The sequence below is a fragment of the Streptococcus mitis SK564 genome, from assembly GCF_000148525.1.
In the GTDB taxonomy this organism is placed as follows: domain Bacteria; phylum Bacillota; class Bacilli; order Lactobacillales; family Streptococcaceae; genus Streptococcus; species Streptococcus mitis_H.
The window spans coordinates 1-57,192 of sequence record NZ_AEDU01000015.1 but is presented as its reverse complement, the minus strand read 5'-3'; the positions used below and the strand labels follow the sequence as shown (position 1 = coordinate 57,192).

At 41.2% G+C, this 57,192-nt stretch carries 60 protein-coding genes, 1 tRNA gene and 2 pseudogenes (1 of these 63 only partly in view); 12 read left to right on the top strand and 51 right to left on the bottom strand.

Annotated elements, in window-relative coordinates:
- Positions 1-799: the 5' portion of a phosphoglycerate kinase gene (locus SMSK564_RS08205; protein ID WP_001096761.1), read on the bottom strand. Its footprint begins 398 nt before the window's first position; 799 of the gene's 1,197 nt are visible here — the first part of the coding sequence; its start codon is at positions 797-799; its stop codon lies off the left edge, out of view.
- A gap of 239 nt (positions 800-1,038) precedes the next feature.
- On the opposite strand from SMSK564_RS08205, the gene SMSK564_RS08200 reads away from it, so the two are divergent.
- Positions 1,039-2,670, top strand: coding sequence for a Na/Pi cotransporter family protein (locus SMSK564_RS08200; RefSeq protein WP_000026676.1), 1,632 nt, complete (start codon positions 1,039-1,041; stop codon positions 2,668-2,670).
- Between the two features lie 203 nt (positions 2,671-2,873).
- Here the strand turns inward: SMSK564_RS08200 and SMSK564_RS08195 are convergent, their stop codons facing one another.
- Together SMSK564_RS08195 and pepA are read right to left on the bottom strand one after the other, a co-directional pair.
- Complete coding sequence (locus SMSK564_RS08195; protein WP_000230144.1) at positions 2,874-3,170, bottom strand: bacteriocin immunity family protein; 297 nt, start codon at positions 3,168-3,170, stop codon at positions 2,874-2,876.
- A gap of 19 nt (positions 3,171-3,189) precedes the next feature.
- Entirely contained in the window at positions 3,190-4,254 is a 1,065-nt protein-coding gene (pepA, locus tag SMSK564_RS08190; protein ID WP_000209175.1) for a glutamyl aminopeptidase, read from the bottom strand.
- Between the two features lie 292 nt (positions 4,255-4,546).
- Between pepA and galE the strand changes: the two genes are divergently transcribed.
- From galE to SMSK564_RS08170, 5 genes are all read left to right on the top strand, one after another.
- Positions 4,547-5,545, top strand: coding sequence for a UDP-glucose 4-epimerase GalE (galE, locus tag SMSK564_RS08185; protein WP_000167820.1), 999 nt, complete (start codon positions 4,547-4,549; stop codon positions 5,543-5,545).
- 143 nt (positions 5,546-5,688) lie between these two features.
- Positions 5,689-6,648 carry an ABC transporter permease gene (locus SMSK564_RS08180; protein WP_000777231.1) on the top strand — a complete coding sequence of 320 codons (960 nt, stop codon included), beginning with the start codon at positions 5,689-5,691 and terminating at the stop codon, positions 6,646-6,648.
- Entirely contained in the window at positions 6,638-7,594 is a 957-nt protein-coding gene (locus SMSK564_RS0102515; RefSeq protein ID WP_001159836.1) for an iron chelate uptake ABC transporter family permease subunit, read from the top strand. The genes SMSK564_RS08180 and SMSK564_RS0102515 overlap by 11 nt, the downstream gene beginning before the upstream one ends.
- The gene (locus SMSK564_RS08175; protein WP_000764290.1) at positions 7,591-8,343 is read left to right on the top strand and encodes an iron ABC transporter ATP-binding protein; all 753 of its coding nucleotides are present in this window, start codon (positions 7,591-7,593) and stop codon (positions 8,341-8,343) included. The genes SMSK564_RS0102515 and SMSK564_RS08175 overlap by 4 nt, the downstream gene beginning before the upstream one ends.
- A 95-nt stretch (positions 8,344-8,438) precedes the next feature.
- A complete protein-coding gene (locus SMSK564_RS08170) occupies positions 8,439-9,410 on the top strand; it encodes a siderophore ABC transporter substrate-binding protein (RefSeq protein ID WP_000858282.1) in 972 nt (323 codons plus the stop codon).
- 31 nt (positions 9,411-9,441) lie between these two features.
- On the opposite strand, the gene yidD is transcribed toward SMSK564_RS08170, so the two are convergent.
- The 16 genes and pseudogenes from yidD to SMSK564_RS08100 all read right to left on the bottom strand — a co-directional run bounded on the left by yidD (position 9,442) and on the right by SMSK564_RS08100 (position 21,654).
- Positions 9,442-9,684 carry a membrane protein insertion efficiency factor YidD gene (gene yidD / locus SMSK564_RS0102510; protein WP_025170905.1) on the bottom strand — a complete coding sequence of 81 codons (243 nt, stop codon included), beginning with the start codon at positions 9,682-9,684 and terminating at the stop codon, positions 9,442-9,444.
- On the bottom strand, positions 9,684-10,406 hold the full coding sequence (locus SMSK564_RS08165; protein ID WP_001222224.1) for a pseudouridine synthase: 723 nt from the start codon (positions 10,404-10,406) through the stop codon (positions 9,684-9,686). The genes yidD and SMSK564_RS08165 overlap by 1 nt, the downstream gene beginning before the upstream one ends.
- Positions 10,393-10,962, bottom strand: a complete 570-nt coding sequence (gene scpB / locus SMSK564_RS08160; protein ID WP_000105301.1) for an SMC-Scp complex subunit ScpB — start codon at positions 10,960-10,962, stop codon at positions 10,393-10,395. Before scpB ends, SMSK564_RS08165 begins: the two co-directional genes overlap by 14 nt.
- 18 nt (positions 10,963-10,980) lie before the next feature.
- The gene (locus SMSK564_RS08155) at positions 10,981-11,709 is read right to left on the bottom strand and encodes a segregation/condensation protein A (RefSeq protein ID WP_000351899.1); all 729 of its coding nucleotides are present in this window, start codon (positions 11,707-11,709) and stop codon (positions 10,981-10,983) included.
- On the bottom strand, positions 11,709-12,443 hold the full coding sequence (gene xerD, locus SMSK564_RS08150) for a site-specific tyrosine recombinase XerD (RefSeq protein ID WP_004236637.1): 735 nt from the start codon (positions 12,441-12,443) through the stop codon (positions 11,709-11,711). The genes SMSK564_RS08155 and xerD overlap by 1 nt, the downstream gene beginning before the upstream one ends.
- Positions 12,440-12,901, bottom strand: a complete 462-nt coding sequence (gene cbpB, locus SMSK564_RS08145) for a cyclic-di-AMP-binding protein CbpB (protein WP_000560716.1) — start codon at positions 12,899-12,901, stop codon at positions 12,440-12,442. Before cbpB ends, xerD begins: the two co-directional genes overlap by 4 nt.
- Positions 12,898-13,419, bottom strand: coding sequence for a metallophosphoesterase (locus SMSK564_RS08140; protein ID WP_001118598.1), 522 nt, complete (start codon positions 13,417-13,419; stop codon positions 12,898-12,900). Before SMSK564_RS08140 ends, cbpB begins: the two co-directional genes overlap by 4 nt.
- Positions 13,395-14,366 (bottom strand): nucleoside-triphosphate diphosphatase, encoded by a 972-nt coding sequence (locus SMSK564_RS08135; protein WP_000182404.1) that lies wholly within the window; start codon positions 14,364-14,366, stop codon positions 13,395-13,397. The genes SMSK564_RS08140 and SMSK564_RS08135 overlap by 25 nt, the downstream gene beginning before the upstream one ends.
- Entirely contained in the window at positions 14,363-15,157 is a 795-nt protein-coding gene (gene racE / locus SMSK564_RS08130) for a glutamate racemase (protein WP_000370377.1), read from the bottom strand. Before racE ends, SMSK564_RS08135 begins: the two co-directional genes overlap by 4 nt.
- Positions 15,158-15,355: 198 nt before the next feature.
- A complete protein-coding gene (locus SMSK564_RS08125; protein WP_000364990.1) occupies positions 15,356-15,604 on the bottom strand; it encodes a YneF family protein in 249 nt (82 codons plus the stop codon).
- Between the two features lie 255 nt (positions 15,605-15,859).
- Positions 15,860-16,447 (bottom strand): annotated as a pseudogene (locus SMSK564_RS08120) (alpha-amylase family glycosyl hydrolase); the annotation flags it as partial.
- A 69-nt stretch (positions 16,448-16,516) separates the two neighbouring features.
- Positions 16,517-17,320: an ABC transporter ATP-binding protein gene (locus SMSK564_RS08115; protein WP_000157661.1), complete on the bottom strand. Its 804-nt coding sequence runs from the start codon at positions 17,318-17,320 to the stop codon at positions 16,517-16,519.
- Positions 17,321-17,332: 12 nt separating this feature from the next.
- Complete coding sequence (locus SMSK564_RS08110) at positions 17,333-18,226, bottom strand: ABC transporter permease (RefSeq protein WP_001012084.1); 894 nt, start codon at positions 18,224-18,226, stop codon at positions 17,333-17,335.
- 11 nt (positions 18,227-18,237) lie between these two features.
- Entirely contained in the window at positions 18,238-19,215 is a 978-nt protein-coding gene (locus SMSK564_RS08105; protein WP_000869838.1) for an ABC transporter substrate-binding protein, read from the bottom strand.
- A gap of 497 nt (positions 19,216-19,712) precedes the next feature.
- A pseudogene (locus SMSK564_RS13275) lies at positions 19,713-19,832 on the bottom strand (IS630 family transposase); the annotation flags it as partial.
- Between the two features lie 196 nt (positions 19,833-20,028).
- A complete protein-coding gene (locus SMSK564_RS08100) occupies positions 20,029-21,654 on the bottom strand; it encodes a malolactic enzyme (protein WP_000123925.1) in 1,626 nt (541 codons plus the stop codon).
- A gap of 273 nt (positions 21,655-21,927) precedes the next feature.
- Here SMSK564_RS08100 and SMSK564_RS08095 point away from each other — a divergent pair, with 273 nt between their 5' ends.
- Both SMSK564_RS08095 and SMSK564_RS08090 read left to right on the top strand, forming a co-directional pair.
- Positions 21,928-22,278 (top strand): helix-turn-helix domain-containing protein, encoded by a 351-nt coding sequence (locus SMSK564_RS08095; protein ID WP_000208712.1) that lies wholly within the window; start codon positions 21,928-21,930, stop codon positions 22,276-22,278.
- A 127-nt stretch (positions 22,279-22,405) separates the two neighbouring features.
- Positions 22,406-23,284: a LysR family transcriptional regulator gene (locus tag SMSK564_RS08090; protein ID WP_001049300.1), complete on the top strand. Its 879-nt coding sequence runs from the start codon at positions 22,406-22,408 to the stop codon at positions 23,282-23,284.
- Between the two features lie 414 nt (positions 23,285-23,698).
- On the opposite strand, the gene SMSK564_RS08085 is transcribed toward SMSK564_RS08090, so the two are convergent.
- The 5 genes from SMSK564_RS08085 to SMSK564_RS08065 all read right to left on the bottom strand — a co-directional run bounded on the left by SMSK564_RS08085 (position 23,699) and on the right by SMSK564_RS08065 (position 30,189).
- Positions 23,699-24,625, bottom strand: a complete 927-nt coding sequence (locus tag SMSK564_RS08085; protein WP_001291288.1) for an ATP-binding cassette domain-containing protein — start codon at positions 24,623-24,625, stop codon at positions 23,699-23,701.
- Positions 24,626-24,635: 10 nt separating this feature from the next.
- Positions 24,636-25,703: an ABC transporter ATP-binding protein gene (locus tag SMSK564_RS08080; RefSeq protein WP_000159550.1), complete on the bottom strand. Its 1,068-nt coding sequence runs from the start codon at positions 25,701-25,703 to the stop codon at positions 24,636-24,638.
- Between the two features lie 8 nt (positions 25,704-25,711).
- A complete protein-coding gene (oppC, locus tag SMSK564_RS08075) occupies positions 25,712-26,638 on the bottom strand; it encodes an oligopeptide ABC transporter permease OppC (protein WP_000103691.1) in 927 nt (308 codons plus the stop codon).
- Positions 26,638-28,134 (bottom strand): ABC transporter permease, encoded by a 1,497-nt coding sequence (locus tag SMSK564_RS08070; RefSeq protein ID WP_000759914.1) that lies wholly within the window; start codon positions 28,132-28,134, stop codon positions 26,638-26,640. The genes oppC and SMSK564_RS08070 overlap by 1 nt, the downstream gene beginning before the upstream one ends.
- 66 nt (positions 28,135-28,200) lie before the next feature.
- Positions 28,201-30,189: a peptide ABC transporter substrate-binding protein gene (locus SMSK564_RS08065; RefSeq protein ID WP_000749579.1), complete on the bottom strand. Its 1,989-nt coding sequence runs from the start codon at positions 30,187-30,189 to the stop codon at positions 28,201-28,203.
- A 158-nt stretch (positions 30,190-30,347) separates the two neighbouring features.
- On the opposite strand from SMSK564_RS08065, the gene SMSK564_RS0102505 reads away from it, so the two are divergent.
- Positions 30,348-30,418: transfer RNA gene (locus SMSK564_RS0102505), tRNA-Cys, on the top strand.
- 188 nt (positions 30,419-30,606) lie between these two features.
- Here the strand turns inward: SMSK564_RS0102505 and SMSK564_RS08060 are convergent.
- The 11 genes from SMSK564_RS08060 to SMSK564_RS08010 form a co-directional block, all read right to left on the bottom strand.
- Positions 30,607-31,938 carry a hemolysin family protein gene (locus SMSK564_RS08060; RefSeq protein WP_000390034.1) on the bottom strand — a complete coding sequence of 444 codons (1,332 nt, stop codon included), beginning with the start codon at positions 31,936-31,938 and terminating at the stop codon, positions 30,607-30,609.
- A gap of 154 nt (positions 31,939-32,092) precedes the next feature.
- A complete protein-coding gene (endA, locus tag SMSK564_RS08055) occupies positions 32,093-32,917 on the bottom strand; it encodes a DNA-entry nuclease EndA (protein ID WP_001036772.1) in 825 nt (274 codons plus the stop codon).
- 38 nt (positions 32,918-32,955) lie between these two features.
- Entirely contained in the window at positions 32,956-33,144 is a 189-nt protein-coding gene (locus tag SMSK564_RS08050; protein ID WP_025170904.1) for a DNA-directed RNA polymerase subunit beta, read from the bottom strand.
- The gene (gene murA / locus SMSK564_RS08045) at positions 33,137-34,420 is read right to left on the bottom strand and encodes a UDP-N-acetylglucosamine 1-carboxyvinyltransferase (RefSeq protein ID WP_000358019.1); all 1,284 of its coding nucleotides are present in this window, start codon (positions 34,418-34,420) and stop codon (positions 33,137-33,139) included. The genes SMSK564_RS08050 and murA overlap by 8 nt, the downstream gene beginning before the upstream one ends.
- A 23-nt stretch (positions 34,421-34,443) precedes the next feature.
- Positions 34,444-34,674, bottom strand: a complete 231-nt coding sequence (locus SMSK564_RS08040) for a DUF1146 family protein (protein ID WP_080554170.1) — start codon at positions 34,672-34,674, stop codon at positions 34,444-34,446.
- A gap of 57 nt (positions 34,675-34,731) precedes the next feature.
- A complete protein-coding gene (locus SMSK564_RS08035; RefSeq protein ID WP_000727281.1) occupies positions 34,732-35,769 on the bottom strand; it encodes a SepM family pheromone-processing serine protease in 1,038 nt (345 codons plus the stop codon).
- Positions 35,753-36,241: a pantetheine-phosphate adenylyltransferase gene (gene coaD, locus SMSK564_RS08030; RefSeq protein ID WP_001280759.1), complete on the bottom strand. Its 489-nt coding sequence runs from the start codon at positions 36,239-36,241 to the stop codon at positions 35,753-35,755. Before coaD ends, SMSK564_RS08035 begins: the two co-directional genes overlap by 17 nt.
- Positions 36,231-36,770 carry a 16S rRNA (guanine(966)-N(2))-methyltransferase RsmD gene (gene rsmD / locus SMSK564_RS08025; RefSeq protein WP_000706955.1) on the bottom strand — a complete coding sequence of 180 codons (540 nt, stop codon included), beginning with the start codon at positions 36,768-36,770 and terminating at the stop codon, positions 36,231-36,233. The genes coaD and rsmD overlap by 11 nt, the downstream gene beginning before the upstream one ends.
- A gap of 64 nt (positions 36,771-36,834) precedes the next feature.
- On the bottom strand, positions 36,835-37,827 hold the full coding sequence (gene asnA, locus SMSK564_RS08020; RefSeq protein ID WP_000748005.1) for an aspartate--ammonia ligase: 993 nt from the start codon (positions 37,825-37,827) through the stop codon (positions 36,835-36,837).
- 112 nt (positions 37,828-37,939) lie between these two features.
- Complete coding sequence (locus SMSK564_RS08015) at positions 37,940-38,623, bottom strand: Bax inhibitor-1/YccA family protein (RefSeq protein ID WP_001016900.1); 684 nt, start codon at positions 38,621-38,623, stop codon at positions 37,940-37,942.
- Positions 38,624-38,677: 54 nt separating this feature from the next.
- The gene (locus SMSK564_RS08010; RefSeq protein ID WP_000152691.1) at positions 38,678-39,418 is read right to left on the bottom strand and encodes a TrmH family RNA methyltransferase; all 741 of its coding nucleotides are present in this window, start codon (positions 39,416-39,418) and stop codon (positions 38,678-38,680) included.
- Positions 39,419-39,451: 33 nt separating this feature from the next.
- Between SMSK564_RS08010 and SMSK564_RS08005 the strand changes: the two genes are divergently transcribed.
- Together SMSK564_RS08005 and yidC are read left to right on the top strand one after the other, a co-directional pair.
- The gene (locus SMSK564_RS08005) at positions 39,452-39,730 is read left to right on the top strand and encodes an acylphosphatase (RefSeq protein WP_001174616.1); all 279 of its coding nucleotides are present in this window, start codon (positions 39,452-39,454) and stop codon (positions 39,728-39,730) included.
- Positions 39,731-39,807: 77 nt separating this feature from the next.
- Positions 39,808-40,734: a membrane protein insertase YidC gene (yidC, locus tag SMSK564_RS08000; RefSeq protein WP_000835960.1), complete on the top strand. Its 927-nt coding sequence runs from the start codon at positions 39,808-39,810 to the stop codon at positions 40,732-40,734.
- 176 nt (positions 40,735-40,910) lie between these two features.
- On the opposite strand, the gene SMSK564_RS07995 is transcribed toward yidC, so the two are convergent.
- The 16 genes from SMSK564_RS07995 to SMSK564_RS07920 all read right to left on the bottom strand — a co-directional run bounded on the left by SMSK564_RS07995 (position 40,911) and on the right by SMSK564_RS07920 (position 55,074).
- Entirely contained in the window at positions 40,911-41,999 is a 1,089-nt protein-coding gene (locus SMSK564_RS07995) for a sensor histidine kinase (RefSeq protein WP_000532635.1), read from the bottom strand.
- On the bottom strand, positions 41,969-42,655 hold the full coding sequence (locus SMSK564_RS07990) for a response regulator transcription factor (RefSeq protein WP_000323581.1): 687 nt from the start codon (positions 42,653-42,655) through the stop codon (positions 41,969-41,971). Before SMSK564_RS07990 ends, SMSK564_RS07995 begins: the two co-directional genes overlap by 31 nt.
- Before the next feature lie 61 nt (positions 42,656-42,716).
- A complete protein-coding gene (locus SMSK564_RS07985; RefSeq protein ID WP_000663011.1) occupies positions 42,717-43,436 on the bottom strand; it encodes an ABC transporter permease in 720 nt (239 codons plus the stop codon).
- A gap of 1 nt (position 43,437) precedes the next feature.
- Positions 43,438-44,223, bottom strand: coding sequence for an ABC transporter permease (locus tag SMSK564_RS07980; RefSeq protein WP_001185221.1), 786 nt, complete (start codon positions 44,221-44,223; stop codon positions 43,438-43,440).
- Position 44,224: 1 nt separating this feature from the next.
- The gene (locus SMSK564_RS07975) at positions 44,225-44,935 is read right to left on the bottom strand and encodes an ABC transporter ATP-binding protein (RefSeq protein WP_000438097.1); all 711 of its coding nucleotides are present in this window, start codon (positions 44,933-44,935) and stop codon (positions 44,225-44,227) included.
- 169 nt (positions 44,936-45,104) lie between these two features.
- Entirely contained in the window at positions 45,105-45,899 is a 795-nt protein-coding gene (gene pflA, locus SMSK564_RS07970) for a pyruvate formate-lyase-activating protein (RefSeq protein ID WP_001288288.1), read from the bottom strand.
- A 125-nt stretch (positions 45,900-46,024) separates the two neighbouring features.
- A complete protein-coding gene (locus tag SMSK564_RS07965; protein WP_000856496.1) occupies positions 46,025-47,275 on the bottom strand; it encodes a diaminopimelate decarboxylase in 1,251 nt (416 codons plus the stop codon).
- A 66-nt stretch (positions 47,276-47,341) separates the two neighbouring features.
- Positions 47,342-48,169, bottom strand: coding sequence for a pur operon repressor (gene purR, locus SMSK564_RS07960; RefSeq protein ID WP_004236624.1), 828 nt, complete (start codon positions 48,167-48,169; stop codon positions 47,342-47,344).
- 266 nt (positions 48,170-48,435) lie between these two features.
- Entirely contained in the window at positions 48,436-49,377 is a 942-nt protein-coding gene (locus SMSK564_RS07955; RefSeq protein ID WP_000703197.1) for a 3'-5' exoribonuclease YhaM family protein, read from the bottom strand.
- Complete coding sequence (locus SMSK564_RS07950; RefSeq protein ID WP_000444771.1) at positions 49,367-50,623, bottom strand: DNA recombination protein RmuC; 1,257 nt, start codon at positions 50,621-50,623, stop codon at positions 49,367-49,369. The genes SMSK564_RS07955 and SMSK564_RS07950 overlap by 11 nt, the downstream gene beginning before the upstream one ends.
- Position 50,624: 1 nt before the next feature.
- Positions 50,625-51,287 carry a thiamine diphosphokinase gene (locus SMSK564_RS07945; protein ID WP_000006136.1) on the bottom strand — a complete coding sequence of 221 codons (663 nt, stop codon included), beginning with the start codon at positions 51,285-51,287 and terminating at the stop codon, positions 50,625-50,627.
- Positions 51,250-51,906 (bottom strand): ribulose-phosphate 3-epimerase, encoded by a 657-nt coding sequence (rpe, locus tag SMSK564_RS07940; RefSeq protein ID WP_000084981.1) that lies wholly within the window; start codon positions 51,904-51,906, stop codon positions 51,250-51,252. Before rpe ends, SMSK564_RS07945 begins: the two co-directional genes overlap by 38 nt.
- 10 nt (positions 51,907-51,916) lie before the next feature.
- The gene (gene rsgA / locus SMSK564_RS07935) at positions 51,917-52,795 is read right to left on the bottom strand and encodes a ribosome small subunit-dependent GTPase A (protein ID WP_004236615.1); all 879 of its coding nucleotides are present in this window, start codon (positions 52,793-52,795) and stop codon (positions 51,917-51,919) included.
- Position 52,796: 1 nt separating this feature from the next.
- The gene (rsmA, locus tag SMSK564_RS07930) at positions 52,797-53,669 is read right to left on the bottom strand and encodes a 16S rRNA (adenine(1518)-N(6)/adenine(1519)-N(6))-dimethyltransferase RsmA (protein ID WP_001216844.1); all 873 of its coding nucleotides are present in this window, start codon (positions 53,667-53,669) and stop codon (positions 52,797-52,799) included.
- Between the two features lie 65 nt (positions 53,670-53,734).
- Positions 53,735-54,301 (bottom strand): ribonuclease M5, encoded by a 567-nt coding sequence (gene rnmV, locus SMSK564_RS07925; protein WP_000659990.1) that lies wholly within the window; start codon positions 54,299-54,301, stop codon positions 53,735-53,737.
- Positions 54,301-55,074, bottom strand: coding sequence for a TatD family hydrolase (locus tag SMSK564_RS07920; protein ID WP_000575614.1), 774 nt, complete (start codon positions 55,072-55,074; stop codon positions 54,301-54,303). The genes rnmV and SMSK564_RS07920 overlap by 1 nt, the downstream gene beginning before the upstream one ends.
- Before the next feature lie 156 nt (positions 55,075-55,230).
- Between SMSK564_RS07920 and SMSK564_RS07915 the strand changes: the two genes are divergently transcribed.
- Positions 55,231-57,075, top strand: coding sequence for an APC family permease (locus SMSK564_RS07915; RefSeq protein ID WP_000494452.1), 1,845 nt, complete (start codon positions 55,231-55,233; stop codon positions 57,073-57,075).
- Positions 57,076-57,192 lie beyond the last annotated feature (117 nt).

The following is a 57,192-nucleotide window of genomic DNA, read 5'->3' as shown; positions in this document are numbered from 1 at the left end:
GCAAGATCAATTTACCGTTTGCTTTTTCAAGAAGAGCTTTCGCGACATCCAATTTGTCTTCTTCTACAAGTGAGTTACCGATTTCGATACCTTGTGCTTTGTAGAATGTGTAAGTCATCCCGCCACCGATAAGGACTTTATCAGCTTTTTCAAGCAAGTTTTCGATAACACCGATCTTGTCTGAAACTTTTGAACCACCAAGGATTGCTACGAATGGACGTTCTGGAGTTTCAACGGCTTCTTGGATGTAGGCAATTTCGTTTTCAAGAAGGAAACCAGCAACTGCTTTTTCAACATTTGCTGAGATACCAACGTTAGATGCGTGTGCACGGTGAGCTGTACCGAATGCATCGTTTACGAAGATACCATCTCCAAGTGATGCCCAGTATTTACCAAGTTCAGGATCGTTTTTAGATTCTTTTTTGCCGTCAACATCTTCGTAACGAGTGTTTTCAACCAAAAGAACTTGTCCATCTTCAAGAGCATTGATTGCTGCTTCCAATTCAGCACCACGAGTGACACCTGGGAAAACAACGTCTTGACCCAATTTAGCAGCCAAATCAGCAGCTACAGGAGCAAGTGATTTACCAGCTTTATCAGCTTCTTCTTTCACACGTCCAAGGTGAGAGAAGAGGATAGCACGTCCACCTTGTTCGACGATGTACTTAATAGTTGGAAGAGCTGCAGTGATACGGTTGTCGTTAGTGATTACGCCATCTTTCAATGGTACGTTGAAATCCACACGAACGAGGACTTTTTTACCTTTCAAGTCAACGTCTTTAACAGTAAGTTTTGCCATGTTACAAAAACCCCTTTATTTATTTTATTCGAAACTATTATATCACACTTTGGAAATATAAGGAAAGATTTCACAAGATTTTTCGATATTTAATCTTTGTGGCATGCTAGAGTATATTATTTTTGCTTTTTCTAACGAATTTTCTTTCTAAAATCTTAGCTTAACACTTGTTAGATTTACTTTTATCCTTTAAAATAGAATAGGAGAAATTCCGTTATTATTTTTCGGAGGAAAAAGAAATGTCCATTAATTGGCAGGAAATTTTATTTCACTTTTTAGGTGGTCTAGGATTATTCTTATATAGTATCAAGACCATGGGAGACGGTTTGCAACAAGCTGCTGGAGATCGCCTTCGTTTTTACATTGACAAGTACACTAGCAATCCCTTTCTAGGTGTTCTAGTCGGAATTGTCGTGACTGCCCTGATTCAGTCAAGTACAGGGGTTACAGTTATCACGGTTGGACTGGTCAGCGCTAGCCTTCTAACTCTTAGACAGGCTATCGGAATTATCATGGGAGCCAACATCGGAACTACCGTTACTTCCTTTATCATTGGTTTCAAGCTTGGTGAGTATGCTTTACCCCTGATTTTCCTTGGAACCATGTTCCTCTTCTTTACCAAAAATAGAACAGCAAACAATATCGGGCGCATCCTGTTTGGTGTAGGGGGCATCTTCTACGCCCTCAACCTCATCAGTGCCGGTATGAGCCCTCTTAAAGATTTACCACAATTCAAGGAATACATGGTAACCTTGGGACAAAATCCTGTGTTGGGAGTTTTTGCCGGTGCAGTGATTACCGTTCTCATCCAAGCTTCTTCTGCGACAATCGGGATTTTGCAAGGGCTCTATGCAGGTGGATTCCTTGATCTTAAAGGTTCGCTACCGGTTCTCTTCGGGGATAATATCGGGACAACCTTAACTGTTATCCTAGCAGCTGCTGGAGCAAACATCTCTGCGAAACGCGTTGCTGCAACCCACGTTACCTTTAACGTTTTAGGAACTATTCTTTGCTTAATCTTATTAGGTCCATTTACATCTATGATTGAGTACTTCCAAGCACTCCTTCACCTCTCACCTGAGATGACCATTGCCTTTTCTCACGGTGCCTTTAACGTAAGTAACACCATTATACAATTTCCATTCATCGGAGCCTTGGCCTACTTTGTAACCAAGCTCATCCCTGGTGAAGATGAAGTTGTCAAGTACGAGCCACTTTACCTTGATGAACACTTGATTAAGCAAGCTCCATCAATCGCTCTCGGAAATGCGAAAAAAGAACTCCTTCACTTAGGAAATTATGCTTCTAAAGCCTTTGACCTTTCTTATAACTATATCATTGACCTTAATGAAAAGGTTGCTGAAAAAGGCCACAAGACAGAAGAAGCCATCAATACCATTGATGAAAAATTGACTCGTTACCTTATTACCCTTTCAAGTGAAGCCCTTAGCCAGAAAGAAAGTGAAGTGCTGACCAACATCCTGGATTCATCCCGTGATTTGGAACGGATTGGGGACCACGCAGAAGCCCTAATCAATCTGACCGACTACCTTCAACGTAAAAATGTTGAGTTCTCTGAAGCTGCTTTGCAAGAACTAGCTGATATCTATCAAAAAACCACTGGCTTTATCAAGGATGCCCTTGATAGCGTGGAAAACAATGATATTGAAAAAGCTCAAAGTCTGATTGAACGCCATAAAGAAATCAACAATATGGAACGTGTTCTCAGAAAGACTCACATCAAACGCCTCAACAAGGGCGAGTGTTCAACGCAAGCTGGGGTCAACTTTATCGACATCATTTCCCACTATACTCGTGTATCTGACCATGCTATGAATCTGGCTGAAAAGGTCATCGCTGAACAAATCTAATGCTCTTCGAAAATCAAATTCAAACCACGTCAACGTCGCCTTGCCGTACTCAAGTACAGCCTGCGGCTAGTTTCCTAGTTTGCTCTTTGATTTTCATTGAGTATAAGTACCAAGAAGCTATCCTAAATAGGATGGCTTTTTTCTTTTCCTAACCAAGAATTGCTTTTTTAACATATAGAAAAATGCTTTGATTCCATTGCGGATCAAAGCATTTTAAAGAGTTCGCCAAACATAATAGCAGAAACCGCGGTTCCTCTGTACTTGGCCTCTTCTCTTTTAATAAAGCGAGCTAAGTTGAGCAACTCAGGTGCCGGATGTTTGGGATTTAGGAGCAATTCACGATTGACCAGGCCTGAGAGACGAACTGCCAGCAATTGCTCATTTGTAGTAGGCAGTTTTTTAGCAGTCTCTAGGAGAGCAGCAACTAAATCTTCACTCAAATCATGTCGAGCATGATTGTAAAGATCTTTTATAAGGCTTTCTAGGTTTGGTTCTACCATCCCTACCACCTCCTTAAGTTTAATAATTTTTAATCAAGTCAACTGTTGAACGATCCAATTTTTTCACCAAGGCTTGCAAGAAAGCTTGAGCTTCTAAGAAGTCATCCATAGCGTAGAGGGTTTGATGAGAGTGGATATAGCGAGCGCAGACACCGATAGTTGTAGAAGGAACACCTCCATTTTTCAGATGGGCTGCGCCAGCGTCCGTTCCGCCTTTGCCACAGTAGTATTGGTACTTGATTCCAGCTTCTTCAGCAGTTGTCAAAAGGAAATCCTTCATACCTGGGAGAAGCAAGTGACCTGGATCGTAGAAACGAATCAAGGTTCCATCTCCAATCTTGCCTTGACCGCCATAAACATCACCAGCAGGTGAGCAATCAACTGCTAGGAAAACTTCTGGGTCAAACTTAGTTGTGGAAGTATGCGCACCACGGAGACCAACCTCTTCTTGGACATTGGAACCAAGATAGAGCTCATTTCCGAGTTTTTGACCTGACAGAGCTTCTGCCAACTCGCTAACCATAAGAACACCATAGCGGTTGTCCCAAGCTTTTGAAATGATATTTTTTTCATTGGCTGTCAAGATTGCAGAACTATCTGGTACGATGGTGTCGCCAGGACGGATGCCAAAGCTTTCTGCCTCAGCCTTATCCGCAAAACCGCCATCAAAGACGATATCTGCAATAGCCGGCATGGTTGGTCCACCCTTTCCGCGAGTCAAATGTGGAGGGACAGAACCCGAAATCACAGGAATTTCACGACCATCACGAGTAAAGAGTTTAAAGCGCTGGCTACTAACCACCATAGGATTCCAACCGCCAATCTCAACGACACGGAAGGTACCATCTGGCTTAATCTCGCTGACCATAAAACCAACTTCATCCATGTGAGAAGCGACCAAGACGCGCGGCGCATCCGTAGCTTCTGAATGCTTGATACCAAAAATACCACCCAAGCCATCTGTCACCACTTCATCCACGTGCGGTGTTAACTTTTCACGAAGATAAGCACGGACAGGTGCTTCATGACCTGAGATCGCAGCAAGTTCTGTTACTTCTTTGATTTTTGAAAATAATGTTGTCATTTCAGTTCCTTCTTTCTTTCATCCATTTTACCACTTTTTATAGGAGAAGGATAGCGGGAAGGTGGATTTCTAAATTAGTATCTTAGTCCAGCTCTATCTTAGAAAAAGATTGTATTTTCTTGCATGTGATGTGAAATCTAAGAACTATTCCAAGATCAACCAAACTATTAATTCCCGAACAAAAACAATTCAATGCTATATTTGTTCAGTTTTTCATGAAATTTGCAGAAAATAGTTGACTTCGCCTTGTTCTTTCTTTAAAATAGTACAAAACTAGGAAAAGGAAAAAATCATGACCAAAACAATTCTTGTCACAGGTGGGGCTGGCTACATTGGCTCCCATACCGTTAAAGCTCTTTTAAATGCTGGCTATCAGGTACATGTTCTAGATAATCTCTCTACAGGAAATCGAGCGGCTGTAGATAGTCGTGCTAGCTTTAAAGAACTGAATGTTTATGATGCTAGCGCCTTCAAAACTTATTTGGAAGAAAACAAGATTGACGCTGTTCTCCATTGTGCGGGTGAGATTGTTGTGAGCGAAAGTATTGAAAATCCAAGTAAATACTTCACTGCCAATGTTGCTGGTATGAACCAAGTTCTCAAAGTCTTATCTGAAGTTGGCATTCAAAAAATCATGTTCTCTTCGACTGCTTCCCTCTATGGTAATAACTGTATTGACAAGCCAGCAACTGAAGATACCCTGCTCGACCCTGTCAATCCTTATGCAGAAACAAAACTGATGGGTGAACGAATGATTTACTGGATGGCCAATCGCTACGACTGGAAATATGTCATTTTCCGTTACTTTAATGTAGCTGGGGCTGAAATGGATGCTTCAAACGGTCTGCGAGTGAAAAATCCAACTCACATCATTCCAAATATCAACAAGACCGCATTGGAACAAAATGATAGCCTAAAAATATTTGGAGATGACTACGATACGCGTGACGGTTCATGTATTCGTGATTACATTCATGTCTTGGATCTTGCACAGGCTCATGTTAAAGGAATGAACTACCTCTTTCAAGAAAACAGTTCTTCTCAAATCTTTAACTTAGGAACTGAAAAAGGCTATACCGTTAAAGAAATCTTTAAAACTGCTGAAGAATTACTGAATCAAAAAATACCACACGAAATTGTGGCTCGCCGTGCTGGTGACCCAGCTAGCGTCCTAGCAGACGCATCAAAAGCTAAACAATATCTTGATTGGCAGGCTAGCTACTCCCTCGAAGATATTATTTTATCAGATTATCGTTGGCGTGTTAAAGAAGGTAAAAACATTTTAGAATAGGAAAACAGAGGAGAAGGTCCTGGTACTCTCTTCTTGTTTTATTCATTAAATTGTCAGAAAATTTATTGACAGATTAAAGAATTCGTGTTACAGTAATATCCGCAGGTATCTTTCGATACCAAATCTACATGAAAGGACGGGGTATGAAACTTTCTCATTATTTAATTGGCTTACTTCTACTCCTAGTCTTTCTCTCTATTAGCATTGGAACCAGTGATTTTTCATGGGGAAAGCTCTTTGCTTTCGACCAGCAGACCTGGCTTCTCTTTCAAGAGTCGCGTCTTCCAAGGACGATTAGTATTCTCCTGACAGCCTCTAGTATGAGTATGGCAGGACTTCTCATGCAGACTATCACTCAAAATCAGTTTGCTGCTCCGAGTACAGTTGGAACCACTGAAGCTGCCAAACTGGGAATGGTGCTGAGCCTCTTTGTCTTTCCGTCAGCTAGTCTTACTCAAAAGATGCTCTTTGCTTTTGTTTCATCCATCGTATTTACCCTCTTCTTCCTAGCCTTTATGACTATTTTTACTGTAAAGGAAAGGTGGATGTTGCCTCTGATTGGAATCATCTATAGCGGGATTATCGGTTCTGTGACAGAAGTTATCGCCTATCGTTTCAATCTGGTTCAGAGTATGACTGCCTGGACCCAGGGCTCCTTCTCCATGATTCAGACCCATCAGTATGAATGGCTCTTTTTAGGCCTCATTATCCTGATAGCCGTTTGGAAATTATCCCAAACCTTTACCATCATGAATCTAGGAAAAGAAACTAGCGAAAGTTTGGGGATTTCTTACTCCCTGCTTGAAAAACTGGCCCTCTTTCTGGTAGCCCTAACGACTAGTGTCACCATGATTACCGTGGGTGGCTTACCTTTCCTCGGAGTTATTGTTCCCAATCTTGTTCGCAAGCGCTATGGAGATAATCTAAGTCAGACCAAACTCATCGTCGCACTAGTCGGTGCCAATCTAGTTCTGGCCTGCGATATCCTATCCCGAGTTCTGATTCGGCCCTATGAGTTGTCTGTCAGTCTTCTACTAGGAATCATTGGTAGCATCATCTTTATCCTACTTCTATGGAGAGGGGGACGAAAAGATGCAGTTTAAAAGCAAACATACCAAGCTCTTCTGCCTTCTCATTATTCTGGCCATCGGAGCTTGTCTCCTCTACTTTTGGCCCATCACTCACTTGTCAGCCTTTGCTTGGAAGCTGCGTTCCCAAAAGATCATCGTTTATCTCTTGGTAGCTATCGCGACAGGGATTTCGACCATTAGTTTTCAAACACTGACGGAAAATCGTTTCCTGACGCCAAGTATTTTAGGAATCGAATCCTTCTACGTCCTACTACAAACCCTACTACTGGTTTTTGAAAGCAAGTTTCTTCAGCTTGGGAAGTCTCCTATCTTAGAATTCCTAATCTTACTTCTGCTTCAATCCCTCTTCTTTCTCGCCTTACAAGGCTACTTGAAGACACTGATGAAGCAAGATCTGGTCTTCATCCTGCTGATCTGTCTAGCCCTCGGGAGTCTCTTTCGAAATATCAGTACCTTCCTCCAAGTCCTGATGGATCCAAATGAATATGATAAACTGCAGAACAGTCTCTTTGCCTCCTTTCAACATCTCAACACTTCCATCCTAGCCATTGGTTCTCTGATTATCCTTGCTTTGACCATCTTTTTCTTTCGGAAAGCAGTCATTCTGGATGTCTTGCATCTGCAAAGAGAAACGGCTCAGATACTGGGAATCGATGTTGAAAAAGAACAGAGAGAGCTCCTCTGGGGTATCGTACTTTTGACCTCAACAGCAACTGCCCTGGTAGGACCTATGGCCTTCTTCGGCTTTATGCTGGCTAACCTCACTTACCTAATTGTCAAAGACTATCGGCACAAGTTACTCTTTATCGTAGCCATTCTGGTTGGATTTATTAGCTTGACCTTGGGGCAGGCCCTGATTGAACGAGTATTTGCACTGGAAATTCGCATCAGTATGATCATCGAGAGTGTGGGTGGCTTCTTATTCTTTATCTTACTTTATAGGAGGGCGCGTCAGTGAAACTGGAAAATATTGACAAATCCATTCAAAAACAGGATATTTTGCAAGGCATTTCGTTTGAAGTCAGTCCTCAGAAACTGACAGCCTTTATTGGTCCAAATGGTGCTGGAAAATCGACTCTCCTCTCCATCATGAGTAAACTGACCAAGAAGGATCAGGGAATTCTTAGTATCAAAGGACGTGAAATCGAGAGTTGGAATTCGCAAGAACTAGCCAAAGAACTCACCATCCTAAAGCAGAAAATCAATTACCAAGCCAAATTGACTGTTGGAGAACTGGTCAGTTTTGGACGTTTTCCCTACAGCCGAGGTCGACTGAGACAAGAAGATTGGGAAAAAATCCGAGAAACTCTGGACTATTTAGAACTGACTAATTTAAAAGACCGCTACATCGATAGCCTGTCTGGAGGCCAGCTCCAGCGGGTCTTTATCGCTATGGTACTAGCCCAGGATACAGACTTTATCTTGCTGGACGAACCACTCAACAATCTCGATATCAAGCAAAGCGTCAGCATGATGCAGATTCTTCGACGACTGGTGGAAGAACTCGGAAAGACCATTATCATCGTCCTCCACGATATCAACATGGCCAGTCAGTATGCAGATGAAATTGTCGCCTTCAAGGATGGCCAAGTCTTTAGCAAGGGAAGAACAGATCAAATCATGCAGGCTGCCCTGCTCAGTCAACTTTATGAGATTCCCATCACACTGGCTGACATCAATGGCAAAAAGATCTGTATCTATAGCTAATAACATAGAAGTTCAAGTTAGAGAACCTTCAGTCTCTTAGTCAATAAGACCAAGAGACTCCTTAAATCGTTATCACATTTTAAAAAGGAGAAATTATGAAAACATCCCTTAAACTTTATCTCACTGCCCTAGTGGCTAGTTTCTTGCTCCTACTTGGTGCATGTAGTACAAATACAAACTCAAGCAATAGCCAGTCGGAAACAATCAGCTCTGCTCCAACAGAGGTAACCATTAAAAGTTCACTAGGTGTAGTCACACTTTCAAAAGTCCCTGAAAAGATTGTGACCTTTGACCTCGGTGCTGCGGATACTATTCGCGCTTTAGGTTTTGAAAAGAATATCGTCGGAATGCCTACAAAAACTGTTCCGACTTATCTTAAAGACCTAGCTGGAAAAGTTAAAAATGTTGGTTCCATGGTTGAGCCAGACCTAGAAGCCCTTGCTGCTCTTGAACCAGACCTAATTATCGCTTCACCACGTACCCAAAAATTCGTAGATAAGTTCAACGAAATCGCTCCGACTGTTCTCTTCCAAGCAGGCAAGGACGACTACTGGACTTCAACTAAGGCTAATATCGAATCCTTAGCAAGTGCCTTCGGCGAAACTGGTACACAGAAAGCCAAGGAAGAATTGGCCAAGCTAGACAAGAACATCCAAGAAGTCGCAACTAAAAATGAAAGTTCTGACAAAAAAGCCCTTGCCATCCTCCTCAACGAGGGAAAAATGGCAGCCTTTGGTGCCCAATCTCGTTTCTCTTTCTTGTACCAAACCTTGAAATTCAAGCCAACTGACACTCAATTTGAAGACTCACGCCACGGACAAGAAGTCAGTTTTGAAAGTGTCAAAGAAATCAATCCTGACATCCTCTTTGTCATCAACCGTACCCTTGCTATCGGTGGTGACAACTCAAGCAACGATGGCGTCCTAGAAAATGCCCTCATTGCTGAAACACCTGCAGCTAAAAATGGTAAAATTATCCAACTAACACCAGACCTCTGGTATCTAAGTGGAGGCGGTCTTGAATCAACTAAACTCATGATTGAAGACGCACAAAAAGCCTTGAAATAAGCAAGAAAACCCAACATCAGGTGATGCTGGGTTATTTTTTTTCTTGATTCCGTTTGAATGAAAAGTGGTCTGGGACGGGGTCCTTACCTGTTTTCGACCAGGGATGGCAACGTAAAATCCGAGACAAGCCCATCAAGACACCCTTAAAGCCATGTTTTTCAATAGCCTCAATCATGTAATTGGAACAAGTAGGCTCAAAGCGACAAGAGGGGGGAAAGGCTGGCGAGATAAAACGTTGGTAAAAGCGCACAGGCGCTATTAAAATTCGTTTCATTATTTCTTGGTTACAGCCATGGTATGTAATTGGCTGATTTCTTTTTTATTAAGACGACGGGATTCTCCTGGACGGAGTCCTGTCAAGTCTAGGTGTCCGAAACGAGTCCGAGACAACTTATCTACTTGGAGACCAACAGCTTCAAACATCTTTTTAACCTGGTGGTTACGCCCTTCATGGATAGTCAACTGCACCACAGCGCGGTTTTTGACTGGATCCACTTTGAGAATCTCATAGACAGCTGGCTTGGTTTTCTTGCCATCAATCTCAAGTCCACGGGTCAAGGGGCGGAGATTATCCTTATTGGCCACACCTTTAACACGCGCGACATAAACCTTATCAATCTCATTACGAGGGTGAATCATCTCATCTGTAAAATCCCCGTCATTGGTCAAAATCAAAACACCGGATGTATCCCAGTCCAAACGACCTACAGGGTAGATGCGCTCTTTCACGTTGGGCAAGAGGTCGACAACCGTCTTGCGGCCCTTGTCATCTGTCACACTGGAAATGACACCGCGTGGTTTGTTAAGCAGATAGTAGACCTTTTCTTCGTTGTAGATAGGTTGACCTTCAACTTCGACCTTGTCGCCTGACTTGATGGTCGTTGCTAGTTCACGCACTACTTGACCATTGACCGTCACCAAGCCTTGCTTGATCAGCTCTTCTGCTTTTCTCCTACTGGCCACACCTGCGTGGGCAATATACTTATTGATTCTCATCTTCTTCTATCCTTTCACCAAATAATTGGCTTTCTTGGGCTTGAATCTCAAGCTCATCAATCACTGGTAATTCTTCCAAATGATTTATCCCCATGTAATCTAGGAAATAATCTGTTGTCACATAGAGGTTGGGGCGTCCCAACACTTCTTTTTTCCCGTCTTCCTTTATCAGGTCAAAAGCCTGCAACTTTGCCAAGGCTCCACTCGAGTTGACACCACGGATGGCATCAATTTCTATCCGTGTGATAGGCTGCTTGTAGGCAATGATGGACAAGGTCTCAAGGGCAGCCCGAGATAAACTCTGGTTGATAGGTGCCTTAGAGTATTCCTTCAAAACCGCTGCAAATTGAGGCTTGGTCACCAATCTATAAGCGCCCCCTGTCTCAATTAGAGCCAAACTGGAATCTGGGTCCTTTTCATACTTCTGGGCTAATTTTTCTAAACTCTGTTGGATGCCTGTCGGTGGCAGAGAGAGAAGTTCAGCTAACTGGCGGACTCTAATCCCATCTTCACCCGCTACAAACAAGAGCGCTTCTATTTTTGCTAAAGTACTCATCTTTCCTCTCTATCAAGTCTAGCTTTGGGCCACTTGACTTTCTTCCTTCTTTTCCATGAGATAAATATCTCCGAAACTTTCCTCTTGCACGAGGATCAGCTCCTGGGTTTTGATTAACTCTAGGGTTGCCAAAAAGAGGGTGATGACCTCTTGGAGATTCTGGGCTTCCTTAAACAAATCCTGCAAGCACAATTGATCTCGTCCAGTCAAGGACTCTTTCACGATAACCATCATGTCCTCAATCTTATACTCATCCCGCAAGATGGTCGTGTGATTCTGTGCAAACTCCTCTTTTTTCTTGGCTAGGATATTTGAAAAAGCCAAAAAGAGGTCAATGGTCGTCTTGTCATGCACAAGCTCCGCATCTTCGTAAATCAACTCTGTCGGTGCTTTAGAATAATACTGGGCCCGTTCTTGGTGCTTGGCTTCCAAGTGCTCACCCAAGAGCTTAAACTTACGGTATTCTTCGATTTGGGAGAGAAGATCCTGCTCTAGGTCATCCTCCAAATCTGTCACTTCCGCTACCTTTGGAAGAAGCTTGCGGCTCTTGATCAACATGAGCTGACTGGCCATGACCATGTACTCGCCCGTCACTTCCAGACGCATGGCCTGCAGGGTTGAGACATAGGCTAGATACTGCTCAATGACTTCCGTGATGGGCACATCATAGATATCCATCTGGTACTTAGAAACCAGGTGCAAAAGCAAGTCCAAGGGCCCTTCAAAATCTTTTAATTTAATATCCATTATCTATATTTTTCTAAGGTCAGGACTGTTTTTAATCCTAATTTTTTTGCAATTTCGTACAAATCGACCTTCTTTTCTATTTGTCTTAGAATGAACTGTTCCCGTAGGGCTTGGGCTGATAGTGCTGGAAAACCTTTCTCCTTGACAAAAGCTTCTAACTGACGAAAGGCCCACTGACGAGAATAGGCTTTCCCTGCCCTTTCAAAAAGATAGGTTTGCCCCATCAAGGGTTCCAATTCTGAAAGCAAGGTCGTGGGAATGGTGACAATCCTCTGTTGGGAAGCCTTCTTGATTCGCAACACTTGAAAATCTAGATTGATATCCACAACCTTGAGATCCAAAATCTCACTCGGCAAGAGCCCCATTTCTAAGATAAGAAGAGCCAGTAAACGCCCCTCTGGATAATTACTTTCCTGCCAAAAAGAGTCTAGGTTTAACAGTTCTGGTTTTGAGGTCTTCTTTTCAGCTTGTTTGGCTAATTCCAAACGATAAAAGCTGTCCACTTCTCCTTTTTGATAGAGAAAGTAGAGAAATTGGTTACAGGCCGAAATCTTTCGCTTCTGAGCGCTGATTTTTAGATTGGCTAGCTGGGCTTGGTAAATCTTGAGACTGGTCTCCGAAATCCGCTCGCCCACGACGTCTAAAAATTGCTCCAAATCATACTTATAGGACTGCTTGGAATTGGCAGATAAGCCCTGCTTTTCTTCTAAAAAGGCTGAAATCCTGTCTCTCATTTGCATCGAATCTCATATTCCTTACTAAAGTCGTGCAAGAGGGCATTGACTGCCTTGAGGATAGACTTGCGCGTGATGATTCCTTGGAAAATACCAGACGCATCCACAACCGGCAAGAATGACTCATCTACCAGCTTGTGCAAGACCTCCGTAATGGTAAAATCAGGCGAGACGACCGCTACGTCCGTTTTGGTCATATGAACGATATCCGTATCTGCCATGATTTCTTGACTCAAGTCATGCTCCATCTGATAAGCCATAATATCTCTGAGCCCAATCGTCCCAACAAACTGTTTTTCATCTGTCACAACGGGAACACGGGTATAGGTCATCTGACTGAGCAAGAGGGTCGCGTGATCTGCATTGTGGGTATCAATCAACACGGCTAGATTTTCAGCAGGAGTCAAAAAAGTTTCCTCCTGCCCCAACAAGAAAGTTTCAAACTCCTTGGCAATCATCGGCTAAACTCCTTGGACAAGCCTGGATACACCTCATGGTCTCGTGTCAAAAAGTCCACTTTAAAATAACTATCATCAATCTCCACACGAGCATAGAGACATTCTCTGATGGTCCCACGTGGTTGACTGATGGAACCTGGATTTAGAAAGAGGGTCTTGCCTTCCATCCAAGCACTTGGCACATGCAAGTGACCATAAAGACAGATATCGGCCTCTTCTTCCTGAGCCCAGTAGTCCAACTTTTGAAAGTTGAAATTGATGTCAAACAAGTGACCATGGGTTTGGATAATCTTGGTCGAACCAAGCTCAGTCACCAAACGTTCTGGGTAGCCGGCGTAGAAGTCCATGTTCCCTTTAACAACACGGATGCCTTCCCAAAGGGGAGAATCAGGACGCAGTTCAGAATCGCCGTTATGAAAAACGGCATCAACTTTGCCTACATAGCGATCACGGATTTCTTCCACAATCAAGCTATCGCCATGAGAATCGCTCATTACAATGATGATTTGCTTTGCCATGATGGAAATACCTCCAAAAGTTTCTTAACGGCTAAGGCACGGTGAGATTGACTATTTTTTTCTTCAAGGGTTAATTCAGCTGAGGATTTGCCTGTCTCTCCTACAAGGAAGAGAGGATCGTAACCAAATCCATTTTCACCCTTAGGTTCAAAGTTAATGTAGCCAGGCCAGTCTGCTTCAACAACCAAACTTTCCTTGTTTGGACTGGCTACGACTAGGGTTGTATGGAATTGAGCCGAGCGGTCCTTGAGTTCAAAGACCATGGCCAATTCGTGCAAGAGTTTGGCATTGTTTTCACGGTCAGTAGCTCCCACTCCTGCGAAACGAGCTGACCAGACACCTGGCAAGCCACCAAGGACATCGACTTTGAGACCTGAGTCATCTGCCAAAACCATCTTGCCCGTTAATTGAGAAATAGTTTCTGCCTTGAGACGGGCATTTTCTTCGAAGGTCATACCTGTTTCTGCTACTTCCGGTAGGTCAGGGTAGTCATTAAGATTTTCCACATCGTAGCCTAGCTTGTCAAAGATAGCTCGGAATTCCTTGGTCTTGCCCTCGTTACGAGTCGCAATCAATAAGGTTTCTCTGACCTTGTTTGTCTCAAAGAAATCATGAACATCGACCCCTTCTTTGGGCAATTCCACATACAAGAGTTGCCCATTTTCAACCAAGAGCAGAGCCCCTTGACGTTGGATAACTTCCACATTTCGTCCCATTTCTTGGTTGAGGATATCTACCACAAAAGACAATAAACGGTAGAGAGAACCATAGCGTAAAACAGTAACAGAAACAGGAAAACCTCGATCCTCATCTCGAAATCTTTGGGCAAACTCCAATAGAGGAAAATCCAAGTCATCATCCGTCAACGTCCGGACGCCACCAAAAATACCATAGGACCCAACATACCAGTCCTGGTCATCCTTATATTCATAAATTTTATTTGTCATAATTCTACATGCTCCACATAAATCTCTTTTTCCAGCCATTCTTCACCAATTTGTGCAAAACTTTGGCTGCTGGCTGTTGTGTAAAAACGGTGATGGAGTGGTCCGGCATCGCGACCACGATTGATTTCAAAATAATTAAGTAAGACTGAGATATCCCGTACGCACTCTGCTCCACTATCGATGAGCTGAACTTTTGGTCCCATGACATTTTGAATAATAGGTCTGAGCAGTGGATAATGGGTGCAACCCAAAATCAGGCTATCCACCTTTCCAACCAAGGGACGCAGGGTCTCATAGACTACTTTCTTGGTGACACTGGTTGACAGGGCACCAGACTCCACCAAGGGGGCAAACTTGGGACAGGCCAAACTCTCCACCTGTAAGTCTGGATCCAGATCATGAATTTTCTGACGATAAATGTCTGATTGTACCGTCATGGGCGTTCCAATGACCCCGATTTTCCCACCTTGGCTAGACTTGATGGCTGCCGAAGCTCCTGGTAAAATCACACCCAAGACAGGAATGTCTAGTTGAGCCTTGATTTCTTCCCAGACGACCGCAGTCGCAGTATTACAAGCAATGACAATCATTTTGACATCCTTGGTCAAGAGAAAGTTGACCAACTGCCAAGTATATTCACGAATTTGCTCAGCAGGACGGGGACCATAGGGCGCCCGTGCCGAATCTCCAATATAGACGATTTCTTCATGGGGAAGCTGGCGCATGAGCTCGCGCACAACGGTCAAGCCCCCGACACCTGAATCCAAAAAACCAATCGGTCGATTATCCATACAGTCTTCTTTCTAGTCTTTTTTCTGATTGATAGTTCATTATGATTATTGATCCTTATGAACCGAATGACAGCCTAATCAATAACTATCTCTCTTAATCATAATCAAATATCAATAGAATGCAAGGAAAAAGTCTCATCCCTAAACATAACCAACATAGTGAGAAGTCTGGAACTTTCATCCCAGACTTTTCCTTATTTATTTTTTCTTTTTATTGTTAGCAAGGGCTGCCTTTTGTTGGCGGATGATTTGGTGGTAAACTTGTTGTACCTTGGCTTCGCTTGGTTTTTGACCATTTGCACTCAAAAGAGTACGAACTGCTTCAGCATTCAAACGTGGGTTGTCAGCGAATTCTTTTTCAATTTGCTTACGAACCAAGTACATTCCTCCAAGAGCTCCTCCTAGAAAAGCTAACACAATCAATACAATTGCTAAAAGTAAATCCATCATTTTTCTCCTGTTTCTTTTTGAGTCTCTTTCATTATACCACAAACTAGCCACCCTGACTAGTTTGTTTTACGCTTTCAGGGAGGGAATAAACAGCAAAAAGAACCCTGCTTTTCTGCGAAAGAGGGCTCCTTACTGAGTTTACACTCAATGAAAATCAAAGAGCAAACTAGGAAGCTAGCCGCAGGCTACTCAAAACACTGTTTTGAGATTACAGATAGAGCTGACACGGTTTGAAGAGATTTTCGAAGAGTATTAATTTACATAGATAGCCAGTGTTTGATAAGGTTTGAGCAGAATTTTTTCAGACACTTCTGCATCTTCATAGTTTGAAAGCAAAATCTGTCCATTTTGGTAGGCTACTGATAAATCGATTTCCACTTCTGAGGCATAAAAATTATTGAGGACTAGTAACTGTTCAGCCTCATACTGACGTTCAAAAGCATAGACTTGTTTGCTATCTTCAAAGGCTGGTTTGTAACTCCCTTCTGATATGATAGGCATTTCTTTACGAAGTCGAATCAAGTCTTGGTAGAAGGTGAAAATCGTACCTTGGATTTCATTTTCTACATTGATGTGAGGGTAGGATTTTCCTGCCTTGAGCCAAGGTGGCCCTACTGTGAAGCCTGCATTTTCCGAAGAATCCCACTGCATGGGAATTCGTGAATTATCACGCGACTTAGCTTGAATAATCTGGAAGGCTTCTTCCTGACTTTTTCCTTCTTTTAAGAGCATTTGATAAGCATTGAGCGATTCGACATCCACATAATCAGTCATCGAATCATAGTCTGGGTCAATCATCCCGATTTCCTCACCCATATAGATATAAGGTGTCCCACGTGAATTTCACTTTGTAGATTTTGCAAAGCGTAAGAAATAAAAGACTGAGACACTAGATCTCAGCTTTTTTCTTTATCCCAAAACTAATTCATCACTAACTAGACTTTGGCCACTATTTTTCTGGAAGAGATGCATAAGGTCTTCAACTGTCAGATGCTTTTTCTCCTCTCCCTTGACATCCACCACTATCTTACCCTGATAGAGCATAATGAGACGATTGCCGTACTCAATCGCATGGTTCATATCATGGGTAATCATCAAAGTCGTCAACTGATGGTGTTCCACAATCTTTTGCGTCAAATCCATCACCATTTGACTCGTTTTCGGGTCAAGTGCCGCAGTATGTTCATCCAAAAGCAAAAGTTTAGGTTTCACCAAAGCTGCCATGACTAGGGTCAAGGCCTGTCTTTGGCCTCCTGAGAGATATTGGGTATCTACTTTTAAGCGGTTTTCAAGACCAATATTCAACTCCTTCAAGGCCTCTTGGAACTGGATTCTATCCTTCTCCTTCACACCCCAACCAAGCCCTCTCTTCTGACCGCGTCTCAAGGCAATAGCCATATTCTCCTCAATCGTCAAACGAGAAGCTGTTCCCATCTTAGGATCTTGAAAAACACGGGCAATATCCTTAGCTCTCTTTCGTACACTCAGATTTTTAATGGATTTGCCTGCCAGTAGAAGGTCCCCTTCATCCACCGATAAATTACCAGCCAAGATATTCATCAAAGTGGATTTCCCTGCTCCATTTCCACCAATTACAGAGATAAAATCTCCCTCTTCAACCTCTAAGTCTAATCCTTTGAGGACATGGTTCTCATTGACTGTCCCTGCTTCAAATGTTTTGTGAATATTTTCAAGTGTTAACAAACTTGCCATAACTTTCTCCTCCTATTCATTTCTCAATTTCAGACCACGAATCTTTAATCTCTTTTGCAATTCTGGTGCAAATAACACTAAGGCGAGCAAGATTGCATTAAAGAGACGTACCAAGTTTTGATCTAGATTTGGAATTTCATAGATATTTAAAATAATCAAACGGTATACAATAGCACCAATTCCGATGGATAACAAGCGGCCTCCAATGGTCAAGTCGTGAATCAAGACTTCCGCAATAATGACTGCACTCAAACCAACAACGATAGTTCCTGTCCCAGAAGTTACATCCGAAAATCCATCATTCTGGGCAAACAAGGAACCACATAGGGCAATCAAGCCGTTTGAAATCATGTAACCAACAATCTTCATGGTGTCTACATTGACCCCATTTGCCTCACTCATCGGAATATTGTCCCCAGTCGAACGCAAGACCAAGCCAATCTCTGTTTTCATCAAAAGAGTCAAGACCAAACAAACAAGTAAGAGACAGGCTGAACTAAATAAGAAAACAGCTTCTTCATTTGTCAGTCCCAAGCTAGCCAACTGTTTAAAGACAGTTGAAGAATCTCCCAAGGAAAGATTGGGCACACTTCCCATGATTTTAATATTGATTGAATAAAGCCCTGTCAAGGTCACAATACCTGTCAAGAGAGCTGGAATTTTCATCTTGGTATGGAGCATGCCTGATACTAGACCTGCTACCATACCTGCCAGCAAAGCAAGTAAGGTTGCAATCCAAGGATTTGTCCCTGCCTGTATCTGAGATACGACGACAGCCGCCCCCAGTGGAAAGGCGCCTTCAGCAGTCATATCCGCAATATCCAAAATACGGAAAGTCAAGTAGACCCCAATAGCCATAATCGACCATAGCAAACCTTCTGATAAACTAGATAATACAAAATTCATCTTAAACCTCCTTATTCCTTGCCTTCTAACTTACTAATATCAATTCCCAATGCATCTGCCATTTCTTGATTGGTATGCAATTCCAGCTTTTCAGGCAACTCAACTGCTATATTTTCTGGCTTCTCACCTTTTAAGACACGAATCAACATGCGTGCTGTCTGACGTCCCAATTCTTCATAATTGGTTCCGTAGTTATACAAGCCACCAACCGCAATCATTTCTGTTGAACCACCAAATACTGGAACCTTGTGTTTAATAGAAACCTGCTTAACTGTTTCCATGGTGGATGAAATAATATTATCCGTTGGAACAAAAACCATATCCACCTCTGCCATCAAGCTTTCTGCAGCAGCCTTGACGTTGTTACTGTCCAAGATTGTTTTTTCAACAACGGTAAAGCCTTTTTCTTCCAGAAGTCGCTTAGCTTCATCCTTTTGGACAACTGAGTTTGGCTCGCTCTGAGTATAGAGAATTCCAATCGTTTTAGCTTTTGGCAACACTTTCTTTATCAAATTGATTTGGGTTGAAATGGCATCTGATGACTGATCGCTTGTCCCAGTTACATTGCCCCCAGGATGTTCTCTTGACTCAACCAACTTGGCACTGACAGGATCTGTTACCGCTGAAAAGATAACAGGCGTCGTTTGTGTTGTATTGGCCAAGCTCTGAGCAGAAGGCGTTGCGATAGCTAGAACGACATCACTAGATTCTGCTAGTTGCTGGGAAATGGTTTTTAGATTTCTTTGCTCACCCTGTGCATTTTGCAAATCAATCTCGATATTTTTCCCCTCAACATAGCCTTGTTTGGCCAGCTCATCCACAAACCCTTCTCTAGTAGCGTCTAAGGACTGGTGGGTAATAAACTGCGAAATACCGATACGAAATACATCTTTTTTCTTATCTGCCTTCAACTGATGCAAACTAATCAGAGAGGTCAAGAGGATCCCCACTACTAAGAGGGGTGCTAGTAATTTTCGAACAACTTTCATAATGAAACTCCTTCTCAGAAAAGATAATACTCAATGAAAATCAAAGAGCAAACTAGGAAACTAGCCGCAGGCTGTACTTGAGTACGGCAAGGCGACGTTGACGTGGTTTGAATTTGATTTTCGAAGAGTATAAAACAAAAAACCGCCTAGATAATACCTAAACGGATGCTCGAAATAATCTAACAAGTTACAACTTAGCTAGTCCATTTAGATATTCATCTATATGGACCACAATCAAAAATCTTAGCCACATAGATACAAACAAATTGCTTGAACTGTTTGCATCCATGGTGACATGTCTACAAACACTATCTAAAGTAGCTAAAGTAAAAGTTTTGATTCATCGTTACAGCTTGTCTCTTATTCATTTCTTTTTCTGCTTTCTTTTTTGATGCTTCCTATCTTACCACCTTTTTCATTAGCTGTCAAGAATATTTCAGAATTTTTTAAATTTTTTTGAAAATTCTTTCAGGTCGCTTTCAATTCTTTTAGGATAATTTCAAAGATTTGCCCATTAGACAAAATAGAACGATTTGAAGACTTTTATGGTATTTAGTTGTACTAGAGTCTTTTAAAAGTGTTTTGATGGCTTGTATTTCTTCTTTGGTTGATTTCATATCACTATTATATAATGAGTTTTGATTTTAGTATAGTATTAAACTGACTCTTGGCAGTCGGACAAAAAATCGACAGTTATTTTATATTGTTTAAAACCAATAGTCAATACGACAATCTCTTTACTTTTCCAACTCTGTAGATTGCTAACATATCCAAAATAAGCCAAGTATCCCGAGGATAAGCAGCAGAAATGAATTATTTATACTCTGGATACCACTTCAAATCACGAACTGCTTTGGCCATATCTGTTTCCTTAGCGCGTGCAAGACCTTGCTCTTGTGCTTTTTTAGCAACTGCTTCTGCCACTTTAATAGAAACATCTGCTACATACTTGAATGGTGGCAAGACAGGAGCTCCTGGTTGGCCTGGATTGACAATACCACTTAATGAATGCGCCGCTGCTCCAATCATTTCATCAGTCAAAAGACTTGCTTCAGAAGCCAGCATACCTAGACCAAGACCTGGGTAAATCAGGGCATTATTTGCTTGACCAATCACATAGTCTACACCTTTATAAGAAACCGTATCAGCAGGAATTCCTGTTGCGACAAAAGCTTTTCCATCTGACCATTCAATCAAATCTTTGGCACTAGCTTCTGCCAATTTAGTTGGATTTGACAAAGGGAAGATCATTGGACGTTCTGTGTTTTCACACATAGCTTCTACTATTTCTTTAGTGAAGGTATTAGGCTGAGTTGAAGTTCCTACAAGAATGGTTGGCTTCACAGTCTTCACTACTTCAAGCAGGTCAGTCAACTTATCTGCGTTACTAAAGTCAGCACGTTTCTTAGCAAATGGTTTTTGCTCTGGTGTCAAGTCATCCATGTCATCAAAGAGAAGACCTTGTTTATCAACCATAAAGAAACGTTTATAGGCTTCTTCTTCAGAAAGACCTTCACTTACCATTTCACGAAGAACACGAGAGGCAATTCCTGCACCCGCAGTACCACCACCATAGCAGAGATAAACTTGATCTGTTAATTTTTCACCACTAATATCCAGCGAACCAAAGATACCACCCAAGGTAACGATTCCTGTACCTTGAATATCATCATTAAAGGTCGGAATTTGTTTCCGGTATTTTTCAAGAATATTGGCAGCATTCAAGCGGCCGAAGTCTTCCCAGTGAAGGTAGAGTTTAGGAAAGAGACGTTCTGCTGTTTGAACAAATTGGTCAATGAAGTCGTAGTAACGATCTCCGCGGACCCGTTCGTGACGATTTCCTAAGTAATTAGGATTGTTACGAAGTTCTTCACGGTTAGTCCCTGCATCAATGACTAAAGGAAGGACCATCGAAGGATCGATTCCAGCAGCAGCCGTATAGACCATCAATTTCCCAACAGAAATATCGACACCATTTGTTCCCCAGTCGCCAATTCCAAGTATTCCTTCTGCATCTGTTACAACAATGAGACGAATCTCGCGACCCCCGGCAGCGTTTTTCAAAGTAGCTTCAATATTTTCAGGATGATTAATATCAAGATATCCCGCATATTGGGGATCTACAAAAAGATCACTATAGCCTTCAATCGTATCTGCAATGGTTGGATCATATACAATTGGATTGAATTCTTCCAAATGTTGAGAAAAGAGGTAATAGAAAAGAGTCCGGTTGGTATTAAAAATTTCCATTAGGAAAAGACGTTTTTCCAAATCATTGGCTTTAGTTTGCATTTGTGCATAAGTTTGCGCCGCTTGTTCTTCAATCGTTTGAACATACGGTGGCAGTAAACCAATAAGGCCTAGTTCCTTTCGCTCCTCTAAGGTAAAAGCAGTACCTTTATTGAGGAAAGGATTGTTTAAAATATCATGTGCAGTCATAGTGCAATCTCCTTTTTACTTATATTATACCACATGAAACGAATTGTTCGTAAAACGTTGTTGTGTAAATAATACAATTGTATACTCATATGTTATAAATTTCTGAACTCATCAAACTCTCGATGATCTCTCTTTACTAAAAGTTTCGAGTAAAATAAACCAATCATACAAATTGACAATCCTAATTAAAATAAATATCATATAGGTATGTTATGTAATACTTTGTATTTTTTAAGGTGTTTTTTTGTCATATAAAACTTGTATTCTATTTATATGACAACTAAAAACTATTTACAACAATATATTTCCCAAAAAGTAAAATATTTTCGAACACAGAATAAAATGAGCCAGGAAGAACTTTCGGAACAAGCAGGACTCGGGCTTAAGTATATCAATCAACTTGAAAACCAAAATGTGAATCTGACCATTCACAGTCTTGAAAAAGTGATTGACGCCCTAGAAATGACCCCAGAGGAATTTTTCAATTTTGATAGCCTTGAATCAACCTCTGATAAGAGTGACAATCTTTCACTCAAAAGAATCAACATGAAGATTAAACAGCTCCCTATTGATAAACGAGAAAAGATGTTGGTCATTTTTGAGAGTATCTTAGATAATCTTTGATATCCCTGACTCACTTACATTTTAACTGGTGAATACTCGTATAGTCAAATTGTAGGATACGGATAAAAATTATTTATCTGCTGTTTTCCACTTATTTTCCTTCTCCAACTAATGAAAGTAAACCCATATGAATTTAAAAGATCTACAATATTTTTATGACCTCTGCCAGCTTCAATCCTATACGGAAGTAGCAAAACAACATAAAGTCAGCCAACCATCTATTTCTTATGCTATCAAGCGCTTAGAGGAATCCTTTAACTGCAAATTGATTCACCATGACCCCTCGCATCGTTCCTTCAAGCTAACTCCTCAAGGACAAATCCTTCTAAAGCATACAGAACTGATTTTACCTGAGGTCATTTCTACTCGCAAAGAAATTAATCGCTCCTTGGCACAATACTCTACTGTAGGATTCCCTCCTATTATCATTCAGTATCTCTTTGCTGCCTTAAACGAAAAGGATAAATTGGATTTTTTAAAAAAGATACGCCCTATCCGCGGTGGCTCCGTAGAGTTATTAAACCTTCTCCTTAAGGGAGAACTTAATGCAAGCCTACTCGGTTTGATTGAACCTCTCAATTATCCTTCAATAGAGACACACGAGCTATTTCATAAAGAACTGTATGTCGTTTTATCTAAGAACCATCCTTTTGCCACTGTTCCTTCCCTCGCTTTTGAAGAATTAGTAGATCAATCCTTTATACTCTTAGACGAACATTTTGTTCACCTGAAAGCTTTTGAAACGCTTAATCAGAAGCATCAAAACAAGGCAGAAATATTCTTTAAGACTGATGACATTGCCATCCTTAAAGAACTTTTAAAGAAAGGGATCGGCCTTAGTTTACTGGCTGATATCGCACTTTCTGATGAAGATGATGATTTAATAAAAATTCCTCTTATACCGAAGGATAAGATAACTTTTACAGTTTATTACGCTTACCTTAAATCAGCTACACCGTCATCAGAAGTAGAAGCCTTATTTAATCTCCTTAAATCATATGAATAGAAAAAACTCTAACTATCAATGAACTGATAGCTAGAGTTTTTTACATTGTAGATATTAGACTCAATGAAAATCAAAAAGCTAACTAGGAAGCTAACCTCAGGTTGCTCAAAACACTGTTTTGAGGTGGCAGATAGAGCTGACGTGGTTTGAAGAGATTTTCGAAGAGTATTAGACTATAGTAGATTGAAGCTAGAGTAATACGCCGCGACTTCTAAACCTTTTCTAGAAATTAATTTGACTTTCCTAATCAAGTTGTTCAGATTTTATTTCATCTCACTATAATTCAATGATTTTCTAAGAATTCTATTTCTTTCGAAAATTCTTTCAGGAAGCTTTTAAAGACTTTCAAATCAGTCCAACGAAAAAAGGTTTATAATTTCCATAAAAGTTGACATGGAAATTATAAAACCATTCTTAGTTTAACCCTTGTTGGTAACGTGCCAATTCGGCTTGGTTGGCCCAAACATAGTGACCTGGACGGATTTCAACCATGGATGGTTTATCAGTCTCATAGTCGTGTTGACTTGGGTCGTAAACCTTCAAGACCTTCTTACGTTCCAAGATTGGGTCTGGAATTGGTACCGCTGAAAGCAAGGCTTGAGTATATGGGTGAATTGGATTGTTAAACAATTCTTCTGTTTCTGCAACCTCTACAATAACACCCTTGTAAATAACTGCGATACGATCTGAAATAAAGCGAACGACCGACAAATCATGGGCGATGAAGAGATAGGTCAAACCGAGCTCTTTTTGGAATTTTTTAAGCAAGTTTAAGACTTGGGCACGCACAGAAACGTCCAAGGCGGAAATTGGCTCATCCGCAATAACAAAGTCTGGTTGCATGACCAAGGCACGGGCAATACCGATACGTTGACGTTGACCACCTGAAAACTCATGAGGATAACGAGTCAAATGCTCAGCAAGAAGACCTACTTCACGGATAATATTTTTAACTTTCTCTTTACGTTCTTCTTCATCCTTAAACAGACGGTGATTGTAAAGACCTTCAGAAATAATATAATCAACAGTGGCACGTTCATTCAAACTTGCTGCAGGGTCTTGGAAAATCATCTGGATTCGACGAATCAATTCCGCAGCTTGTTCACGCGATTTCTTACCATTAATCTTTTGACCATCAAAAATAATATCACCATTACTTGTATCATTTAGACCGATTATCGCACGACCAATAGTGGTTTTTCCACTACCTGACTCACCTACAAGCGAAAAAGTTTCTCCCTTGTTGATAAAGAAGTTGGCATTTTTAACTGCGACAAACTTCTTACTTCCTTCACCGAAGGAAATTTCTAAATCTTTGATTTCTACTAATTTTTCAGACATTTCCTTCCTCCTAGTCAGCCAGATGGGCAAATCCCATTTTTTCACGAATCTTATCATGGAGATTTGCAATCACAGCTGGTTTTTCTACTTTTGGAGCATCCTCATGAAGTAGCCAAGTTTTAGCCCAATGTGTCTCTGATACTGAGAATTGAGGAGCTTTTTGTTCGAAGTCAATCTGCATTGCATAGTCAGAACGCAAGGCAAAGGCATCCCCTTTCAGGTCAGTATAAAGTGACGGAGGTGTTCCTGGGATTGAGTAAAGATCCCCTTTATCATCAGCAAGCTGAGGCAAGCTAGACAATAGACTCCATGTATATGGATGGCGAGGGTCATAGAAGACTTCCTCAACAGTTCCATACTCAACGATTTCTCCTGCATACATAACCGCTACCTTATCCGCAATACTTGCCACCACACCAAGGTCGTGAGTGATAAAGATTGTTGTGAAATGGTACTCGTTTTGTAATGATTTGAGCAAATCAATAATCTGAGCTTGGATGGTCACATCCAAGGCAGTCGTTGGCTCATCACAGATCAAGACATCAGGTCGGCAGGCAAGGGCAATCGCAATAACGATACGTTGACGCATTCCTCCAGAATATTGGAATGGGTATTCATCAAAACGTCTATCTGCGTCTGGAATCCCAACCTTATTCATGTAGTCAATGGCCAATTCTTTCGCTTCTTTAGCTGTTTTTCCTTGGTGTTTTACAATAACTTCTGTAATCTGACTACCAATTGTTTTAATTGGGTCCAAACTAGTCATTGGATCTTGGAAGATAGTCGCAATCTTAGCGCCACGAATTTGTTCCCAATCCTTGTGAGAAGATAGAGCTGTCAAATCTTGACCACGGTAGTCAATACTACCTTGGGCAATGCGACCATTTTCTTCAAGCATACCTGTGAAGGTCTTTGTCAAAACAGATTTTCCTGATCCTGACTCACCTACCAAGGCTAATACTTCTCCTTCAACTAGTTCAAGAGAAACGCCGCGAATGGCTGTCAATACTTTGTCACGAACGTCAAATTCCACGACAATATCGCGAGCAGTCAAAATTACATTTTTTTCTTTTGTCATTTCTACTCCTATCTATGTGTACGTGGATCACTAGCATCCGCTAAGTTTTGACCAACTACGAAAAGGGACAAGGATACCAAGACAAGAGTTGTCAATGGAATCCAGAACAAGTAAGCATTAGTTGTTACGTTTTGTGAATAATCCGAAATCAAACGACCCAAACTTGGTACTGTAATCGGTAATCCAAGACCGAAGAATGACAAGAAGGCTTCGTATGAGATAAAGCTTGGAAGCATCTGAGTCATGGTTGTCACAATAACAGATACCAATTGTGGCATAATATTTTTGGCAACAATCTTCAAGGTTGGTGTTCCCAAAGTGCGTGATGCCAAGTTGTATTCCAAGTCACGATAACGCAAGATTTGCACACGGATCATGAAGGCAATCCCAATCCATGTTGTCACACTCATAGCAAAAATCAGATTCCAGAATCCAGCTCCGATTGAGTAAGTCAAGACAATGACAATCAAAAGAGATGGGATGTTTGAGATGACGTTATAAACTTCCATCATCACGCGGTCAACTGATTTTGAAATTCCCCAAATACCACCGACAAAGACACCGATAACCAAGTTAATCACTGTCGCAATCACAGAAATGAGGATAGAGTTACGAGCTCCGAACCAGACACCGTCAAAGAGCGATTTACCGTTACTGTCAGTACCGAACCAATGCTCAGCATTTGGCTTGATATAACGAGCACTAAAGTCGTTTACCTTGCTGACATCATTGAAATCAAACTTAGAAAACATTGGGTAGATGAAACTCATCAAAATGATAGCTACCAAGATTCCCAACATAACTACAGTTGATTTTTTCTTCATAAATTGTCTAAACACTGAACCCCAGTATGAATAAGCTGGCGCATCAATGGCTTCAGAGGCAAAATCGTCACGTTTTACAAACTGAAATTTTTCTTTATCGATTGTAGACATTATTTGCCTCCTTTCTCAGTCAATTTAATACGTGGGTCAATAATCGTCATCCAAATATCTCCCAAAAGAAGTGAGAAGATAGAAATACATGTAAAGATGAAGACAAGACCTACGACCATAGAGTTATTAGATGCTTTTACAGAGTCAATCAACATTTTACCCATACCTGGGAAGGCGAAGACTGTTTCAGTAAGGGTTGCACCACCGATAACCCCGATAACAGCACCAGGAATTCCTGAAACCAGTGGAACCATGGCATTTTTAAAGATGTGTTTGTTTGAAATTTCTTTTTCAGACAAACCTTTTGCACGAGCAAAACGAACAAAGTCCTGTGATTGCAAGTCAATCATATAACGACGAATCCAAATGGCTGTACCAGGAGCACCCAACAAACCAAGGATAACTGCTGGTAAAACATACGAACGCCAATCTCCAGCACCCAAGATAGGGAATGAATCTGGCAAACCGATTGAAGAACCAGCCAAACGAACGATATAAACCAAGGCAATTGTTGGAAGAGCCATCAAGAAGGTCAAAGCCCCTGTTGAAAAGCTATCAATCCAAGTATTCTTGAAGCGAGCCATAGCTGAACCAAGTGGCACGGCAATCGCATAAGAAATCACCAAACCAATCAATCCAACGACTGCAGAGCTAGCAATCATAGAAGGATATTGGTAGTTACTTTCAGTTGCAGTATATGGATCATCTTTCCCATAGTTAGCCACTTCACGAGAGTCAGCCTGACTAGGTGATTTGTAGGTTCTTGAGTAAATATTTACAGAAGAAGTTTTCTTACCTGTTGGGAACTGAACTTGAGATGTTTTTGTTTGCCCTTGTCCTTGAGTAATAACCTGTAAAACAGGGCTATTAGCATAGGTTGGATAAGAGTCACCTAAATTAATGTTCACAAAGTTTTGATGCACAAATGGGAACTGACTGTTGAAGTACAAGAGATATTTGTGTTTAGTTCCTGAACCAACCAAGGACCATCCGATAGCTGGATCATTTTCAAAACGAAGGTAACGTTTCAAGTCTGGATTCTCAGGGTCTTGAATTTTATTTGTATGGTCAATGTCAATCAAGTTAGCATAGAAGTGAAAAACACGTTCAAAAATCGGGATTTCACGAGTAGCGTAGAATTGGCCACTTTCAGTAAATTCCCCCAAGGTCCAACCATGACCGATTTGTTTGATGTATTTTTCATAGATAGCCTTGTTGGTGTCATTGGCTTCAACTGTTACAGAAGCATCCATCTGGCTAGCTTTTTCTTGCAACTCTTTGGTATCGTAGTACTCGATATAGCCCATACGCTCATAAACAGTATTCTCATAGTTATCTCGTTTATCAGCAGTTGTCGCAATCTTGTTATAGTTGGTATCCTGTTTGAAAATCAATTTTCGAGGAACCATTGTATAGATAATCGTGTAAGTCAAGGTTGTTACTAAGAAGATAGAAACCAATGACCGCAAAACACGCATAAAAATATATTTTTTCATATCATTTCCTTTAAAAATCCCAAAAGAACCTTCTCCTCATGGAGAGAAAGTTCTATTGAAAATTATTTACTTCACATGACTTGCCAATTCTTTTTGAGCTTTCTCGTTTGACTCAGTCTTTTCTTTCAACCATTTTTCACGAGCTTTTTCATACTCTTCTTTGGTGATTGCTTTTTCACCAACTTCAGTGTACTTCAAGTATCCTGAATTTTCACCTTTAAGGCCGGCTACTGAATATGAAGAGCTAAATGGTAGAACTTTTGAAACATATGAAACGGCTGTTTCTTTAGGAGAAGCCATTACTGGAATTGTCAAAGCATTATCAGTCAACCAAGCTTGTGCTACCGCGTATTTTTCATAACGTTTTTGAACATCTTGGTTTTCGCTGTTTGCATCATCAAGTAATTTTCCATAGTCAGCTAAAGCAAGTTTGCTTGCTACTGATGCATCAGTATTTTGGTCAATACCAAGGTAAAGGCGAGTGTTTCCTCCCTTGATGACAAACTGATCCAAGAAAGTAGAAGGATCTTGATAGTCAGGGTTCCATCCTAGCAAGGTGTGGATATCCCAATCTTGCTCTTTAGCTGTTGGAGCACTAAATGAAATTGGTAAAGCTTCTGCTTGAGTCATTTGTTGCAAGTCTACAACAACATTATCTGAACCCAATACTTTTTCAATTGATTGTTTCAATGATTGAACACGGTTTACAACCGCTGTTGATTCTTGGATAACCAAGGCATCCAAGTGGATTGGGAATTCAACACCTTCAGCTTGTAGGCTTGATTTAGCTTTAGCAAAGACTTCTTTCGCTTTTTCTTCATTGTAAAGTCCATTTTGAGAATCTGCTAGAGATACGTTTGACCAAGTAGAAGAATTTGTCTTAGCCAAGCTATCTTGTACCAATTCACCAAATGTTTTCTTACCAACTTGAAGATTATATGGTGCGAATGTATTACGGATGGCTACTGCAGCTCCATCAGTACCATTTGTTTGAGCTGAGTAAGAATTGCGATCGACCGCAAAGTTCAAGGCTTGACGGAACTCCTTATTTAGCAAAGCTTTTTGAGTAGATGTCTTTTGGGCATCACTTGTTTTGGCAGTGTGGTTATAAGTTGTACGGCCATAGTTCAAGCTGACAGTTGCAACACCCGCACCTGGTTCATTAAAGTAAATGTTATCTTTGAAGTCAGCTGCATACTTTTCATATGTAGAACTTGTAGGGAAGATACGAGCCTTGCTATATTGACCATCAGAAAAACCTTTGGCAATTACATCTTGATCCTTACCATCCCAGAAAGTGAACTTAACATTCTCAATTTTTACATTTTCTTTGTCCCAGTAAGCGTCATTTTTAGCCATCTCAATAGATGATTTAGGAGTTACAGCCTTCAAGACAAATGGACCGTTATAAAGAATAGAGTTAGCATCTGTTGGAGAACCAAAACCTTCCCCTTTTGAAGCTAAGAATTCTTCATTAACTGGCATCAAAACACCACTAGTTGTCTTGTCATTCCAGAAAGTTTCTGGCTGGTTCAAAGTATATTCTAGTGTTTGGTCATCAAGTGCTTTTACTCCGACGGTTGAAAAATCGCTTGTTTCACCCTTGATATAGGCTTCTAATCCCTTAATAGAAGAGCTAACGATTGAAAGTCCTTTTGATTTTCCATCTACCGCATGTTTCAAACCAGTAACGAAGTCTTTAGCAGTGACAGGAGCGTACTCTTCTCCCTCTGCTGTCACCCATTTAGCATCCTTACGGATTTTATAGGTATACGTCAAACCATCTTTTGAAACTGTCCATGATTCAGCAATAGAAGGAACCAGATTACCATATTTATCGTTAGCCAACAAACCATCTACAGCATTTGTTGTGATGAATGATGTTGAATCGATATTGCTGACGATATAATCCAAGGTTTCTGGATCTGTTTGATAAACATATTGGTAATCTTTTGCTAGTTTCGCATTATTTGAACTAGTGTTTGAACACGCAGCTAGAACTCCTGACGCTAATAAGGTAGCTCCTGCTACAGCAAGCACTTGACTTTTTTTCATTTCTTCACTCCTCGTAATAAAGTATAGGTCATTATCAATTATATCATAGATTTCAAGAAAAGTAAACGAATTTTCAGAATATTTAGGCTTATTCATACAAAAAATCTGAAAAAACTATTGACTGAGAATGATTTTCAAGGTATAATAATAAACGTTAAGGCGGTATAGCCAAGTGGTAAGGCACGGCTCTGCAAAAGCTTGATCGTCGGTTCAAATCCGTCTACCGCCTTCTATAACTTGATTTATCAGGTTTCAAATGAACAGAAAGCCCAATTTAAAGGGCTTTTTTTTATTTTTCTTCTGATAAATACGGATAATTTTGAAAAACTTTTGGGGCAAAGTTCTTTCCATGACATAATTCCCTCATGAAATCAACTGAAAAAAGCTTCGTCACGCCTGGTGACAAAAGCCTCTAGTTTATTCTGTTTCTTCTTCTATTTCGACTTCTGTGATCTGGACTTTTACCTTGGTAACACGTCCATTTTTCACTTTATCATTGGTTAGGATAAGCTGTTTGTTTTGGCTGACCACTTCATGGCTGAGTTTCTCAGTAGTTGGAATGGTCCCAACTCCTGTCAAATAATAACCAGCGATGGTATCAACGTCATCACTTTCCAGTTCAACATCAAAGTAATTATTGAAATCATTGAGGGTCATAGTTCCTTGAACAATGTAGGTATCCTCGCCAATCTGATGAACATCTATTGCTGCTTTGTCCGTTTCATCATCGATTTCCCCAACAATTTCCTCTAAGAGATCTTCCAAAGTCACCAAACCAGCCATCCCACCGTATTCATCCAGCAAGATTGCCATTTGTCTTTGGGTATTGCGCAATTCTTTTAGCAAGTCATCCACAAAAATAGTTTCAGGAACAAAAAGTGGATCTTGTAAGATTTTCTTCCAAACAATATTGTCAAAACCGTCCACAAAGCCTGCCTTAAGGAGACTCTTGGTGTGAATAATCCCAATCACGTTATCCTTGTCTCCATCATAGACAGGGATACGAGAATAATTTTGTTTTAAAATACTTTGGATGATGGTTTGACTATCATCCTGAATATCGACCATAAAGGCATCCGTTCGAGGAACCATGACTTCTCTGGCCATTAATTCGTCCAGTGAAAAAATCCCTTGTAACATCTCAATTTCGTCAGCATCTAGTGTTTCTTCACTATTTGTCAGCATGTACTCAATTTCATCACGGGTCATTTTTTCATCAGCATCGTCAAAGGTCATAGGAGTCAAGCGACTCAAGAGATTGGTAGATGCAGACAAGAGCCAAACAAATGGACTAACTAGTTTCCCAAGCCCAATGATAACTGGCGCTGTACGAATCGCCAAGGCATCCTTTAGATTAAGAGCGATTCTCTTAGGATACAATTCCCCAAAAACGATGGAAATATAAGTCAAAAATGCTAAAGATAGAAAACTTGCAACGGCATAAGCTGTTTCACCATTTCCAAGCCAAGATGCAATTTCTCGTCCCAGAGTTTCTGCCAAACTCGCCCCTGATAAGATCGTAATCAGGGTAATCCCTACTTGAATGGTTGATAAAAAGTGGTTAGGATTTTCTAGTACCTTCAGCAGACGGATATAGCGTCTATCTCCTTCTTCTGCCTTTTGTTCAACCCGCGCACGGTTAAGTGAAACCATGGCCATTTCTGTGGCTGAGAAAAAGGCATTTAATACCGTCAAGATAAACAATAAAACAAATTGTAGCAACAAATTCTGACTACTTGGGTCTTCCATAGTTCTTCTCCTAAAATAGTATCTTGTCACTTATTATATCACAAAAATTAGCTCAGTACATATTATTTTTTCTCAGTGTCTATTCTAGTTCTACTTAAATTGTCCAAAAAAGAACCCCTACATCTACAAGTGACATAGGAGTTTATGTTATCTTTTACTGAGTAACAGTGACTTCTCCAGTTCGGTAATCCAGTTGAAGCCCCTTTTGAACATTTGGAACTAGGACATTAAATTCCAACTCTCCGTCTGAGGACTTGGCTTCAATCTGTGAAGCTGAAGGAACTAAGTCCTCGTTTGAAGCGTAATAAAGGGTTACACGGTAACGGACACGCTTGTTTTGGTCTAGGGCTTTACGCACCAGACTTTCATAGTAGTTTTGTCCTGTCGAATCCTCGGCTTGTGCCTGATTTGCCCAGGCTGTCTGGACAGCAATGTTTTTAGGATTGCTTGTCGAGGCATCAAAACCATCCAAACCACCGATTAAGGCATAGCCTAACAAGTGCCCTCTATCAACCGCATGGGTATAAGTCCCCTTTAGATTCTTAACCTGATGCCATCCTGGAGGAGTCCATGAAGTCGAACCGTTCCCAGTTTCTTCACGATTCTTGTACTGGCGAGTTGCCTTAGATAAGAGAGCATTGGCTACAGTTGGCACGGTTTCCTTGCCCACTGTCTTTGTTTTATTATCAGCGTAGGGTTTACTTGAAATCTTGGCATCTAGATTAGTTTTATTGCCATTGACAATAAAAGCACCTGATCCGTTCCATTCAAGACTCCCTTTTATTTGGCTTTTGACTGCGTCTGTTAAGACACTTTCTGCCAATTCTTGACTAGGAGCTTCCGAAGCTTGTTTTTTCTGACTAAGCTTGGTTTTGGGACTATTAGCTGTCGACTGCATCTGCTTGATATAATAGCTCCCCGCAGATAAGAGCAATAACACTAGCAAACCAATCAGTGTCTGTCTTGTTTTTTTGTTCATATTTCTCCTTATCTTTAGAAAAAGACTGGTCTCCCAGCCTAATTTCCTGTAAATTTATGAATCAATTCCTGCCATTTTGCTGGAGACAGGATAGCCCATGGATCTTGACCCTTGCCCAAGATTCCATAGCCGACCATTAGACCGATTCCTAAGGCTAAAACACCTAAAATCAGTACTATGATGACTAAAAGTAAACGATTGATTACGTAACCTGATTTCTTATTCATCTTCATCATTTGCCTCAATCCGCTGAATCTTAGCACCTAGCTGCGCCAATTTCTCATGGAAACGGTAGTAACCTCTATCCAAGTGAACCAATTTACCAACTACAGTTTCTCCCTGTGCTACCAAACCTGTCAAAATCAAGGCTGCACTGGCACGAAGGTCAGTAGAAAGAACTTCCGCTCCCTGCAAAGGTTGCCCACCAACAATACGAGCTGTATCACGGATAATCTCAGAATGCAAGCCCATGCGGCGCATCTCTTCTAGGTGTTGGAAACGATTTTCGAAAACTGTCTCCACCATGGTTGATTCGCCTTTTGCAACTGTCATCAAGGCTGTAAATTGAGCCTGCATATCTGTTGGAAATCCTGGGTGGGGCAAGGTTTTCACATGAACAGCTTTTAGATTTTCTAGTTGAGAGCGAACTCGAATTCCCTCAGTCTCCTCTGTCACTTCCACTCCCATTTCAAGCAATTTGGCAATCAAGGGACGGTTGTGCTCCCAGACAGCGTCTTTAATCAAGACATCACCACCAGTCATAGCAGCAGCTACCATAAAGGTTCCTGCTTCGATACGGTCTTGGACTACATTGTGAGTCGTACCATGAAGTTTCTCAACACCAGTAATGGTAATAGTCTCTGTACCAGCACCTTTGACCTTGGCTCCCATCTCATTAAGGAGAATGGCTAAGTCAACAATCTCAGGCTCACGCGCAGCATTTTCAATCACTGTGACCCCATCAGCCAGAGTCGCTGCCATCATCAAGTTCTGCGTAGCACCAACACTTGGAAAATCCATATAGATATGGGCACCATGTAAGCGATCAGCCTTGGCTTCGATATAACCAGCTGTCTGACTAATCTTAGCCCCCATAGCTTCTAGACCTTTCAAATGAAGATCAATAGGGCGACTACCAATCGTACAACCACCTGGCATGGATACCTTGGCATGAGCCACACGGGCAAGGATTGGCCCTAATACAACAATGGAGGCGCGCTTCTTGCTGACATACTTATAAGGGGCTTCCTCAGTGATGTCGCCAGTAGCATCCACCTCAACAAGATGGGCTTCCTCATCAAAGTCAACCTTGGCATTCAAACCACGAACCACCTGATTCATAATAAAGACATCCGACAAGATCGGTACATTCTGTAAGACTGTCTTTCCTTCACTTGCTAGAATAGTCGCTGCCAACAAGGGCAAGACTGCATTCTTTGCTCCTTCGATGCTTACACTTCCTACCAGACGATTATCGCCACCTTGAACCACAATTTTGTCCATACTCGTTTCCTTTACTCTTGATTTTATAATAATCTTCTAAGCGCTTCTTGCCACAACTGATACAGGCTGATAAAGAAAGAACTCAGGATGTAGCCCATGACAATGCTGAAAAAGGCTACTAGTAAACGAACTTTTCCTGTATTCTCAGTTGTCACTTTTAAAACCTTTTCCCATCTAACAAGATCCTTTAAAAGGTAAAAACTCACATAAATAAAGAGCATGTGACTGCTTAGAGTGAATAATAATTGAACCATTTGACTATTATACCATCTTCTCTGTTTGTGCGCTAGTTTGGAAACTTCCCTTAGAAATTAGGGATTGTTTTTCAAGTAATCAATTGCATCCTGTAGGGTTTTAACTGGCACAATTTTCATATCTGTCTTGATTGTTTTAGCTGCTTCTAGGGCTGTTTGGTAGTTGTTTTTCGCGTCCGGGTGTGCTTTTTGTTCTTCTTCGCTAACAGGATTATCAGGGGCAAAGAAAATAGCGGCACCTTCTCTAGCCGAAGCTACAACTTTCTTATCAATACCTCCAATGTCCCCCACATTCCCATCGCGGTCAATGGTTCCTGTACCGGCAACGATACGACCATTACGAAGGCCAGGGTCAGCTATTTGAGTATAGATGGCCAGACTAAACATGAGACCTGCACTTGGACCACCGATACCAGCTGTTGAAAAGCGAATTGGGACATCACTGGTCACTTCTGTACGGTCAATCAAACCGATTCCAATCCCATTTTTGCCATTTTCTAGAGTAATGATTTTTCCTTCTGCAGACTTGGTTTGCCCATCCTCTTCATAGGTGACCTTGACGGAGTCCCCTAGTTTTTGAGAATTGACGTAATCAATCAAATCTTTGGAACTATCAAAGGTCTGATCATTGACTGCTGTAACTGTATCAGAGATGTTGAGAATCCCTTTAAAGGTCGAATTATCCGTTACAGTCAAGACATAAACCCCAAGGTATTTGAGTTCGATATCTTTACCAGCTGTTTTTAACCCTTGATATTTGGCCATATTTTGCGATGTTTGCATGTAAAATTGATTGATTCGCATAAATTCCACATCGGAAGAGCCACCTGTAGTCTCTTGGGCACTACGAATATCTGTAAAAGGCGTCAACCAAGCATAAATCATATGGGCTAAAGTGGCATGTTGGACACCAACCGTAACGAATTGATAGGCCCCAGCCTCCTTATCTTCTGTGTCATTGACTTTAAGGACTTGGCGAATATCTTCCGAACCACCTGGAACTTCTATATAGTAGGGCAAGGGCACTACAAATGCCAAGAAGGTCACAATCAAGGCCGCAATGACATATAAGGGCCATCTAATCTTTTTTTTCATTTCTTATTTCCTCCAAAATACTCTCGGGAACATAACAGGTAATATCCTGACCAAACTTCAAAAGCTCTCTAACACCGGATGAACTGAGATAGAGATGTTCAGGTCGACTATGTAAATAAATGGTCTCTATATCAGGAGACAGCTGATGGTTGTAGTAATCAAAACTGGCTTCATATTGCAAATCCGCTGCATTCCTCAAACCACGCACTAGACAAGTAGCCCCCAGTCTTTTTGCGACATCAACCACCAATTCATCATGAGAAGACACGACTTCAACATTTTCCAAATGTTCCAAAGCCTTTTCTAACCCCCGTTTACGACTTTCGATAGAGAGAAATCCTTGTTTGTGAGGATTAAAAAAAATACCGACATAGAGCTTATCAAAGAGTTTGCTAGCCCGTTCAATCATATCCAGATGCCCATTTGTCATCGGATCAAATGAGCCTGTGAATAAGCCAATCTTATCTGACATAGACTGTCACCTTACTAATTCCATAAATTTTTTCCTTCCAGATGCCAAGGCAGGCAATTTCTTCTGGAAGTTCAACGGCCTTATCCGTCTCACACACGACCATGACATCTTCAGAAAAAAGCGCTCTCTCAGCCATTTTTTCAATATCTGCTACGATTTGTTCCTTGGCATAAGGAGGGTCTAAGAAAACGAGGTCAAATTCCCCAGATACCTGTTCCAATGCCCTTTCCGCATCCATCTTGAGAAGTTGAAATTTTCCAACTTCCTTGGTCATCTGAATATTTTCAGCCACAATAGCCTGAGCCTTACGGTCTCGCTCCACCAAAACAGCACTGGACATGCCACGCGATACTGCCTCGATAGATAAACCACCACTACCTGCATAAAGGTCCAAGACTCGCCCCCCCTCAAAGTAGGGACCAATCATGTTAAAAATGGCTCCCCTAACCTTATCCGAAGTAGGTCTTGTCGTCTTGCCTTCTAGTGTCTTGAGGGGACGTCCCCCATAGATTCCTGATACGATTTTCATACCGTTTATTATACCAAATTATAGGCAAAAAGAGAAAGAAAACCGAACCTTGCGGTTCGATTCTCTACAAAATATTTTCGTAAGTATCGCGGACTTCTTGAGGCCAAACACTTGTTTGCACCTCTCCGATATGTTTCTTGCGAAGTAGGAACATGGCCATCCGAGATTGTCCAATCCCTCCACCGATTGTCAATGGGAATAGGCCATTCAACAAAGCCTTGTGCCATTCCAATTCTAAACGGTCCTCATCACCAGTGATTTCTACCTGACGGCGAAGGGTTTCTTCATCTACACGAATCCCCATAGAAGACAACTCAAAGGCTCCACCTAGAGATTCATTCCAGACAAGAATATCGCCATTCAGACCCTTGTAGCCATTCTCAGACTCACTTGTCCAGTCATCGTAGTCTGGTGCACGTCCATCGTGCGGTTTACCGTCTGGCAACTCCCCACCGATACCAATCAAAAAGACTGCTCCAAATTCTTTACAGATAGCATTTTCACGTTCTTTCGGTGTCAAGTCTGGGTAGCGTTCTACCAACTCTTCTGTATGGATGAAAGTAATCTGTTTTGGCAAGATTGATTCGATGTCATAGCGGGCTTCAACAGCTAGCTCAGTAAGGCGAATAGCCTTGTAAATCTTCTCGACTGTTTCTTTTAGATAAGCGATGTTACGCTTACCATTTGGGATAACCTTCTCCCAGTCCCACTGGTCAACATAAACAGAGTGGGTCGCATCCAACGAGTCTTCGTCTGGACGAAGGGCCTTCATGTGGACGAAAAGACCTTCCCCCTCACCGAAACCAAAACGAGCCAAGGTATGGCGTTTCCATTTAGCAAGTGAGTGCACCACTTCATAAGTAGCATCAGGGATTTGGAGAACCTTGACCGATACGGCGTTCTCCACACCTGATAAGTTGTCCTGCATCCCGTCGCCGACCCTGCTCAAGATAGGACCTTGAACTTCGACAACTTCTAACTTATCTTTCAAATACTGGGTAAAAGTGTTTTTGACAAAGGAAATCTCTTCTTGTTGATGGATAAAACTTTTCTTCATAAACTACTCCTCAAAAAATTAATTAAAAGCATTATACACCTATTTTCAAGAAAAGGAAAGAGCAAATACGAAAAAAATCAGTGTCACTCAAAACACTGATTTCATAGCCCCTTTAGTCATTACGACCGAAGATACGTAAAATACTTAGGAAGAGATTGATAAAATCAAGATAGATACTGAGAGCCATTGACACAACCCAACCTGTCGCTACACGGCCTTGTGATTGTTCATAAGCGAGACGAATTCTTTGGTTGTCCCAAGCAATCAACCCTGAGAAAACCAAAACCATGGCTACGCTAATCATATAATCAAAGAAACCGCTAGCCAAAAAAATATTGACTACCATAGCAATCAGCAAACCGATAAGAGCCGCCATCATCGCTCGACCAAGGCCACTCAAGTCTTTCTTGGTGAAGATACCAACTGCCGCCATGACAAAGAAGAGAAGGGCGCTCGATACAAAGGCAGATAAAACTGTACCCGGAGTATAGAAGGCCACCACAAAACTGAGGGTAAAGCCGTTTAATACTGAGTAAAGTAAAAATACTGGAAGAGCCGCTGGACTATTCTTTGAAGCCATACTACTGGCAACGAAAACCAAGGCCAACTCCGCAAAGGTAGCAATGGTCAACCAGAGACGTCCCTGCATCAAAAAGTAAACCAACTGAGATTGAAAGACCGTCAACATAAGGCCTGATACCAAAGCGGATAGTGCAATCCCCAGACCAACAAAGGCATAAACCTTAGCGTAAAATTGATTGAGACCTGCGCGGTCATGAATAATAGTGTGATTCATATTTTCTCCTTTTCTATGAACATCTTTCCTTGATTATAACAAAGAAAGTTAAAATTAGCTTAAATGGAAAATTAAAATACCGGCTGCAACGGCAACATTCAAACTCTCCGCCTGTCCCTTCATACTAATGTGGACCAACTGGTCTGCACTTTCAGCCATGAGGGGACTAATTCCTTGGCCCTCATTTCCCATGACTAGTACAAAATTTTCTATAGAAGGCAGTTCTCTGTAATCAACAGAATCTTTAGATAGGGTTGTTGCCAGCACTGGGATAGAAGCCTTTTTAGCTTCCTCAAGAAGCCTTTGACTAGACATTCGGTAAATAGGCAGGTGGAAATGACTGCCTTGCATGGAACGTAGGGTCTTGAGACTGTAGATATCTGCCGATTTATCTGAAACAATTACTCCAGTAAAACCTGCTGCATCCGCAGTCCGAATGATCGTTCCCACATTACCAGGATCTTGCACATCTTCCAAAAACAAGAACTTGCCCTGACTAAAATCAACTTGCCCTACTTCTTCTTTTTGAACCACGGCAACAATTCCCTGTGGAGTCTGAGAATCCGCCAAATCTAGCAAAATATCCTCTGACACCCAGATAGTTTGCGGAAAAGCAGCTAACTGATTTCGGTAACTTTCTAGGGCAAAGATTTTCTCAATCGTCACTCCAGCTTGAACAGCTTCTTCAAACAAGTGCCAGCCTTCAATCAAATAAGCAGACTTGCGGTATTTTTTTTGGTGTAATTTCTTGGCATTTTTTACCACAGAATTGGCTTTTGAGGTTATAATAGTCATAGAAATATTATAACACAATCAAAGGGGTTTGGTATGCAAAAGGTTAGAATGATTGCCCAAGGTAGGGTACAGGGAGTCGGCTTTCGTTGGGGTGTTTACAGCTTAGCACTTGAAATTGGTGGCATCACAGGTCGGGTATGGAATAACGACGATGGCACAGTGGAAATATTAGCCCAAGCAGACTCATCTGCTACCATGGCAAAATTTATCCAAGAAATCCGCAAAGGACCCACACCTTTTTCAAAAGTCAGCTACTTAGATGTCAAACTAAGCAACTTTCCTCCCTACCCTGACTTTAAAATCGCAAATTAGGTCTCTAGAACTATTGTATATTTTGTAAAAAAACAGTAGAATAGAAAGGTATAATTTTTAAAGAAGGAATAAAAACAGTGAAATCTATTAAACGTTTTGCACTCTCGGCTATGGGAGTGGCTATGTTGCTAGTCTTGACTGGCTGTGTTAGCGTCGATAAAGCCACAGGAAAGCCAATAGGATTTATTTGGAATACTATCGGAGCGCCTATGGCTGAAGCTATCAAGTACTTCGCTACTGATAAAGGTCTAGGCTTCGGTATCGCTATCATCATCGTAACCATTATCGTGCGCTTGATTATCTTGCCACTTGGTATCTACCAATCATGGAAGGCAACGCTTCACTCTGAAAAGATGAACGCCCTCAAGCACGTCCTTGAGCCACACCAAACACGTCTCAAGGAAGCAACAACTCAAGAAGAAAAACTCGAAGCCCAACAAGCTCTCTTTGCTGCTCAAAAAGAGCACGGCATCAGCATGTTTGGTGGTGTAGGATGTTTCCCTATCCTCCTTCAAATGCCTTTCTTCTCTGCAATTTACTTTGCTGCCCAATATACTGAAGGTGTTGCTCAAGCAAGTTACCTAGGAATTCCTCTAGGCTCTCCAAGTATGATTTTAGCTGCCTGCGCTGGTGTCCTTTACTATCTTCAATCACTCCTTTCACTTCACGGAGTAGAAGATGAAACGCAAAGAGATCAAATCAAGAAAATGGCTTACGTGAGCCCAGTCATGATTGCCGGCTTCTCCCTCATCTCACCAGCTAGTGTCACACTTTATTGGGTTGTCGGTGGTTTCATGATGATTCTCCAACAGTTTATCGTCAACTATATCGTTCGTCCAAAACTTCGCAAAAAAGTCCGTGAAGAACTAGCCAAGAACCCACCAAAAGCAAGTGCTTTCTCTAAACCAAGTGGACGAAAAGACGTTACCCCTGAACAACCAACTGTTATCACAAGCAAGAAAAAACACAAAAATCGCAACGCTGGAAAACAACGTTCGAGATAAAGCTACGTAAATTATCCAATAATTAAAAAACGAATGAATGATAAATAGTTTTCATCAACTAGATATCATCATTCGTTTTTATTATCTACCGTTACATCTTATACTAGTCGAAAAAGTTAAATAGTTTAAAAGCTCACATATAAAAACTATTCAATCATAAATTAACAAGTAAATCACTATGATTTAATACAATTCACAGTTATTAAAACTTCTGCTCCCTCATCTCTATTTCTAAGCTCAACTCGGCCTTTGTGTAGTTTTGCAACTCTACATACAAAACTTAGTCCAATACCATAATGTTGCTCTTTAACCGATCTAGCTTTATCCATACGATAAAAGAGCTTTCCAAAATTAGTTAAAACTTCCTCTGGAAATTCCGAACCATTATTCCATATACCTATTTTCAATTCCTTCCCCTCTTGCTCTACTCTAATTTTAATTTTATGATTCTGTTTATCAGCGTATTCCAAAGCATTTGTTAAAATATTTTGTACTGCACGAATCAGAAGAGATGGATTTATATAATAGTTTTCAGTTCCTTTCACATTCTGTTCAAAAGAAAACTTCATCTTACCTTTTATCAAAAAAGAGACTTCCTTCTCTAATTCATTGATAAAATCTGAAGAGGAATACTCCGTCCAACCTGTCTCATCATCATAATAGGTTTTAGAATAGTGAATCAATTGATTGAAATAATCTAGTAACTGTTGACTAGCTCTTTCTATATCTGCTAAGCATTCTTGAGATTGGTCGTTTTCAGTTATTGCCTGCAAAAATTCCACATTCCCCCTAATAATGGTTAAGGGAGTCTTTAAATCATGAGAAGCTGCTGAAACCTGAAACATCAAATCTTCTTTCTGCTGTTTCTCATTAACTATTAATTGTCGAATTCTATCTTGCATCACAATAATCCGATTTCCCGTCTCACGAAATTCTTTAACCGTTAATCTTTCTGTACATTCCCGCTCTAACCATATACTATTTTCATAAATCAAAGTCATTTCATAACTCAGTTTTTTCAACAATTTTCCAATGTGATAACTTATTAGAACAATCAATAAAACACAAATATATATCCCTGATGACACATTGAAAAAAATTGATAGAATACCACTATTTTTTAGAGGTTTCCCGTCTTCATTTATTTGTATAGATACTGAAGCTAAGGGAATAAGATAGGCCATTAGTAAGCCAAGACTAAACTGCCAAATAATCCTCCAACAGGTTTCTCGAATTAATTGTCTAAAACTTTTGATTCTACCCATTGATATCCTCCACCGTACAAGGTTTTAATTGGATTTAATTGATAAGGTTTCAGCTTTTGACGAATTTGATAAATATACTCTGAAACCGAACGTAAAAGCGCTTCTGAACTTTGTGGATATAGATAATTATAAATTTCCTCAATAGAATATATTTTACTTGGGTTGCTTGCTAAAAGATTCACTATGTCAAATTCCCTCCTTGTCAGAGCAATCTTATCATCGTTTACAAATAGTTCCTTACTATCCGTATATAGTATAAGCTTCCCAATCTTTATTTGATGAACATTTCCTTTAATCCGTTCTTCACGACGTAAGTGCATTTTAACACGTGCTAACAATTCTTGCATACTAAAGGGCTTCATAATATAATCATCAGCACCTGCATTAATTCCAGCTACTAAATCTTCATCCATATCCTTAGCAGTTATAAAACAGATAGGAACAGTTATCTGCTCGCGAATCATCTGACAGATTTCTAAACCACTAACAGGCATCATAATATCTAATAAAATCAAGTCAAAGCCTGTAAAATCACAAAGATCAATCTCTTCTATCTTATTTCGTATGACTACTTCATATTTTTCATATTCTAGTACTTTTTTTATTAGGCGAAGAATAGCAAGATCATCATCTACAACCAAAATTTTATAAGCCATAACTCACCCTCCTGAATATATTATAGCACTAACTGAGAAAAAGACAGGATATCCCCTGTCTTTAGCGTACATTTTTTCCTATAAGTATCAATGTAGCAAATAGAAAAACAATTAATAACCAAACTATTTGTATCCCTAGGCCTTGCCACACTGGATAATAAAGAGACAATGGATAGGTATAAAAACAATTCATACTAGCCAGTAATGGTAAATTTCTAAAAAAAGAACTGAATTGTAATAACATTTGTCCCAACCCCAATAAAAGGGATAAACTTATTCCCAAAATTAAGATAAAAGACTGGGAAATAAATACAAAAATACCACTTAAAAGAGCGAAGGTTAAAATAGAAATACAAGCTGGAAATAGGATTGTTAGAACATGTTTAATATCGCTCAAAAGATTGATATTGTAGTATCCTTGCGCGATTAGTATGCATAATGATATTACAGCAACCAATAATACAATTTCCATACATAATACAATAGCTAGTTTACAGATTATAAATTTCAAACGATTTGGACATGTAAGAAAACTGGTACGAAGGCTAGAACCTGTAAATTCTTGACCTATAAATAGAACCGCTAGACTAACGAAACCTGCCTGTCCTAAATAGAGACTTTGCAGTAGCTGTTCCAAAACAAACTGTAGAGTCAACTGGTCTGGCTTACTATTTAAAAAAACAACCATCGCCGGAACACACAGTAATAGAGCACCTACAATCAACCAGTGCCAAGGATTCATAATAAACTTGAGATACTCACTTTTAAGTTGTTCTTTCAACTTATTCACCTCCTCCGATATCTGACTTGAGTAAGCGGTAAATTGCTAAAGCCAAGAATGAGAAGTTCCAACAAAGTAAAAATAAAATATTTTGTAAACTATTATGTTCTAAAATTTGAGGAGATGTAGCAATCAATCCTTGCCCCAATGCAACTGGAAGAAATTTTGCAACCGATATATAGTTTGCTAAGAATGTTCCTAAATTGTAGACTTGGGGAAGCAAAAATAATAGAGGAACAATGGATGTTTTAAATGTCAAAGCCATAATATAGGCTAGCAGTCCCAACAAAGTCCAAGCTATACTGGCTAAAAATATATAGAACCAAACTGTTCCATTTAGTGAAAAAAGCAATAAGCCATCTTGTCCTAAAACATAATGTGTCATGTTAATCGTAAGGAATATTGACAGAAAGGAAATGAAAAAAGAAAATACAAGCCAAACTAATGTTTTTGAAACTAGGAAAGTACTTCGATTTGTAATAGAGAGGAGGCTTGTACGAATAGCAGAGCATTTATACTCCTCGGCTCCATAAATTGAACCTAGGATAATCATAATAAAAACACCAAATAAAGTGACATCAAAACCTAAAAATTCAATAGGAGGTATGGCTTCTGCTAAATCTGGATTTGTCTCTGGTGTAGCATGAATACCTACTGAAACAATTTGAGAAGCACCAATATTTGCTAAAAACGTTTGAAATACCAGTATCAAGAATAGTACAACATGAGTAGCTCTCTTATAAAGTAATTTCAATATTTCAGAATGAAGAGAGTAAATAAGTGCCATATCACTTCCCTCCCTCTGTTAAACTAAAGAAGACTTCCTCTAGTGAAGAAAGATTTTTCATCACTTCTTGTAAAGTCCCTTTTATAAGAACTTTTCCTTTATTTATGATAACTACATCATCTGTTACTGCTTCCACTTCCGATAATATATGAGATGATAGCAAGACTGTCTTCCCTTCTTGAGCTTGTTTTTTTATAAACTCTCTAAACCACCGAATTCCTCTTGGATCCAACCCATTAGTCGGTTCATCCAATATCAGATATTGAGGATTTCCTAATAGAGCTGTTGCAATTCCCAAGCGTTGTCCTTCGCCTAATGATAATTTCCCAATTTTAGATTTTTTCTTATGGCTAATATCCACCATATCCAAGACTTGTTCAATTCGCTGACTGGATATCCCATTACTAGCAGCAACAATTTTCAAATGTTGATAAACAGTACGATCATCAGGAGCTCCTACACTGTCAAATGAAGCTCCTACAATCTTTAGGGGAAATTTTAATTCCTTATAAGTTTGATCTCCAATTTTGGTAAGACCAGATGTTGCTTTGTCTAATCCTAATAAAATACGTAAGGTTGAACTTTTTCCAGCTCCATTTGGACCCAGGAAAGCAGTCACTCTACCTGCTTTTGCTTCAAAAGAAATATCTTTTAAAATTTGAGTTTGCCCATACGACTTACATAAATTTTTAATGGTAATACTTTGTTCCATAGATGTTCTCCTATTCTATTTAATATTTCTAAAGGTAACTATATCTTACACATTCTTTTTCGGATTTTTTTCAGGATTTAGAGAGTAAAAAAGATTTAAAATTTTGTTTCATTTAATTATCTAGATTTGTGTAAACTTAAAAGCCCGATGTTTCCATCAGGCTTCTTTTTTATCCATGTACACGTTTCATATAGTCTTGGTAACTTTCGGTATCCATGAGTTTTTTAGCGTTCTTGACGCGGTCTGCTGTTGGAGGTTTGACCCCTTCGAGTGAATATGGAATTCCCAATTCACGCCATTTGAACTCACCCATGGTGTGATAAGGCAAAATTTCAAACTTATCAACATTTTTGAGGGTCTTGACGAACTTACCAAGTTCAATCAAATCATCATCTCTGTCTGTCAATCCTGGAACTAGCACGTGGCGAATCCAGACAGGTTTTCCAATATCTGATAGATACTGGGCACAAGCCAAGATATTTTTATTGGTTTGGCTAGTGACAATCTTGTGCTGTTCTTCGTTGATTTCCTTGATATCCAAGAGAACCAAGTCAGTGACGGCCATGAGCTTGTCAAACTTTTCAAGGTAACGTGGTTTATTACGGAATGGAAGGGCACAGGTATCCAAAGTACAGTGGATTCCTTGTTCTTTAGCCTTGGTAAAGAGGGCAATCAAGAAATCAATCTGCAAGAGGGCTTCTCCTCCACTGACTGTAATACCACCCTTATTCCCCCAGAAACCGCGGTAGCGCAAGGCCTCTGTCAAGACATCATCTACCGTCCGTTCACGTGACTTATTGGACTCCATCGCCCAAGTATCTGGGTTGTGGCAATACTGGCAACGCATGTGACAGCCCTGCAAAAAGACAATAAAGCGAATACCAGGTCCGTCTACCGAACCAAAGCTCTCCGTTGAATGCACCATTCCTGTCACTTGTCCATAATCAATTGTTTCTTCAGACATATCGTTACCTTCCTTGAAAACGTTTTATAGTTTTATTATATCACGACTTGAAGGAAAAACAAGATTTTTGCCTATTTTTTAGAAAGCAATCTGTTTTTCAATTTCATTTTCAATTACTTATCATTTTATTCTTCAAAATCAAAGCCATACAAGGTTGCAAAATAGTCCTCAGGGCGCTCTGCACGGCGGATTTGACGGGCTTTACCTTCTTCGGTATAGAGGATTTCCGCAGAACGAAGTTTGGCATTGTACTGGTAGCCCATTGAAAAACCGTGAGCACCTGTATCATGAATTATCAGCAAATCACCGATTTCTGTATGAGGCAGTTCGCGATTCACTGCAAATTTATCATTGTTTTCACAGAGTGAACCAACCACATCTACTACTTCAGCTGGTCCATCTGGATGGGTCACGTTAGTAATATGATGGTAGGCTCCGTACATAGCTGGACGCATGAGGTTGACTGCTGATGCATCCACACCTAGATAGGTACGGTAGGTTTCCTTCTTATGAGTGACTCTTGTGACCAAAGCACCGTGAGGGGCTAGCATAAAACGACCCAATTCGGTGAAAATCTTAACCTGACCAAGACCTGCTGGCGTAAGGACCTCTTCATACACCTTACGAACTCCCTCACCAATCAAGGCGATATCGTTCGGCTCCTGGTCTGGACGATAGTTGACACCAATACCGCCAGAAAGATTGATAAAGTCTAGCGAAATGCCCAACTTTTCCTTGATTTCAACAGCCAATTCAAAAAGCTGACGAGCCAACTCTGGATAATAGAGATGGGTCACGGTATTGGACGCTAGGAAGGAGTGAATCCCAAAAGTATTGGCTCCTTTTTCCTTCAAGATGGCAAAAGCTTCAAAGAGCTGGTCCTTGGTCATGCCAAACTTGGCTTCTCCAGGATTGTCCATAATGTCTGTCCCTAGTTCAAAAACGCCTCCAGGATTGTAACGACAAGAGATAATTTCTGGAATACCTGCTGCTCTCTCTAGATGTTCAATATCTTCAAAGGCATCCAAGTTAATGGTCGCACCCAATTCACGCGCATAGGCATATTCCTTATCTGGCGTGTTGTTTGAAGAGAACATAATCTCAGAACCAGGGAAATCCAGTTTATGACTCATCAAAAGCTCCACATAACTAGAGCAGTCCACACCGCAACCTTCCTCTTGGAGAATTTTCAAAATAGCTGGTGTTGGAGTAGCCTTAACTGCAAAATATTCCTTAAAACCCTTGTTCCACGAAAAGGCTTGGTTGACGGCTCTTGCCTTCTCACGAATTCCCTTCTCATCATACAAGTGAAAGGGAGTCAGGAACTCGGCAACAATCGCTTCTAAGTCTTCTTTATTGATAAATGGTGTTTTCATAAGCTTCCTTCTATTCTATTTGCAAAGAAAGGCTGGGACAATCGTTCCAACCTTTAGTTCTATCTCTTATTTATCTTCGTCAAAGATATTGCCAACCTCAACATCGATGGCTTGGTTCTTGACATCAATATTGGTTACCTTCAAGAGTGACTTGTAGTCAAACTGCTTTTCACGTTCTTCTTGGGCATTATCCGCAAAGACTGCTACACCTGCCAATTCTGAATCAAACTCACGCAAGAGACTGATCATCCCATTGACAGTTCCACCACCTTTCAAGAAGTCATCCACAATCAAGACACGGCTACCAGCCTTGAGACTACGTTTTGAAAGGAACATTTTTTCAATGCGGTCACCACTTGAACCGGATACATAGTTGACGCTGACAGTTGAACCTTCGGTAATTTTCAGGTCACGGCGCACAATAACAAAAGGAACATTGAGGACATTGGCAACTGCATTTGCGAGAGGAACACCCTTAGTCGCTACTGTCATAACCGCGTCAATTTTTTGGTCCATAAAGCTCTTGGCAATAATGCGACCAATATTTTTCAAGATAGCTGGTGTACTAAGCAAATCAGACAGGTAGATATAACCACCTGGCAAGATACGGTCACTTTCTGACAACTTGGCACACAAGTCTTCAACCATTTCCTTAGCATCCTGACTCGAAATAGACGGTGTAAAAATGACACCTCCGCCAGCACCAGTTACTGTTTGGATATGACCGATTTCGATCTCCTCAAAGGCTCGTTTGATAATCACGATATCTTCTGAGATGGATGATTTAGCAGATTCATACTTTTCAGCAAAAGTATTGAGACTAGTTAGTTTATAAGGATTATTAATCAAATAGTTGGAAATGACAACCATCCGATCACTTCTTCTTAATTTCATTTCTATTTCCTATTCCATTTTTATTCAAAAAATCAAAAAGCAAACTAGAAAGCTGGTCGCTGACGATTCAAAACACTGTTTTGAGGTTGTCGATAGAACTGACAAAGTCTGTAATATAACTACATATATACATACGACAAGGCGATGTTACCCTAGTTTGAAGAGATTTTAGAAGAGTATTAATTTTTATCTTTTACTTATTATACCATATTCACATAAAAAAACGAACATTCTTGTCCTAAAAAATGCTTATTTTTCTTAAATTATTAATCTAAATCTGGTTTATAGAAGGAACGATTGTCCATAGCGAAGATTTTATTGGTCATCTCTCCCTTATCCACCAAAGCCAGAGCTGTTGACATCATCATCATGCTTGCATCCAGATTATCAATCATATGGATAATCTCTGCTTCCATAATGCGTGGACGGACTGGGCTTCCATACTCAAGCAAGCCGTGGTGACTGAGGATGACGTGGCGGAGCAAAACGACTTCTTCCTTGGTATCATCGATACCGAGTTCCATCACTGTCTTGGTAATTTCACTATCAATCAGAGCGATATGTCCAAGAAGATTGCCTCGCACTGTATACTCAGTCTGATCTGGTCCCGTCAACTCAATGACCTTAGCCAAGTCATGTAGCATAATTCCTGCATAGAGCAGGCTCTTATTAAGTTGAGGATAAATCTCGCTAATGGCATCGGCCAAGCGCACCATGGTTGCCGTATGATAGGCCAAGCCCGTTTCAAAGGCATGGTGGTTGGTCTTAGCTGCTGGATAAGAGTAAAATTCCTTATCATACTTGGTGTAAAGTTTTCTGACAATCCGTTGCCAAACAGGATTTTCAATTTTGAAAATCATTTGCGACATATAGTCACGGATTTCCTTGACATCAACTGGCGACTTGACCTTGAAATCAGCTGGATCATTGGGTTCGCCAGGTTGAGGCAGGCGAAGGGTAATTTGATTGACTTGAGGGGTGTTGTTATAAACTTCTCGGCGCCCTTTCATGTGAACAACCTTACCTGCTGTAAAGGCCTCAACATTATGAGGTTGGGCATCCCAGAGTTTCCCTTCAATCTCGCCACTATCATCTTGGAAGGTAAAGGCTAGGTAATTTTTCCCAGCGCGAGTTTGTCTCAGGTCAGCTGACTTGATTAGGTAAAAGCCTTCAAATAGCTCATCTTTTTTCATGTGACTAATCTTCATATTCTTCCTCATCTTCTTGGAAATGGAGTAGATCAAGCGCAGGCTCACCTTCTGACAACTCAATGTGACGGAGCGTCCGCTCGATAGCTGTAGTGCGACGGTTTAATAGTTCATCAATATTGCCAGAGGCATGTTGGAGATGCTTTTGTGCCTTGACCAGAATGCCACCAAACTTGCCAAACTCGGTCTTAACACTGGCAAGAGTCTTGCTGATATGGTCGGCACTCTTTTGGATATTGAGAGTCTTGAAGCCAACTGATAGAGAGTTAAGCAGGGCTGATAGGGTACTTGGACCTGCGACAATAATCTGCTCCTCCCGTCTCAAGTCATCAAAGAAGACCGGATTGCGAACGACTTCTGAGTAGAGACCTTCTGTTGGCACAAACAAAATTCCAAAATTGGTCGTCCGAGGTGGTGCTATGTACTTGCTCTTGATATCCTTGGCAAAGCGTTTGACGCTGGCTAGGAGCGACTTACGACAGCGTTCGATCTCGTCCTTGTCACCTGTTTCATAGGCTTCTTCTAGACGGTAATAATCTGCCAGTGGAAACTTAGAGTCAATTGGTAGGTAGACGTATTCCTGGTCGCCTTGTCCGGGCAACTTGATGGCATACTCCACTCGTTCACTAGAGTTTTCAACCGTTGCATATTCTCGTTCGTACTGGGCAGGTGTCATAATATCTTCGATGATTTGCCCCAGTTGCAATTCTCCCAGAATACCTCGCGTTTTGGTTCCAGAGAGAACCTTGTTAAGAGCTCCGACATCGCGGGCAACTGTCTGCATTTCTCCAAGGCCACGATTGACAGACTCCAATTGTTTGGAAACTGTCTCAAAGGAAGCCTGCAAGCGCGTCTGCAAGGTCTTTTCTAGTTTTTCCTCGACTGTTTGGCGCATTTGCTCCAAACGTTGCTCATTGGATTCCTGCAAGGCTTGAAGACGTTGGTCAGTCTTATCCCTAGTTTGCAAGAGATTATCTGTCATTTCTTGACGAACCTGAGTCAGACCTTGGTGCAATTCCATTCGCACTTCTTGCAAACGGTCGCTGACAGCCACTTCCAAATCTTTTTGATCTAACTGGCTGGCTTGTCTTGCTTGTTCAAAGCGGTAATCCAACTGGTCTGACAAGTGATCTGCCTGATCCTCCAAGCTCTTGGTCAGATGTTTTTCCTGCTTAGTCTGCCTTTGCCAAATGAGAAAGATACCAGCTAGGTTGGCAATCAATAATAGAACAAGTAAACTTTCCATTCTACCTCCTGTCCTTGCTATGCAACACGACCACATAGCCATCTGGGCAAGTCACCGACACTTCCCTATCTATATATTCGTTAGAAGCGTACACTTTTTTAAAGAAAAAATTCTCCTCTGTCAACTCATACTTGGCTCCGAGAATGGTCAGCTGGCTATCCCGAACTGGCATAAAGGCTAGATAGTCGTAGTCTGAACGGGGTTCAAGCTGACTTGTCCCTTCTGGACAATAGGCAATCAAATTTTGCCCATCCTCAATTTCTATTTGATGCATATAGGGTGCCAACTTAGGATTGCTAGGCAGAAAGACATTGGCCAACATATGGTCAATACGGCCACCCAAAGCACCGAAAATAGTGACCTGAGCCTGAGGATTTTTCTCAAAGATAGTCAAGAGAGCCAATTCCAGATCTGTATCATCCTTTTCTGGTCGGGCTTGGACAAAATGCTGGGCACTTTTTTGAATCACCTGTCGCTCTTCTGCAGTGACAGAATCAAAATCTCCAACCGCTAGAGCAAGAGGTAGGTTTTCCTCCAAGACCCAGAGCGAGCCTCGATCCACACCGACAAAACTATCAAAGTCTGTCCGATAATGACCGCGGTCTCCTCCTGCAAAAACGGCAACCCTAGTCCAGTTGTTTTCTGAGAGTTTGTACTCGCTCATTGACATCTCCCTTAAAGACATAGGAACCTGCTACAAAAACGGTCGCACCAGCTTCTTTGGCTAGAGCAATAGTTTGGTCATCAATCCCGCCATCCACTTCGATTTCAAAGTTCAAACCTTTTTCATCACGAAGGGCAACCAACTCACGGACCTTATCCATTGTCTCTGGTAGAAAGGCTTGCCCACCAAAGCCTGGGTTAACTGTCATGACTAAAACTTGGTCAACTAGATGAAGGACGTGCTTGATGGCTTCAACTGGTGTGCCAGGATTGATAACGACTGAAGGCTTGACACCGAGTGAACGAATTTTTTGGAGGGCACCATGAATATGAGGCGTTGCTTCCACATGGATACTGATAATATCTGCACCTGCACGCGCAAAGTCTTCTAAATGATGCTCAGGATTAGAGACCATCAAGTGGCAGTCAAAGACCATCTTGCTATGAGGACGAAGAGCTTCGACCACACCTGCACCAAAACTGATTTGCGGTACAAAATGACCATCCATGATATCGATATGGGCATATTCTGCCCCAGTTGCTTCTAGGAGTTTGATTTCACGTTCAAAGTTGGCATAATCTGCTGCCAGAATTGACGGAGCAATCTTGTATTGAGACATAGGTTTCTCCTTATTTTGGAATTTTTTTGCTGACTTTTTTATAAGTTTCTCTGCGATTTTCAATCTCACTGAGGAATTGCAGGTAGTTGTCAAAACGGAAGGTGGCAATAATTCCTTCTTCTACTGCTGGCTTGACAGCACAGGACGGTTCATGGGTATGGGTACAAGTACGGAATTTACAATCTCGGCTAACACTAGCAATCTCTGGAAAGGCCTGATTGAGGTCTTCAGCCGTTGATACTTCATAATCCAGTGATGAAAAACCTGGTGTGTCCGCGATTTTACCCCCATTGAGGTTGTAAAAACTAACAGCTCGAGTGGTATGACGACCGCGACCCAGACTGTCTGAGATTTCTCCTGTTTCAAGATTGAGATCAGGTGCGATTTTATTGAGAAGGGTTGACTTCCCAACACCTGTCTGCCCCATAAAGACCGTAACCTTACCTGTTAACAAGGGCAAAAGTTCCTCCTTACTGGTCACAAAGTCATAGCCGATATCATCATAAGTCTGTTGGTAAAAATCCAGTTCTCCTCTATCTTCCAGCAAATCCATTTTAGAAATATAAATGATAGGATGGATGCCCTTATGCTCCAAAAGAACCAAGAAGCGATCCAGCAAATTGCTGTTAAAATCAGGTTCCTTGACGGACATGATCACCACAGCTTGGTCAATATTGACAATAGGTGGACGGACCAGACTGTTTTTCCGTTCATGAATCTTGAGGATATAGCCTTCTGAATTTTCCTCGGCAGAAAAGTCGACTAAATCCCCAACGTAAGGGGTATGACCTTTTTTACGGAAATTTCCACGCGCGCGTGTTTGATAGACCAGGCCATCACTCTCTACATAGTAGAACCCAGCCAAGGCTTTAATGATTTGTCCCTGCATCTTAGAGTCCTTGCCCTTTAAGCGCATCTGCTAGGCTGGCAAATTCTGCCAAGCTGAGAGCTTCCCCACGTACACTTGGTGACAAGCCTGCTTGGTCCAAAGCCTTGGTCAACTTGTCCTTGACCTCTTCAGTCTTGCCGAAGTAACCTGTCAAATTGTTCCACAAAGTCTTGCGGCGATGGGTGAAACTTGCCTTGGAAACCTTAAAGAAGAAGTTCTCATCTTCTACTACTACGGCTGGTTCTGGACGACGCACCATTTTCAAAATAGCAGAGTCCACGTTTGGTGCTGGCACAAAGACCGTACGAGGTACGATGAAGGCAACCTTGGCTGTCATGTAGTACTGAACCGCAATCGACAAGCTACCGTAAGCCTTGGTATTAGGCTGGGCTGAGATACGATCCGCCACTTCTTTTTGCATCATGACCACAAACTCACTAAAAGGAATGCCACTCTCAATTAAGTGCATGAGAATAGGCGTTGTGATGTAATAAGGCAAGTTAGCTACTACCTTGATTGGCAGGTCAGGATTTTTGAAATTCTGGATATGTTGCGCCAAATCGACCTTAAGAATGTCCTCGTTGACTACTGTCACATTATCAAAATCACGAAGAGTATCTGCCAGAATCGGTACTAAACGGTGGTCGATCTCAAAAGCCATGACCTCTGCTGCACGCTCAGCCAGAAACTCCGTCAAGGCACCAATACCTGGGCCAATTTCGATGACATTAACCTGGTCATCAATCTCAGCCGTATCCACGATTTTTTGAAGAATATTGGTATCCGTCAAGAAATTTTGCCCGAAGGACTTTTTAAAGGTAAAACCGTGACGCTCCAGCACTGCCTTGGTCACGCTATAATCTGCAATTCTCATCTATTCTCTTTTCTATTATCTGTTACTACTATTGTAACACATTCCCCTTGTATTTTGGGGTCTGCTTAGCTGTTCTCATAAGATTTCATAGCTTCTTCCACTTCTGCCAAGGTAACCCCAAACAACTCTAGGCGTTTGAGTAGTTGCTTGCCGTTAGAATAGCCGATTCGGAGAGCCTCTCCTAGATATTCTCTGCGCTTACGGCTGTCTGCCCCTGCTAGAAAACCAAGGCGAATCAAGTCGCTACGACTGATGTCAAACTGACTCTCATGTTCAAATTGTTCTGTTACCTGAGTTAGAGCTATTTTCAAATCTTCATAGCCAGCATGTTCGATTCCCAGAGAACGCCCCTTGGTTTTGGACTTAGGAACAGCTTCATCTCGTTTGAGGAAGGCATGCTGAACTGTTGGAATGGCCGTCATAATCATACGACGAATCCGCTCCCCATTAAAATCTGGGTCTGTAAAGACAATGACTCCATGACGTTGGTGCAGGCGTTGAATCCGCTCTAGATCCTGGTCATTGATAGCAGAACCTCGTGTCTCATAGGTCTCTACATCGAAGTAACGTTTGAGATTGGCCGTATCATCGCGCCCTTCGACCACGATAACTTGGGAAATTTTTTCTTTCATTACTTGCTGTCCAATCCAAAAATTCGTTCTGCATTTGCAGTTGTTACCGCCGCTAGCTCTTCTGCCGTCATGCCACGCAAGTCTGCGATAAAGTCCACTACATAGCGAGTATAGGCTGTTTTATTTTCGCGACCACGCTTGGGTACAGGAGCCAAGTAGGGAGCATCCGTCTCCACCAAAATCTTGTCCAAAGGTAACTCTTTAGCTGCTTCTTGGATGTCAGTTGCCTTCTTAAAAGTCACCACTCCTGAGAAGGAGATAGTCATACCAAGCGCGACAAACTTCTCTGCCCACTCAAGCGTCCCTGAAAATGAATGCATAATCCCACCACGAGGACCAACGCCCTCACTTTTGATAATCTCATAGGTATCTTCCAGCGCATCACGGGTGTGGACAACAAAAGGCAAATCCAAGTCCTTAGATAACTGAATCTGACGGCGAAAAACCTGCTCCTGCACCTCTTTCGGCGCTGTCATCCAATGATAATCCAAACCAATCTCACCCAAGGCAACCACCTTTGGATGCTTGAGCTTGTCAAGCAAGTAGGTTTCAATCTCCTCTGTGTAAGTTCCAGCTTCTGTCGGATGCCAACCGATAGTCGCATAGAGCTGGTCATACTCATCTACCAACTCCAAGGCACGCTCAATCGTCGGCTTATCAAAACCAACAATATTCATCTGTGTCACACCCATCTCAGCAGCCAAGGCAATTTCTTCTGCCTCACGACCCGCAAATTCTTCTACATTCAAATGTGTATGTGTATCAAAAATCATCTCTTCTAACCTCGTTTTCTATCTTCTATTATACCAAAAAACTGCCCTCTCTCCTCATCCGTACAAAATATTCTAAAATCCATCGTCGTCTCTTGACGCTATTTTCCCAAAGCAGTATAATAGCACTTATTGAAATTTTCAGAAAAGGAAAATACCATGTTTACAAAATTAAAACAGACCTTTATAGGTCGTCCTCTTAAGTCCTTAACAGAAGGCGAGGGAGGTCTGCTGGGAAAAATGCAGGCCTTAGCCATGTTATCAAGCGACGCTCTATCTTCCATTGCCTATGGGCCTGAGCAAGTAGTCCTCGTCTTGGCTAGTCTCTCTCCTCTTGCTATATGGTGGAGCCTTCCTATCGGCCTTTTTGTTCTCCTACTTCTGGCCAGCCTGACCGTTTCCTACCGTCAAATCATCCATGCCTATCCTCAAGGAGGAGGGGCCTATATGGTTACTCGAGAAAATCTATCTCCCGAGCTAGGCTTAATTGCTGGAGGTAGTCTGCTGGTTGACTACATGCTGACTGTGGCGGTATCGGTATCATCTGGAGCTGATGCTATCACAGCAGCCCTCCCTGTCCTCCACCCTTACAACCTTCACATCTCCATTTTTCTGGTTTGCTTGCTTATGCTCCTGAATTTACGGGGCTTAAAAGAATCTGCCAGTTCACTGATGATTCCTGTCTATCTCTTTATCATCAGTACTGTCTTTCTCTTGCTCTACGGAATCTTTCAACTAATGACAGGGTCTCTCAGCTATCAGGCAACTTCACCTATCGGGCATGCTGTTCCGAGCCTGTCTATCGTTCTCATTCTAAGAGCTTTTACCAGCGGATCTGCCTCTCTGACAGGGGTTGAAGCTATTTCAAATGCCGTTCCCTTTTTCAAGGCTCCAAAAGAAAAGAATGCTGCTCAGACCTTGACCATTATGTCACTGATTCTAGGATTTCTTTTTGCTGGTATTACCTTCCTAAACTACTGGATGGGGATTATGCCTCAACACGGAGAAACTATTCTTTCACAGATGGCTCAAGGCATCCTTGGTAATTCCTTCTTAGGCCACCTTGGCTATTATACCTTCCAATTCTCCACAGCCTTGATTTTGGCCGTAGCTGCCAATACTGGCTTTTCAGCCTTCCCTATGCTGGCTTACAATATGGCTAAAAACAAGTACATGCCCCATCTCTTTATGGAAAAAGGAGACCGACTAGGCTACTCCAATGGAATTTTAACTCTGGCTTTTGGGGCTATGATTCTTCTTCTCATTTTTAATGGCAATACCGAACGCTTGATTCCTCTTTATACTATCGGTGTCTTCGTGCCCTTTGCCCTATCTCAGACTGGGATGATTCGCCATTGGAAAAAAGAAAAAGGGGCAAATTTCTTAAAACCTGCTCTTGCCAATATCCTTGGGGCTATCATTTGCTACGCTATCGTGCTAATCCTGCTCTTTTTTCGTCTCAGTGATATCTGGCCTTTCTTCCCGATTATTCTCGTACTCACTCTACTCTTCTTGGCGATTCACAGTCATTACCAAAAAGTAGCTCAACAACTGCGACTCTATGAAGGCATCGAAAAACGTACCTACGATGGCAATCTTGTCCTCGTCCTAGTAGGAAATGTTACCCGAGTTAGCGTCGGAGCCATTAACTACGCTCAAAGTATCGGTGACGAAGTCTTAGCCATGCATATTTCTACCAAGGAAACAGCAGAAAAAGATCAAGAAATTCTCCAAGAATTTGCCGATTACTTCCCAACCATTACTCTGAAAAATATCAAGACCAGCTACCGCGACATCATCACCCCTACTGTCAAGTATGTCAAACGAATCTCTGAGGATGCCCAGAAAAAGAACTATACAGTCACTGTTCTGGTACCCCAGTTTATTCCTAATAAACCTTGGCAAAATATTCTACACAATCAAATGAGCCTCAAACTCAAATACGCCCTTCGTTGGCACCAAGACGTCGTTGTCGCTAGCTACTCCTATCACCTAAAAGAATAAAGAAAAGGCCCTACCAGAACCAAGAAGCGTCTGGTAAGGCCTTTTTCTGAAACCAGTCATTATGCTTATACTCAATGAAAATCAAAGAGCAAACTAGGAAGCTAGCCGCAGGCTGCT

Coding starts and splice junctions, on each gene's coding strand:
- SMSK564_RS08200 (WP_000026676.1), top strand. CDS start 1,039: ATGTCCATTAATTGGCAGGAAATTTTATTTCACTTTTTAGGTGGTCTA.
- SMSK564_RS08195 (WP_000230144.1), bottom strand. CDS start 3,170: ATGGTAGAACCAAACCTAGAAAGCCTTATAAAAGATCTTTACAATCAT.
- pepA (WP_000209175.1), bottom strand. CDS start 4,254: ATGACAACATTATTTTCAAAAATCAAAGAAGTAACAGAACTTGCTGCG.
- galE (WP_000167820.1), top strand. CDS start 4,547: ATGACCAAAACAATTCTTGTCACAGGTGGGGCTGGCTACATTGGCTCC.
- SMSK564_RS08180 (WP_000777231.1), top strand. CDS start 5,689: ATGAAACTTTCTCATTATTTAATTGGCTTACTTCTACTCCTAGTCTTT.
- SMSK564_RS0102515 (WP_001159836.1), top strand. CDS start 6,638: ATGCAGTTTAAAAGCAAACATACCAAGCTCTTCTGCCTTCTCATTATT.
- SMSK564_RS08170 (WP_000858282.1), top strand. CDS start 8,439: ATGAAAACATCCCTTAAACTTTATCTCACTGCCCTAGTGGCTAGTTTC.
- yidD (WP_025170905.1), bottom strand. CDS start 9,684: ATGAAACGAATTTTAATAGCGCCTGTGCGCTTTTACCAACGTTTTATC.
- SMSK564_RS08165 (WP_001222224.1), bottom strand. CDS start 10,406: ATGAGAATCAATAAGTATATTGCCCACGCAGGTGTGGCCAGTAGGAGA.
- scpB (WP_000105301.1), bottom strand. CDS start 10,962: ATGAGTACTTTAGCAAAAATAGAAGCGCTCTTGTTTGTAGCGGGTGAA.
- SMSK564_RS08155 (WP_000351899.1), bottom strand. CDS start 11,709: ATGGATATTAAATTAAAAGATTTTGAAGGGCCCTTGGACTTGCTTTTG.
- xerD (WP_004236637.1), bottom strand. CDS start 12,443: ATGAGAGACAGGATTTCAGCCTTTTTAGAAGAAAAGCAGGGCTTATCT.
- cbpB (WP_000560716.1), bottom strand. CDS start 12,901: ATGATTGCCAAGGAGTTTGAAACTTTCTTGTTGGGGCAGGAGGAAACT.
- SMSK564_RS08140 (WP_001118598.1), bottom strand. CDS start 13,419: ATGGCAAAGCAAATCATCATTGTAATGAGCGATTCTCATGGCGATAGC.
- SMSK564_RS08135 (WP_000182404.1), bottom strand. CDS start 14,366: ATGACAAATAAAATTTATGAATATAAGGATGACCAGGACTGGTATGTT.
- racE (WP_000370377.1), bottom strand. CDS start 15,157: ATGGATAATCGACCGATTGGTTTTTTGGATTCAGGTGTCGGGGGCTTG.
- SMSK564_RS08125 (WP_000364990.1), bottom strand. CDS start 15,604: ATGGATTTACTTTTAGCAATTGTATTGATTGTGTTAGCTTTTCTAGGA.
- SMSK564_RS08115 (WP_000157661.1), bottom strand. CDS start 17,320: ATGGCAAGTTTGTTAACACTTGAAAATATTCACAAAACATTTGAAGCA.
- SMSK564_RS08110 (WP_001012084.1), bottom strand. CDS start 18,226: ATGAATTTTGTATTATCTAGTTTATCAGAAGGTTTGCTATGGTCGATT.
- SMSK564_RS08105 (WP_000869838.1), bottom strand. CDS start 19,215: ATGAAAGTTGTTCGAAAATTACTAGCACCCCTCTTAGTAGTGGGGATC.
- SMSK564_RS08100 (WP_000123925.1), bottom strand. CDS start 21,654: ATGACTGCACATGATATTTTAAACAATCCTTTCCTCAATAAAGGTACT.
- SMSK564_RS08095 (WP_000208712.1), top strand. CDS start 21,928: ATGACAACTAAAAACTATTTACAACAATATATTTCCCAAAAAGTAAAA.
- SMSK564_RS08090 (WP_001049300.1), top strand. CDS start 22,406: ATGAATTTAAAAGATCTACAATATTTTTATGACCTCTGCCAGCTTCAA.
- SMSK564_RS08085 (WP_001291288.1), bottom strand. CDS start 24,625: ATGTCTGAAAAATTAGTAGAAATCAAAGATTTAGAAATTTCCTTCGGT.
- SMSK564_RS08080 (WP_000159550.1), bottom strand. CDS start 25,703: ATGACAAAAGAAAAAAATGTAATTTTGACTGCTCGCGATATTGTCGTG.
- oppC (WP_000103691.1), bottom strand. CDS start 26,638: ATGTCTACAATCGATAAAGAAAAATTTCAGTTTGTAAAACGTGACGAT.
- SMSK564_RS08070 (WP_000759914.1), bottom strand. CDS start 28,134: ATGAAAAAATATATTTTTATGCGTGTTTTGCGGTCATTGGTTTCTATC.
- SMSK564_RS08065 (WP_000749579.1), bottom strand. CDS start 30,189: ATGAAAAAAAGTCAAGTGCTTGCTGTAGCAGGAGCTACCTTATTAGCG.
- SMSK564_RS08060 (WP_000390034.1), bottom strand. CDS start 31,938: ATGGAAGACCCAAGTAGTCAGAATTTGTTGCTACAATTTGTTTTATTG.
- endA (WP_001036772.1), bottom strand. CDS start 32,917: ATGAACAAAAAAACAAGACAGACACTGATTGGTTTGCTAGTGTTATTG.
- SMSK564_RS08050 (WP_025170904.1), bottom strand. CDS start 33,144: ATGAATAAGAAATCAGGTTACGTAATCAATCGTTTACTTTTAGTCATC.
- murA (WP_000358019.1), bottom strand. CDS start 34,420: ATGGACAAAATTGTGGTTCAAGGTGGCGATAATCGTCTGGTAGGAAGT.
- SMSK564_RS08040 (WP_080554170.1), bottom strand. CDS start 34,674: ATGGTTCAATTATTATTCACTCTAAGCAGTCACATGCTCTTTATTTAT.
- SMSK564_RS08035 (WP_000727281.1), bottom strand. CDS start 35,769: ATGAAAAAAAAGATTAGATGGCCCTTATATGTCATTGCGGCCTTGATT.
- coaD (WP_001280759.1), bottom strand. CDS start 36,241: ATGTCAGATAAGATTGGCTTATTCACAGGCTCATTTGATCCGATGACA.
- rsmD (WP_000706955.1), bottom strand. CDS start 36,770: ATGAAAATCGTATCAGGAATCTATGGGGGACGTCCCCTCAAGACACTA.
- asnA (WP_000748005.1), bottom strand. CDS start 37,827: ATGAAGAAAAGTTTTATCCATCAACAAGAAGAGATTTCCTTTGTCAAA.
- SMSK564_RS08015 (WP_001016900.1), bottom strand. CDS start 38,623: ATGAATCACACTATTATTCATGACCGCGCAGGTCTCAATCAATTTTAC.
- SMSK564_RS08010 (WP_000152691.1), bottom strand. CDS start 39,418: ATGACTATTATAACCTCAAAAGCCAATTCTGTGGTAAAAAATGCCAAG.
- SMSK564_RS08005 (WP_001174616.1), top strand. CDS start 39,452: ATGCAAAAGGTTAGAATGATTGCCCAAGGTAGGGTACAGGGAGTCGGC.
- SMSK564_RS07995 (WP_000532635.1), bottom strand. CDS start 41,999: ATGGGTAGAATCAAAAGTTTTAGACAATTAATTCGAGAAACCTGTTGG.
- SMSK564_RS07990 (WP_000323581.1), bottom strand. CDS start 42,655: ATGGCTTATAAAATTTTGGTTGTAGATGATGATCTTGCTATTCTTCGC.
- SMSK564_RS07980 (WP_001185221.1), bottom strand. CDS start 44,223: ATGGCACTTATTTACTCTCTTCATTCTGAAATATTGAAATTACTTTAT.
- SMSK564_RS07975 (WP_000438097.1), bottom strand. CDS start 44,935: ATGGAACAAAGTATTACCATTAAAAATTTATGTAAGTCGTATGGGCAA.
- pflA (WP_001288288.1), bottom strand. CDS start 45,899: ATGTCTGAAGAAACAATTGATTATGGACAAGTGACAGGAATGGTGCAT.
- SMSK564_RS07965 (WP_000856496.1), bottom strand. CDS start 47,275: ATGAAAACACCATTTATCAATAAAGAAGACTTAGAAGCGATTGTTGCC.
- purR (WP_004236624.1), bottom strand. CDS start 48,169: ATGAAATTAAGAAGAAGTGATCGGATGGTTGTCATTTCCAACTATTTG.
- SMSK564_RS07955 (WP_000703197.1), bottom strand. CDS start 49,377: ATGAAGATTAGTCACATGAAAAAAGATGAGCTATTTGAAGGCTTTTAC.
- SMSK564_RS07950 (WP_000444771.1), bottom strand. CDS start 50,623: ATGGAAAGTTTACTTGTTCTATTATTGATTGCCAACCTAGCTGGTATC.
- SMSK564_RS07945 (WP_000006136.1), bottom strand. CDS start 51,287: ATGAGCGAGTACAAACTCTCAGAAAACAACTGGACTAGGGTTGCCGTT.
- rpe (WP_000084981.1), bottom strand. CDS start 51,906: ATGTCTCAATACAAGATTGCTCCGTCAATTCTGGCAGCAGATTATGCC.
- rsgA (WP_004236615.1), bottom strand. CDS start 52,795: ATGCAGGGACAAATCATTAAAGCCTTGGCTGGGTTCTACTATGTAGAG.
- rsmA (WP_001216844.1), bottom strand. CDS start 53,669: ATGAGAATTGCAGATTATAGCGTGACCAAGGCAGTGCTGGAGCGTCAC.
- rnmV (WP_000659990.1), bottom strand. CDS start 54,301: ATGAAAGAAAAAATTTCCCAAGTTATCGTGGTCGAAGGGCGCGATGAT.
- SMSK564_RS07920 (WP_000575614.1), bottom strand. CDS start 55,074: ATGATTTTTGATACACATACACATTTGAATGTAGAAGAATTTGCGGGT.
- SMSK564_RS07915 (WP_000494452.1), top strand. CDS start 55,231: ATGTTTACAAAATTAAAACAGACCTTTATAGGTCGTCCTCTTAAGTCC.